We start from the raw sequence: 55,356 nt of genomic DNA, 5'->3' as shown, positions 1-55,356 counted from the left end.
ACCGCACGATCATCAAGGATTTCACGCTGCGGATCACGCGCGGTGACCGGATCGGGGTGGTCGGTTCGAACGGCGCAGGGAAAACCACGCTGCTCAAGTTGCTGACCGGCGAACTGCAGCCCGATACCGGAACGGTCACGCTGGCCAAAACGCTTAACGGCACGGTGATCGACCAGCAGCGCAGCCTGATGAGCCCCGAAAAGCGCGTGCGCGATGTGCTGGCCGAAGGTGGCGACTGGATCGACGTACGCGGGGTGCGCAAACACATCCAGGGCTATCTCAAGGATTTCCTGTTCGAACCCGGGCTGGTCGATGCCAGGATCGGCACACTCTCGGGCGGGGAGCGCAGCCGGTTGTTGCTGGCGCGCGAATTCGCCCGCAAATCAAACCTGCTGGTGCTGGACGAGCCGACCAACGATCTCGATCTGGAAACGCTCGACCTGCTGCAGGAAGTCATTGCGGACTATGACGGCACGGTCCTGATCGTCAGCCACGACCGCGATTTCCTCGACCGCACGGTGACCGTGACGCTGGGGCTTGATGGCAGCGGCAAGGTCGATGTGGTGGCCGGCGGCTATGCTGACTGGGAAAAACAACGGCAAAAACGCAACACGGCACCCAAGGCAACCAAGGCGATTGCCGAGCCGCTGGTCTCACCCCCTCCGCCGTCGTCCGGCAAGGTCAAGCTGACCTACAAGGACCAGCGCGATTACGAGATCCTGCCCGCGCGGATTGACGAATTGCTGGCGGCGATTGCCCGCGATGAAGCGGCGCTGCACGATCCAGCGCTTTACACCAAGAACCCGGCGAAGTTCGCCACGCTGTCAAAGGCAATCGATGCGGCCCGCGCCGAAAAGGACGCGGCTGAGGAGCGCTGGCTGGAATTGGCCGAACTGCTCGAGGGCTGATCCACCCCGCCGTCATTGGCTTCGCCAATGCCACCTCCCCATCGCAAGTCGATGGGGAGAAATGCAACGTCGCTGGTTCTCCCCATCGACTTGCGATGGGGAGGTGGCAGGCCAAAGGCCTGACGGAGGGGCTCATCGACTTGCGATGGGGAGGTGGCGGTTCCGCAGGAACTGACGGAGGGGCCCTACCCCGTCGCCAGCCGCGCACCTACCCGCTGATCAATCCGCGCTTCCAGCATCGAAAGCGGCATCACGCCTTCTTTGAGTATCTCGTGGAACCACTGCAGGCTGAACTTGTCGCCCAGCGCGGCCTTGGCCTTTTCGCGGTTCTTTACCCAAGCGGTGTGGCCGATCTTGTAGGAACAGGCCTGGCCGATCAGCACACAGTAGCGTTCGACTTCGCGCTGGCTGCGCGGCCGCGCAAAGCCGGTGGTCTGGACCATGTAATCGGTCGCTTTCTCGCGGCTCCAGCGTTTGTGGTGGATCCCGGTATCGACCACCAGCCGCGCGGCGCGGAACAGGAAGCTTTGCAGGTATCCGGCGCGCTCGATGCCTTTGTACGCCCCCAGCTCATCGGCGAGTTGTTCGGCATAAAGCGCCCAGCCTTCGCCATAGCTCGAGATGAAATTGTTGCGCAGCAGCATCGGCAGTTCGCCTGATAACTGCGCGTACGATCCCTGCAGGTGATGCCCCGGCACACCTTCGTGATAGGTCAGCGCGGGCAACGAATACTTGGGCCAATCACCAACCGATTTGAGGTTGATCCAGTAGATCGCCGGGCGGCTGCCATCGATCGTGGCCGAATTGTAATAGCCGTTTGATGCGCCATCCTGAATTTCCGCCGGAACCGCGCGGATTTCAAGCGGCCGGCGCGGAATGTCCGCGAACGCTTTGGGCAGCCGTTCCCACATATCGGTCATGCCGGCATTAAGGCTGTCGATCAGCGCCTTGCGGCCTTCGGCGCTATCGGCATAGACTTGATCGGCCCGCTTGTTGAGCACGCCAAGCCGCTCGCTGACCGTGCCTTGGCTCAACCCGGCGTCTTTCAGGACCACGTCGAGCTGCGCGGATATCTCGGCCACCTGATCCAGCCCGATCCTGTGCACTTCATCGGGTGAATAGGTGGTTGTGGTCGCCTCGGCCAGCGCGGCGGCATAGATCGCATCGCCGTTTTTGATCCGCCAGGCACCATCGCCCGCGGCGGTCTTGGCGCGCAGTCCCTGGACCAACGCGATCTGTCGATCCAGTGCCGGATAGACCGCCTGCGCGACGATTTTTTCCCCGCGCGCTGCCCAGTTTCCGGCGATGCCCTTGTTCGCCGCGCGGCTGACCAGTGACTGCACCAGCGAGCTGTCTTTTGCCGCCATTGCGCGCAGCTTGGCCATCTGCCCCAACGCCAGATCGAGCGACCAGCCCGGCGCAACCAGCCCGCGCACGGCTTCGGCGCGCTGCATCGCGCTGTCCTGATCAAGCTGCACAGCAAAGGCGGCGAGACGCGCAAGGTAGGCCTCGGCATCGGCCGCAGTGCTGATCGGGTGCGCGGAATTGAGGAAATCGGGAGTACTGAAATAGGCCCCGCCTTGCTGAGTGATGCGATAGGGCTGCTGCAGTCCATCCATGTTGAAGCGGCGGCTCGCGACCAGCCCTTGTTCGATCTGGTAGCGTACCAGTTCCTGATAGCGCTGCGCGGCAGCGCCCAGGCTACTGGCAGGAATGGCAGAAAGCCGCGCCAGCCAGCGCCGCGCCCGCGCTTCCCCGGCGTTGCGTTCGGCAACGGTGTTGGGCGTCAGGCGCGAACGCTGGAAGGCCAGCTTGCCGGTATCCAGCCCAAGATAGGTCGCATATTCGGGCGAGTGCTGCATCTGATCCGCGAAGATCGCGTCAAGCAACGCCAGCAGCGCCTTGTCACCGCGCGCAGCAGCGCCTTTGGCAAAAGTGGGATCGGCCGCCAGCGTTGCCGCCAGGGCTCCACTCGAAAGAAGAAAATCGCGCCTCAACATCGTGCTTGCTCCCGCATCGCAATCTGGTTTGCGCTTAGGTGTGGCGGATCGAAGGGCATTTGCGCAAGCCAATCGACTGGCGGGCGACCTTGATCGACCGGCGTCAACCGATACCGTAAAACCCTGCCACCCGGTCAAGCGCCAGGCGCAGCACAAGCTTGCCGCTGCGCGCTGGCCAGGCCAGCGCGCGTTCCGCATCGGGCAGCCCCTCGCCCGCGCAGGCGACGCGCCACAGCACGTCGGACAAGCCTGGCCCTGCCGCCGCAATCGCTCCTTCGAAGCGCTGGCGTGCGGCAATCTGCCGTTCGGTTTCGTTCAGCGCCGAATCGCCGCTGCCGCCTTTGACCCGCACCGGATCCCAGCGCATCGTTACGCCTGCGGACAGCTGCGCACGCTCGTAATCGCGGCGCAGGCATTCCCCGGCGGCAAGCTGGAGATCGGACAGGTGCCCGCGGGCGTGCAGCCAGGTCAGCGGGCTTTCAGCCAGGTTCACCGTTACCGCGCGGCGTCCCCGCACTGGCGCACCACGCGCCGGGCCTTCATCGGTCAGTTCGCGTTCCACCAGTTGCCGCTGCATGTTTGTGTCCTTCCCTGTTGCCAGAATCGCGCCTTGCCAAATCGGAGCCATTGTAGGAAAGCGTAAAAACCAATCTGGTTATTTTTCGAGGCAGAAATGATCAACCGTATTCGCGATATCCGCAAGGACAAGGGACTGACGCTGGCCGATGTGGCCGCAAGTTGCACCCCGCCGACCACGGCGCAAACGATCGGCCGGCTTGAAACGGGCATGCGGCAGTTGTCGCTCACCTGGCTGAACCGGATCGCCAATGCGTTGGCGGTTGAGCCCGAACTGTTGGTCAAGGGCACGGAAAGCACCGCACCCAGATACATCGCCCGGCTGGGCAGCGATGGCGCCGAAGCGCTGGCCGCGCCGCGCGATGCGATCCTGCCTTCGGCGCTGGGCGGCCCGGGCGGTCTGGTCGCGATGATGATCGAGACCGGCGCGGGCGAATACCGCAGCGGCGATCAGTTGTGGCTGCGCCAGCATGGGCCGGATGATTATGCGCGCCTGCTTAACCGCGATGTGCTGGTGCCGCGGCCCGGCGGCCGTTTCGCCTTTGGCCGGATGATCGACCGCGATGCCGCGCGGGTGGCGGTGCTCGCGCCGGGCGCAGGCTCACGGCAGGTGGTGGTTGAAAATCCGGCCTGGATTGCGGTTGCGGAAATGCTGGTTCGCCCCCTGTGAAACCGCTCCGTGTTCTCTCGCTATCGACGCTCTATCCCAATGACCTCACGCCCAATTTCGGCGTCTTTGTCGAGCGGCAGATGCAGGCCGTTGCAGCGCGCGGCGATGTTGATCTGGTGCTGGTGAACGCGGTCGGCTTGCCCCCCTTCCCGCTTTCACTGCACCCGCGATATCGTGCCTTGCGCGGCCTTGCGCAGGAAGAGCAGCGCGGCGGGGTGACGGTGCTGCGACCGCGGTTCCTGCTGCTGCCCGGGATCGGCGGCCGGTTCAACGCCAGGGCAGTGGCACGCGCAGTGCTGCCGCCGGCCCGCCGTCTCTACGCCGAAGCGCCGTTCGACGTTATCGATGCGCAGTTCTTCTATCCCGATGGCCCCGCAGCGGTAGCCGTGGCCAAGGCGCTGGGGGTGCCTAGTTCGATCAAGGCGCGCGGAGCAGACATCCACCACTGGGGAACCCATCCCGCCACTGCGGCGCAAGTGCGCAAGGCGGCGCAGGAAGCCACCGGGCTGCTGGCTGTATCGGCCGGTCTGGCAGACGACATTGCCGAACTGGGCGTGGCGCGCGGCAAGGTGACGCTGCACCGCACCGGGCTCGACCGCGCCGTCTTTTACCCCCGCGACAAGGCGCAAAGCCGCGATGCGCTGGGCTTGCCCCGCGATGCGCCGGTATTGGCCTGCGTCGGTGCGCTGATCCCGCGCAAGGGCCAGCGTTTTGCTATCGAAGCCATGCCGCTGCTGCCCGGTGCCGTGCTGGTGATCGCTGGTTCCGGGCCGGACGAAGCGGAGCTCAGGATGCTGGCGGACTCGCTGGATGTGATAGGCCGCGTCCGCTTTCTTGGCGCGTTGCCGCACGCCGAATTGCCCGTGGTGCTGAGCGCCGCCGATGTGTTCGTGCTGCCGACCGCCAGCGAGGGCCTTGCCAATGCCTGGGTCGAGGCGCTGGCCTGCGGCACCCCGGTGGTCACCACCCCGCTGCCCGGTGCGCGCGAACTGCTGACCGATCCCGCCTGGGGCGCAATGGTCGCGCGAGACAAGCTGGCCATTGCCATCGCCGTCAGCAAGATCCTTGAAAATCCGCCCGCGCGCGAAAAGGTACTGGAAGGTGCCGCGCCGTTCAGCTGGCAGGCCAATGCCGGCGCGCTGGTCAATCACTGGCGGCAGCTGGCCGTCAGTTAGGTCGTTTCCATTTTTGGCGAAGGCCACAAATGGGGAGGCGGTATTCGCGCCAGCGAATGACGGAGGGGTATCAACCCTCGCACCTTGACCCCCCCCGTCAGTCCTGCGGACTGCCACCTCCCCATTTGGCTTCGCAAAATGGAGAGGACCCAGAAGAACTCAGGGGCGTTCCGGGCTTTCGCCGCGGGCGAGCTTTTCCTGCCGGTCCAGCGCCGTCTCGGTCGGCACAAAGCTGGCCGAGCTGACCTTGAGCCAGATCAGGATCGGCGCGGCCATGTAGACCGAACTGTAGGTCCCCACGAAGATCCCCAGCGTGATTGCCGCGGTGAAACCGAAGATCACATTGGGACCCAGCACCAGCAGCGCCAGCAGCGTGATCAGCAGCGATAGCGACGTCACCACCGTGCGGCTCAGTGTTTCGTTGACCGAAAGGTTGAGCAGTTCGGGTACTGGCATGCGGCGGTACTTTTTCAGGTTTTCGCGGATCCGGTCATAAACCACGATCGTATCGTTCAGCGAATAGCCGATCAGCGTCAGGATCGCGGCCACGATGTTGAGATCGAATTCCATCTGGGTCAGCGCGAACATGCCGATGGTCAGCGTCACGTCGTGCAGCAGCGCAAACAGCGCGCCCACCCCGAATTGCCATTCGAAACGGATCCAGATGTAGATCGAGATTGCCACCATCGCGAGGCCGAGCGCCAGCATCCCGGTTTGAAACAATTCGCCCGAAACCTTGCCCGAAACCGAATCCACGCCGTCAATGCGTGCATCAGGGTGCCCCACTTTGATTGCGGCAGTGATCTTGTTGGCCATCTGGTTGGCAAGATCGGGCTGCTGATCGCTGCCTTCGGGCAACTTCATGCGGATCGACACTTCGTTTGGTTTGCCGAACTGCTGCAGGATCGGTTCGCCATAGCCAAGCTTGCCGATGGTTTCGCGCAGATCGCCCACCGGCACGGTCTGGCTTTGCGTGAAGGTCGCGCGGATCATCTGGCCGCCGACGAAATCGACGCCCAGGTTGAGCCCCTTGGTCAGCACCAGCCCGACCGACGCCGCCATCAGCAGCAACGAAATGATGTAGAACGGCAGACGCAACTTCAGGAAGTTGATGTTGGTGTTGTCGGGAACGAGTTTGAGCAGTTTCATCGATCGGGTCCCTTACAGCACCAGCTCGGCCGGGCGCGCACGGCGCAGCCAGCCGGCCACCCACATGCGGGTCAGCGTGACGGCGGTGAACACCGACGTGGCAATGCCGATCGCCAGAACCACCGCAAAACCCTTTACCGGGCCCGAGCCGAAGTAAAACATCAGCACGGCGGCAATGACGTTGGTGATATTGGCGTCAAAGATCGCGCGGCTGGCTTCCTTGTAGCCTACCTCGACCGCCTGGAAGACCTTGCGGCCCCGCGCACGTTCTTCGCGGATCCGTTCGTTGATCAGCACGTTGGCATCGACCGCCGCACCAATCGTCAGCACGAATCCCGCGATCCCGGGCAAAGTCAGCGTTCCGCCAATCCCGGCCATCACGCCCAGGATCATCAGCGCGTTGATGATCAGCGCAAGGCAGGTGTAAACCCCGAAGCGGCCATAGGTGATGAGCATGAACAGCATCAGCGCCATGGTGCCAACGCCCATGGCAATCGCCCCGCTTTTGACCGAATCCGCGCCAAGATCAGGTCCAACCGTGCGTTCCTCGATAACTTTGAGATCGACCGGCAGCGCACCGGAAGCGAGGTTGATGGCCAGTTGTGCGGCAGATTCAGCGCTGAAGCTGCCTGAAATACGGGCCTGCCCGCCCAGGATCGGTTCGCTGATATTGGGGGCCGAAATAACCCTGCCATCGAGGATGATGGCGAACGGCTTGTTGACGTTCTCGCTGGTCAGCTTGGCGAATTTTGCCCCGCCCTGCTGGTTGAACGCGATCTCGACCAGCGGTTCGTTGGTCTTGGGATCGTTGCCCGGGGTTGCCGAGACCAGCTGGTCACCAACAATTCCGCCAAGACGGAACACCGCGAGCGGGATGATCCCGTCCTTTTCGGGACTGGCATAGGGCACAAGCTGCGTGCCCGGCGCGGCAATGCCCTGCGCCCGGTCGGTCGGTGATGCGTTAGTATCGACCAACTTGAATTCCAGTTTGGCGGTTTGCCCCAACTGGTCTTTCAGTGCCTTGGGATCGGACAGGCCCGGAACCTGCACGACGATGCGGTTCTTGCCCTGGCGGATGATGGTCGGCTCACGCGTGCCCATCTTGTCGATGCGTTTGCGCACCACTTCAACCGCCGCACCCATCGCCTGATCGACCGACTGGTTGAGCCCGGCTTCGGTCGGGGTCAGTTCGATCAGCCCGCCATTGATCGCCAGATCCCAATCGCGTTGGCCCGAAAGCCCCGCGCCGGTGGTCAGCGTCTGCAACTGTTCGCGCGCAAAATCGGCCTTGCTCGGATCAATCAGCATGAACGACACTTTGCCGTCCTTGGTCGAAATATCGCCGATCTCGATCTTGTTCTCACCGCGGGTCAGCCGCTGGCGGACCGAATCCTCCATCTGCTCAAGCCGCAGCTTGCGCACCTCTTCGACTTCGGCTTCGAGCAGCAGGTGGCTGCCGCCGGCCAGATCGAGCCCCAGGTTGACTTTGGGATCGGGCAGCATCGCGGGCCAGGGCAGGTTCGCCACGGCAAACAGTGAGGGTAACGCGGCGATCGCGCAAGCCAGCGTGATGAACCACAGCCAGGCCTGTCTCCAGCTAGGGAAATCGAGCATTTTTGCGCTTTCCGTCAGTCGTTGGCTGGTGCCGTGCCGCCCTGCGGCAGGACATCAGCGATCGTCGACTTGAGCGCTTTCACGCGGACATTGGGACCAAGTTCGAGATCGGCATAGTTATCGTCGACCTTGATGACCTTGGCGATGAAACCGCCGCCGGTCAGCACCTGATCGCCCTTTTTGATGCCGCCAACCTTTTTCTGCAGATCCTTCTGCCGGCGCATTTGCGGGCGCAGGATCAGGAACCAGAAAACTGCGGCCATGGCCACCAGCGGGATGAATTGAGCCCAGGCCGGGGGCGACTGGCCCGCGCCGGCTGCGGCGGCAAAGAGGGTAAGGGAAGCGCTGTTCATCGGTAGCTTTCAAACCTTGTTGTGGGCCTATGCCCGGATGCCGGGAGCGATTTCCGCGCGACTAGCAGCAATGCCGGACCTTAGCAACGCGCGCCCCGTTCGCCTCCGACAGATGGCACTTGTTGCCGGGCGATCAAGAGGTGCCTGGCGAATTGGTTTTGCGGCGCTTGCCAACCGCCCGGCGCCTGCCTATAGGCCCGTCCCTGCCCGGCAGCCACGCGCCGCCGAGCCGAAACGGTCGGGACGTAGCGCAGCCTGGTAGCGCATCACACTGGGGGTGTGGGGGTCGGAGGTTCGAATCCTCTCGTCCCGACCAGTTTCCTTCTATCTGCCTTTCCATTCCGGTGTGCGTTTATCGGCAAAAGCGCGCGGGCCTTCGCGTGCATCGGCGCTGTTTTGCCATGCTGTGAACGCCGGGTCCCGCGGCTGCGCGGCCATCGCAGCGGCCACGTCGGCCTTGCCCAACCCCATCTGCACCAAGGCCTTGGAGGCCCGGATCGAGACCGGCGATGCCCTGGCAATATCGGCACACCATGCAGCCGTGCGAGCCGTGAGTTCCGCATTCAATGCCACATCGGTGACGAACCCCATCCGCAGACCGTCGGCCGCGCTGACCCGGCGCGATGACAGGATCATGCCCATCGCCTGCTTGATCGGTACTGCGCGCGCCAGACGGTGCAATCCGCCGCCCAGTGCCACCGCGCCAACCAGCGGTTCGGGCAAGCCAAAGCTGGCGCTTTCGGCAGCAATGATCAGATCGCAGGCCAGCGCCAGTTCGAACCCGCCACCAAGCGCGAGGCCATTGACCGCAGCGATGAAGGGTTTGGGGCAATCGAACCGTTCGACCAGCCCGGCATAGCCATGCGCGGGATAGGGCCTGCGCCCTTCGGCCACGGCTGACTTCAGATCGGATCCAGCGCAAAAGGCCCGGCCCGCGCCGGTGATCACGCAGATATGTTCATCGGCCGCGGCAGCAAACTGACTGAACGCCGCTTCAAGTTCGCCTTGCATCGCGGCGTCGATGGCGTTGAGCACCTCAGGCCGATTGAGCGTGACCGTGCGAACCCCCTGCTTCACATCGACGATAATCGTGTTCATCCCCGGTTCCCTTTCCCTGACGCACGAAAGGTTTCATACTTCGGGTGCGGCGGGAAGTGCCGATGCCGGGAATGGGGGCGGGGAACATGCGCAAACTGTTGATCGGGCTCTTCCTGGTGCTGGCGGCGCCGCTGCTGGCTGCGCCGTCGCAGGTGCCGCACATCACCAGCGAAGCGCAATTTGCCGAGCTTGCCCGCACCAGTCCGGGCGGGCGCTATGCCAGCTTTCCGCAGGTCATGTTCGTGATCGACCGCGCCGCCAAAGGCGGCCCCATGCTGCACTTCGTCAATTCGAAGCAGTATGAATTCCATATCGACTTCGTTCAGCGCACCTATCTTTCGACACAGGATACCAATGCGCTGCTTGATGCGAACTATTCGAAGGACAACCGACGCTTCATCTTCGGATCGGTGCTGCACTATGCCGCACTTGGCCGCTATGGCATCGAGTTTTGGGAAGGCGACGAACTGAACGCCGAAATCCTGACGCTTACCATGGCGCTGGTGCAGCAAAACTTTCCCGCACCACTGGCTTTCAAGCCCAATTCGCAGCACCAGAGCGTGCTCGCCGCCACCATTCCCGGACTTGTGACGATCGACCAGAACGCGGTCTATGCCAGCCGCAGCGAACTGGTGCTCAACCCCGGCAAGGCCACCGGGCGACTGCGGATCATTCCCAAGCTGGACGATGACGTGTTGCTGACTCCCAGCGATATCGTCGTACTGGGTGAAGCGCCGCTGCGGCTAAGCCCGGTGGCGGGGATCGTGACCAACGAATTTTCCACCCCGCTGGCGCACGTCAACCTGCTGGCGAAAAGCTGGAAGGTGCCCAATGGCTATGTCCGCGATGCGGTCAGCAAGTTTGCTCCGTTCGACGGGCAATGGGTGCGGATGGAAGCGGGTGAGACGATCACGATCCGGCTGGCCACCATAAAGGAGATCGCGGCGGCGCAGCGCGTCCAGGCCAAGCGTAAGGTGCGAATTGCAAAGTCCGACCTGACCTTCCGCGCGCTGCCCGCGCTGGGTGATCTGCGCGCCGGCGATGCGGTGCGGGTTGGGTCGAAAGCCGCCAACCTGGGAGAGGTGGCGATCCAGCGCCACCCCGGCAAAGATGATTTCGAAGTCCCGCCGGGCTTTGCCATCCCCTTCGCCTGGTATCAGGATTTTCTGCGCATCAACGGGCTCGACCGCAAGATTGCAGCGCTGCTGGTCGATCCACGGATGCGCAGCGATGGCAAGTATCGGCGTGAGCAACTGGCTGTGCTGCGCGCTGCCTTCAATGCGGGCATGCTGCCAGCCGGTCTGGGCGCAAAGCTCGCGGAGCGGCGCGCGGCGGCGATCGGCGACGGCGGCGTGTTCGTGCGCAGTTCAACCAACAGTGAGGACTTGCCCGGCTTCAACGGAGCGGGGCTTTATTCCAGCGTCCCCAACGTGACCGATCAGGCCGCGCTCGAAGCCGCGGTCAAGGTGGTCTGGGGATCGGTGTGGAACGATGGGGCCTTCGCTGCGCGCGAGGCGGCCGGGATCGATCATCGCTCGGTCATGGCCGGGGTGCTGGTGCAGCAAGGCATGAATGCCGAAGCATCGGGGGTGATGATCACCGAAAACCCGTTCGATCCGAGCGAATGGGGCACGGTGTTCATCAATGCCAAGCGCGGGCTCGGCATCCGCGTGGTCGAAGGGCGGCGGGTGGCCGAACAGCTGCTTTACCGCTCCGATCCCGAATCGATCCAGGTGCTGACCCGCTCGACCGACGACGCTATGCTAAGCTTCGATGCCGGCGGCGGGGTGCGCGAAGTGGCGATCGAACCGGGCCGCATGGTCCTGACCGACGCGCGCGCCAAACGGCTGGCCAAGGTCGGGCGGCGCGTGGCGATCATGTTCGGCAATCGGCCGCAGGATATCGAATGGCTGATGATCGGCGAGACGATCTACATCGTCCAGTCGCGCCCCTATCTGCGGGGCAACTGAGCGGCGATTTTCCTACACGAACTTGTTTGGTTATATTTCACGCTCCACATAACCAAGGAGCGCATATAATGGCAATTCTCGACGCCCTGATCGGGCCGGTCGTCTCGATCATCGACAAGGTCATCCCCAACCCCGCCCAGCGCGACAAGGCCAAGCTGGAACTGCTGCAATTGCAGGGATCGCAGGAGCTCACCGAGATCCAGTCGCGGCTCTCTGCCATCGTGGCCGAAGCCAATTCGCACGATCCGTGGACCAGCCGTGCCCGCCCCAGCTTCCTCTACGTCATGTATATCCTGCTGCTGTGGGCGCTGCCGATGGGGCTGCTGGCGATGTTCAGCCCGGGCCGGGCCCAGGCGATCGCGGCGGGCATGAACGCCTATCTTTCGGGACTGCCCGAGCCGCTCTATGCCCTGTTCGGCACCGGCTACCTTGGCTACACGGCAGCACGCCAGTGGGGCAAGATCGCGGGCAGCGACCGGTAATTACCACGCCCGGCCTGTCCTGGTTAGCTTCGGGTAAGTGTTTGGCGTTATGAACTGGCTCGCGCCATGGGAGAGAACCGCCGTGATCGATACCAAACCGAAGCTTTCCGGAGCGCGCCGCCTGGCCCCGCTGGCCGCGCTGGCGCTGCTGGCCGCCTGCTCTGATCCCAACGCCGCGCTCAACGAACGCGTCGACAAGGCCGAAGCGGCGGCCAAGCGCGCCGAAGAGGCGGCGTTAAAGGCCGAAAAAGCCTTGTCCAAGATCGAGCAACCCAAAGCCGCACCAGAGATGGTCGATGGCGGCCCGCAGCTCACCCCCGAACCGCCCCAGCCGATGGTTCAGGCCGCGCAAGACCAGGCACCAGAAGGTAACGCTCCGGCGCAATAGCGCTTGTGCAGGACGGCGGCGCGGCTAAGGCTGGCGCACCTCCAACTGCCAAGTGGAACAGTTCCGGCGTGACCCAACGCACCGTCCTTGTCCTCAACGGACCCAACCTCAACCTGCTCGGCACGCGTCAGCCTGAAATCTATGGCCATGATACGCTGGCCGATATCGAGGCGCGGCTGGTGGCGCGCGGGGCCGAACTGGGGCTCAGCGTCGAATGCCGGCAAAGCAACCACGAAGGCGTGCTGGTCGATTGGCTGCATGACGCCAAGCTACGCGGGGTCGGCGTGGTTCTGCTCAACGCCGGGGCCTATACCCACACCTCGATCGCGCTGCTCGACGCGATCCTCTCGACCCAGCTCAAGGTGATCGAAGTGCACCTTTCGGACCCCGAAAAGCGCGAGCCGTTTCGCCATTTGTCCTATGTCGGCATGGCTGCGGTAGACTGCGTGAAGGGCCTTGGCCCCGATAGCTACATGGTCGCACTGGAGCGCGCCGCCCAGCTTTAGACTTGCCTCTTTTGGCGCTCCGTCCCATAGGCAATCCCCTGCTTTTGACATATGGGGATCGCATGAGCGAGACAAAGAGCGCGGCCCGCAGCGGCGGCATGAACATCGACAGCAAGCTGGTGCGCGAGCTGGCCGAACTGCTGGCCGAAACCGGCCTCACCGAGATCGAAGTCGAAGATGGCGACCGCAAGATCAAGGTCGCGCGCCAGATGATCGCAGCTCCGGCTGCGGTGCACATGGCCCCGGCTGCTCCCGCCGCAGCGCCCGCGCTGCCATTGCCCGCCGCCGCCGAACCGGCTGCCGTCCCGGTCGATGCGAACGCGCTCAAATCGCCGATGGTCGGCACCGTCTATCTCTCGGCCGAACCGGGCGCTGCGGCGTTCATCACGGTGGGCAAGCAGGTGAATGTCGGCGATACGCTGGTGATCATCGAGGCGATGAAAGTGATGAACCCGATCACCGCCGAAAAAGCTGGGACGGTCACGGCGATCCTGGTCGAAAACGCGCAGCCGGTCGAATACGACCAGCCCCTCGTCGTCATTTCCTGATCCCATGGGCATTTCCCGCATCCTGATCGCCAACCGCGGCGAGATCGCCCTGCGCATTCACCGCGCCGCGCACGAAATGGGGATCGAAACGATCGCGGTGCATTCCACCGCCGATGCCGATGCCATGCATGTGCGGCTGGCCGATCACGCCGTTTGCATCGGCCCCCCTGCGGCCAAGGACAGCTACCTCAACGTCGCGGCGATCATCTCGGCCGCGGAAATCGCCCATGCTGATGCGATCCACCCGGGCTATGGTTTCCTCTCGGAAAACGCGCAGTTTGCGGAAATCGTCGAAAGCCATGGGATCACCTGGATCGGGCCCAAGCCCGAACACATCCGCACCATGGGCGACAAGATCGAGGCCAAGCGCACTGCAGGCGCGCTGGGCCTGCCGCTGGTCCCCGGATCGGACGGCGCAGTCAGCGACATTACCGAGGCCAAGGCGATTGCCGAAAAGGCTGGCTATCCGGTGATCATCAAGGCTGCCAGCGGCGGCGGCGGGCGCGGCATGAAAGTGTGCAACGGCCCGGACGAGCTCGAAACACTGATCGCCCAGGCCGGGACCGAGGCCAAGGCCGCGTTCGGCGATGCCACGGTCTATATCGAAAAGTACCTCGGCAATCCGCGCCACATCGAATTCCAGGTGTTCGGCGACGGCAATGGCGAGGCGATCCATCTGGGCGAACGCGACTGTTCGTTGCAGCGCCGCCACCAGAAGGTGCTGGAAGAAGCCCCCTCGCCCGTGATCAGCCCCGAAGAACGCGCACGGATGGGCGGGATCGTTGCCAAGGCGATGGCAGGCATGGCCTATCGCGGGGCCGGGACGATCGAATTCCTGTGGGAAAACGGTGAATTCTATTTCATCGAAATGAACACCCGGCTGCAAGTGGAACATCCGGTAACCGAAGCGATCACCGGGGTCGATCTGGTCCGCGAACAGATCCGCATCGCCGATGGCAAGCCGCTCTCGGTCAAGCAGGAAGACATCGAATTCAACGGCCACGCGATCGAATGCCGGATCAACGCCGAAGACCCATGGAATTTCACCCCCTCGCCGGGCCTCGTGACCAATTACCACGCGGCGGGCGGAATGAACGTGCGCGTCGATTCAGGGCTTTACGCCGGATACAAGATCCCGCCGTACTACGATTCGATGATCGCCAAACTGATCGTCAAAGGCCGCACCCGCGAAGGCTGCATCATGCGGTTGAAGCGCGCGCTCGAAGAAATGGTGATCAGCGGCGTGAAGACCAGTATCCCGCTGCATCAGGCGCTGATGAACGAGCCCGATTTCATCCACGGCGATTACACGATCAAGTGGCTGGAGGAGTGGCTGGCGGGGCGGGCTGCTTAGGCCAAAGGTCCTCTCCATTTTTGGCGAATGCCACAAATGGGGAGGTGGCAGCCGCCCAAAGGCGGCTGACGGAGGGGTAAAATTGCCACGCAAGCGCCGCAGCGGTGACCTCTCAAAAGCACGCGAACTGCGGCAAAGCATGAGCTTGCCGGAAGTCCTCCTCTGGAACCTGCTGCGCAAGTCACCCAATGGCGTGCATTTTCGCCGCCAGGAGCGCTGCGGCGACTTCGTGCTCGACTTCTACTGCGCCAGACCCAAGGTCTGCATTGAGATTGACGGTATCGCGCATGACATGGGCGATCGTCCTGAGCGTGATAAGCAGCGCGACATTTGGCTGAAGGATCAGGGGATCGATGTTCTGCGCATTCCCGCCACCGATGTGCTTAAATCACCGGAACACATAGCCGAGGCAATCGTGCGCTTTTGCAAGCGTTGAAGACCCCTCCGTCAGTCGCTGCGCGACTGCCACCTCCCCTTTTGCACTTCGTGAAAAAGGAGAGGATCAGTGCCCCCTACTCAAGCGGCACCCCCGGCATCTGCTTCGCCGTGCGGATCGTCAAACTGGTCTTCACACTCGCCACATTCGGCGCCGGCGTCAGTTTGCTGGTCAGGAATTCCTGAAAACTCTGCAGATCCTTGCTGACGATCTTGAGGATGAAATCGATTTCGCCATTGAGCATGTGGCATTCGCGCACTTCGGGCAGATCGCGCATTGCTTCTTCGAACTGGCGCAGCGAATCCTCGGCCTGGCTTTTCAGCGAAACCATCGCGAACACGGTGATTGCAAAGCCCAGTTTCGAGGCATCGAGATCGGCGTGATAGCCGCGGATCACGCCCAGTTCCTCAAGCGCCCTCACCCGGCGCAGGCACGGCGGTGCGGTCAAGCCAACGCGGCTCGCCAGTTCGACGTTGGTGACCCGCCCTTCGTCCTGCAATTCGGCCAACAGGCGCCGATCAATCGAATCGAGATTGGCCATGCATCCACCCTTTAATTGCCGGAAAGGCTGATTTCGGCGCAAGCTTTGGCAAGATTCACTGCCAAGGGAAGCCCGCCGCGCTAATATTATTGTTTATGGCCGCAACTGTCCCGCTTTGCAACGCACCTTTCGCAGCCCGCCACGGTTGGGGACAAGTCTGATAGGCCCCTCGCATGCGCACCTTGCGCAGGGGTAGAAATGGGCATGCAATTTGATGATCGCCTGGCCACGGTGCTGCGCATGCGCGCGGATTCCGCAGCAGTGCGCCGCATTCAATTGCGCCAGCTGGTCGATCTGCTCGGCACCTGCCCCAGCACCGCATATGGCCCCTCGATCGATGCGGCATACGTTCGCCTGAGTGATTTGCAGCGCGATTTGCCGCCTGTGAAAGGCGCGGAATTGCTGCGCGATCCGGCGTTGCGGCTGCGCAGTCCGCGGCTGGTTGCAGCGCTGGCCGGCGGCGATCCGCGCCTTGCCGAAGCCGCGTTGCAGCGCGCCGACCTGAGCGAAGAACAATGGCTGGATCTGATCCCCGCCTTGCCGCCCGAAGCGCGCCAGGCCCTGCATCAGCGGGCCGATCTGGCTCCGGTTTTGCGCGGCCTGCTGATCCGGCTTGGCGTGCGCGGACGCGGCTTGCCCCCGGCGCAGACCGCGGCCGCAGCTGCGCCGGTGATCGAGCCGGTCGGCACCGCAGCAGCCACGCGCGACCCGGCACCACCGCTAGCAAACGACGACGTGTTCATACCGGATGACGGCAACGCCCGCGGCGAACGGATCGGCGCGATCGTCAAGCGGATCGAGGCCTATCGTAAGGCCAAGCAGGTGATCGAGCATGCCCATGGCGATGCGCCGCGCCTGCCGCTGGGCGAGGAACACGTGCTGAGCATTTCCGGCCCGGTGCGGGCTTGTGATTTTGCCACTGACAGCAATGGCCGCATCGTCTGGAGCGATGCCGGCGTCGCGCCGATGCTGGTCGGCCGGCGGTTGGGTGAGGACGGTGGCGTGGCCCGCCTGATCCGGCGCCAGCAGCCGCTGTGCCAGCAGCTGATCACGCTGGCCGGGGCCGAAGCCATCGCCGGCCGCTGGCAAATCGATGCGATGCCGTGGTTCGATCCGCTCGGCGGGCGGTTCATGGGTTATCGCGGGCGGTTGCGGCGGCCGGCGGCGACGCAGGCCGAAATCACTTCGGTGACCCTGCCCGACAGCGAGGCCGACCGGGTCCGCCAGATGCTGCACGAATTGCGCACGCCGGTTAACGCGATCCAGATTGGCGCGGAAATCATCCAGCAGCAGCTCTATGGCCCCTCGCCGCACGAATATCGGGCGCTGGCCGCAACAATTGCGGGCGATGCTGCCAAAATACTTGCTGCCTTCGAAGAACTGGAGCGGCTCGCCAAGCTTGATAGCGGGGCCATCGAACTGGAAAGCGGCGAAACCGATCTGGCCGCAGTGATTGCCGCCACCGCAGCGCAGCTGGGCGCTCACACCAAGGCGCGCGGCAGCGGCTTCGACATCAAACTTGAAACGGCAGCAGCCCTGGTGCCGCTGGCGCCGCTTGAACTGGAACGCGTGGTCTGGCGGCTGCTCGCGACGCTGGCCGGAACCAGCGCACCGGGTGAACGGCTGAAACTGCGTCTGCGCGACAAGGGCGGTGCGGTGCGGCTCGATCTGGCCCTGCCTGCCAGTCTGGCCAAACTTGATGGCAAGGCGCTGTTCGGCGCGGGTCCGGGTGCCGTGCCGCAAGTGATAGCCGCCGGCATGTTTGGCGCCGGCTTTGCGCTGCGCCTTGCCCGGGCCGAAGCGCAGGCCGCCGGGGGCGACCTCAAGCGCAAGGACGACCGGCTCCGCCTGTCGCTGCCGGGGTTGACCAAGGCCGGTCCGGGTCATACCGATGCGGATGAGGGAAGCGATCTGAACGCGGCGTAATCTCTGCGCCAACGGGGGTACATCTTGGCGTCCTTGCGCATATCGGACCTGCCGAGCCAGCCAGAACCCGTGCGTTTTAAGCCTGGCTTTGGCCAGCGTTACCTGCTGACTGTTGATACCGAAGAGGAATTTGACTGGACCAAGCCGCTCGACCGCGAACGGCACACTGTCCATTCGGTCTCGCGACTTGCAAAATTTCAGCAGTTCTGTGAGAGCCAGGGCGTGGTGCCGGTCTACCTGGTCGACTATCCGATCGTTTCATCGCCCGCAGCTGTCGCAATCCTGCGCGATGCGGTAGCCGCTGGAAAAGCCGAAGTGGGCGTTCAGCTGCACCCCTGGGTCAGCCCGCCGCACGAAGAAGAAGTCAACGAACGCAACAGCTTTGCCGGCAATCTTCCGGCCGCGCTTGAACGGGCGAAGTTCACCCAATTGCGCGACAAGATCGCCGAAACGATTGGCGCGGCGCCGCTGATCTACCGCGCCGGGCGCTATGGCGTCGGCCCCAACACCGCCGATATTCTCGCCGATGGCGGGATCGCAATCGATACGTCGGTGCGCGCACGGTTTGATTACAGCGCTGGCGGCGGCCCCAATTTTCGCGACCATCCGGTCCGTCCCTATTGGCTCAACCGGGGACGCGGCCTGATGGAGCTGCCGCTGACCTCGGTCTATTGGGGGCCGCTGCGCCAGTTGGGTCCGTGGCTGTACCCGCAGATGTGGCGCGCGCCGCGGCTGCGCGGCCTGCTGTCGCGGATCGGGCTGCTCGAACGGATCCCGCTGACCCCCGAAGGCGTGACGATCGAGGAGGCCATCCGCGGGATCGATATCGCGCTGGATGAAGGCCTGCCAGTGCTGGTCTTCTCGTTCCACAGCCCCTCGCTGGCCCCCGGATACACGCCCTATGTCCGCAACGAGGATGATCTTGACGCGCTGTACGATTGGTGGCGCCAGGCTTTCGCCTATCTTGCGCGGCGGCAAGTGCGGCCGACGACAGCCAGCGAACTTATCGCAGCCGTCACGCTTGCCTAAGCGCGCGCGCGCCGCTAACCCGCCGCTTGCTTCGCGCGCATGGGCCTGTAGCTCAGTTGGTTAGAGCTGGCCGCTCATAACGGCTAGGTCGCGGGTTCGAGTCCTGCCGGGCCCACCAGCGTAAGAAGCATGAAGTCCGGTCGGGGAGTAGCGCAGCCTGGTAGCGCATCTGCTTTGGGAGCAGAGGGTCGCAGGTTCGAATCCTGTCTCCCCGACCAACTCCTTCTCTTTCGTGGAGTGCGGCAATGGCCGGTGTGTGGTTTGATGAGATGCGCGTGGGCCAGCGGTTCGATCATGCGATCCGCCGTACCGTGACCGAAACCGACAATGTGCTGTTCACCACGATGACGCACAATCCCGCGCAGCTCCACCTTGACGAAGCGTACATGGCGGGGACCGAATTCGGCACCCGGATCGTCAATTCGTGCTTTACGCTGGGGCTGATGGTGGGGATTTCGGTCAACGATACGACGCTTGGCACCGCGGTTGCCAACCTGGGCTGGGACGAGGTGCGGTTTCCCAAACCGGTGTTCGTTGGCGATACGCTCAACATCGCTACCGAGGTGCTGGAACTGCGGACCAGCAAATCGCGGCCCGACGCCGGGATCGTCACGTTCCTGCACCAGGCCTTCAACCAGAAGGGCGATCTGGTGGCGAGTTGCAAGCGTTCCGGGCTGCAACGCAACAAGCCCAAATCCTAGCCGCGCGCTGCCAGCCGGTGCGCGGCAGATAACAAGGCGCGACATTCGATTACACTTTGCGAAGTGACATCGCGTCGCTGGCCTTGCATCCTGCCCGGCACGGATTGGCCAGATGGGAGCAGACACCATGGACGAGGCTGCACGCGCGCTCAGCCGCTTTGGCCTTGGCGGCACCGCCGATCAGGATCGACCCGCCAATCCGGGTGGTTGGCTCGAAAGTCAGTTCAAGCTTTACCAACCCCGCCCATCCGCGCTGGCAGCGGCGCCTGGCACGGCTGCGATGATCGAACTGCTGCGCGATGCCCGCGATGACCGGCGCGAACGCAAGGGCCAGAACCAGGCCGATAGTCCGCAAATGCAGGAGAAGGACGACAATCTGCCTGGCCCGTTCCGTCCGTTGCGCGATGCCTATGTCGAAGCCGCCGGGCTGCGAACCAGCGCTGCCCTGTCCAGTGCGGCCCCGTTCATCGAGCGGTTGGTGCACTTCTGGTCAAACCATTTCGCGGTCTCGATCGACAAGGCGGCGGTGCTGGGGTTGGCGGGGCCGTTCGAATTCGAAGCGATCCGCCCGCATGTGCTGGGCAGTTTCACCGACCTGCTGAGCGCGGCCGAACGGCATCCGGCGATGCTGCTCTACCTTGATCAAGCCGAATCGATCGGGCCTGACAGCCCGCTGGGATCGCGCACCGCGCGGCGCGGCAAGCAGCGCGGGCTTAACGAAAACCTCGCGCGCGAGATACTGGAGCTGCACACGCTGGGGGTGCGGACCGGGTACAGCCAGGAAGATGTCACCGAATTTGCCCGCGCACTGACCGGGTGGACTGTGGGCGGTCTGGCCAAGCAGGCGGCGCTGCGCGGCCCCGGCCCGCAATTCTGGTTTGCTGCGCCGATCCATCAGCCCGGCGCGCGCACGATCATGGGCAAACGCTATCCCCAAAGCGGCGAAGCGCAGGCCCGGGCGGTGCTGAGCGATCTGGCGGTGCACCCTGCCACCGCACGCCACATTGCCACCAAGCTGGCCCGCCATTTCGCCGCCGACGATCCGCCTCCGGCTCTGGTCGCGAAGCTGGAACGGACCTTCCTTGCCACCAAGGGTGATCTGCTCGCGCTCTACCACGTGCTGATCGAGGCACCGGAAGTTTGGAGCGGCGCGGCCAAGTTCCGCAACCCGTGGGACTGGACGCTGGCCGCGCTGCGCGCCTGCGGGATCAAGTCAGTTCCCGGAAAATCGGCCGCCACCACCTTGCAGCAGCTTGGCCAGGCGATCTGGAAGCCGGGCTCGCCGGCCGGATACGATGATACCGCGCCAGGCTGGGCCGGCCCCGATGCCCTGGTGCGCCGGGTTGAAGTGGCGCAGCGGCTGGCACAGCGGATGGGCGGCGCGATCGATGCGCGCGCGCTGGCCCCGCGCCTGCTGGGCGGCGCGCTTTCGGATACGACCGTGCAGGCATTGCAGCGCGCCGAAAGCGGCGAACAGGCATTGGCGCTGCTGCTGTCTTCACCCGAAATGATGCGGAGGTAAGCCGATGTTGCTGCTCGATCGTCGCCGCTTGCTTGCCGCCGGTGCAGCTACGCTGCTGGCCCCGCAAATCGCTTATGCCAAGGCCGATTCCAATCGCCGGCTGGTCTTCGTGATCCAGCGCGGTGCGGCCGATGGCCTCGCGATCCTCGCCCCGACGGGCGACCCGGCCTATGCTGCCCTGCGCGGCGATCTGGCGCGCGATCTGGCCGACTTGCCAAAGCTTTCGGGTATGTTCGCGCTGCATCCGGTGCTGAAGCAAGTCGGCGCGATGTTTGGCGTCAAACAGGCACTGTTCGCGCATGCTGTCGCCTCGCCCTATCGTGATCGCTCGCATTTCGATGCGCAAAACGTGCTCGAAACCGGGAGTGCGCTGCCATACGAGCGGCCGGATGGCTGGATGAACCGGCTGCTGGCGCTGCTTCCGGGCGGATCGGCGCGTGGCCTGGCCATCGCGGCTACGATCCCGACCGCGCTGCGCGGGCCAGTGCAGGTTTCCAGCTATGCCCCACTTCCCTGCCCGATGCCTCGGACGATCTCCTCGCGCGCGTCGGGGCGATGTATGCTGGCGACACACAGCTTCACCCGTTGTGGGAGGAAGCGATGCAGACCCGTGCCATGGCGGGCGATCTTGCCAGCGGCAACATCAAGGGCGCGGCGGCCAACGGCAAGCTGGTCGCCTCGCTGCTTGGGGGCGAAAGCGGCGCGCGGGTGGTGATGCTGGAAACCGGCGGCTGGGATACCCACGCCGGCCAGCGCGCCCGGCTTGGCGCGCAGCTTGGCGGGCTCGATGCGCTGCTCGGTGCGATGAAGGACGATCTTGGCCCAGTGTGGAATGACACGCTGGTGGTGGTGGCGACCGAGTTTGGCCGCACCGCCGCTGCCAACGGCACCGGCGGAACCGATCACGGGACCGGCGCGATGGCCATGCTGCTGGGCGGTACCGTGGCCGGCGGGCGGATTCTGGCGGACTGGCCGGGGCTGGGGCAAAGCCAGCTTTACGAAGGGCGCGATCTCAAACCCACCATGGGGCTTGATGCGGTGATCGGCAGTGCGGTGGCGACGCATTTCGGGCTTGATCCAGCAATGGCGCTGCCGCGGCTGTTCCCGGGCAGCGCCCCGCGCGAAGTGACGGGGCTGATCCGGGGATAAGCAGCGCCGCGGCGCTTGCCGCGCAGTGCGGCAGGCGCGCACAACCGCACCATGCTTGCCCGCCTGCCGCGCCCCTTTGCCGTGCTGTTTGCGCTTGCTTTCGCAGCAGCGTTGGCTTGGTGTTTTGCTGCGCCCAGCCAGGCGATCGTCAAGGCGGCACCGGGCAATTATACCGACATGCAGCTCTACCGCGAAATTGCCGCACGGATGGACAAGGGCGAAAGCTATTACGCCGCGGCCACCGCCCAGCAGCGGCTGCACGATTACCCGACCAAGCCATTCGTCACCGTGCGGTTGCCGACGCTGTACTGGCTGGCACACACATTTGGCTGGTTGCGGCTCGGCACGCTGGAGATTGCCTTGTTGCTGGCCAATGCCGCGTTGTGGCCGCTGGCCATGCCGGGGCCGCTGACCCGGACCGAACGCGGTGCGATTGGCTTTGCGGTGTTCCTTGGCGGCCTTGCCTGCGCATCGCCCGCGCTGACCCCGATGAGCGAAACCTGGTGCGGGCTGCTGATCGGCCTGGCCACCGCGCTGACGCTGTGGCGCAAGGCACCGTGGTGGCTGCCATTGGCCTGTATTGCCGCCGCGCTGACGGTGCGCGAGCTGGCCTTTGCGTTCGTGCCGCTGGCCGCGGCATTTGCATGGGCCGATGGCCGCCGCCGCGAGCTGGTCGCCTGGGGCATGCTCGCCGTGTTCTTTGCCGCAGGTCTGTTTTTCCACGCACAGGCGGTTGCCGGACATGTTCTGCCAGGCGATCTCAGCTCGCCGGGATGGAGCAGCGGGCTTGGCCTGCGCGGGTTGCTGCAGGCCCTGGTCGGCACCACTTTGTTGCAGCAGCTTGCCCGTGGGCCGGCCATGGCGCTTGCCCTGCTACCGCTGCTCGGCTGGCTGGCGCTGGAATGGCGCGCGGGGCGGTTCGTGCTGCTGTGCCTGGCGGGCTATGCGCTGGCCATCGCGCTGTTCCCGCGGCCCGACAATTTCTATTGGGGCTTCCTGCTGCTGCCCGCCTGGGCGGCAGGCCTCGCGCTGGTGCCGCGCGGCGCCTGGCAGCTGGGCCGCGCGATCAGCCGCCGCTGATCGGCCCTGCCTCACCCGCCAGGATCCGCAGCACGATCGCCCAGACCGAAACGTTTTGTTCCAGCTGCGCCGGATCGATCTTGTCGAGCGTATCGTCGGGCGTGTGGTGCAGATCGAAATAGTGGGTGCCGTCCTGATCCATGTCGATCACCCCCAGCTTCTGCGCCGCGATGATCGGTTCGACATCGGTGCCGCCATTGGCCTTGTTCGGGCTGACGACGATGCCCCACGGCGCCAGCGCCGCAACGATCGTATCGCGCAGCGGCTTATTGGTATCGGCCAGATTGAAACCCACGCGCCACACCTTGTCGGCCCCGAAATCGCTTTCCATCGCCGCGCCGTGCGGTTCGCTGGCATGGGCTTTGGCATAGGCCTCGCCGCCGAACCCGCCAATCTCCTCGCTGCCCGCCCACAACACGCGGATGGTGCGCAGCGGCTGGCCGCCCTGCTGCGCGCGCAAGGCGGCGGCGGCCACGATGGCGCAGCCCGCACCATCATCAATCGCACCGGTGCCCAGATCCCAGCTGTCGAGATGACAAGCGATCAGAATGGGCGGCAACGCGGGGTCGCGGCCCGGAAGATCGGCCACCACATTGCCCGATGGCAGGTTGGCTTGCGGATGGCCTTCGAGCACCAGATTGATCGTCATCGGTTTGCCGCTGCGGGCGATCCGCGCGATCAGGCTGGCATCGGGGGCCGAAACCGCGCCGGCCGGAATGGCGCGACTGCCGGCCGGAAAACTGGTCCCGCCGGTATGCGGATCGCGGTTGTTGTCGGTCCCGGCCGAGCGGATCACTGCCGCCAGCGCACCTTTGGCCGAAGCGACTGCCGGGCCTTGCCGCCGGGCATTGCCATAGGGGCCATACCCCGCCCCGTCCTGCGCGCGCTGCATCTGGTTGTCGATAAAGGCGACCTTGCCCTTGAGCGAGCCATCGGGCGCGGCCTTCAGCGCATCGAGGCTGGCGAAATAGACCACTTCGGCGCGCAACCCGCCTTTGGGCGTCGGCACCGAATTGCCCAATGCGGTAATGTGCAGCTTTTGCGGATAGGGCGCGGTCAACTCTGCCGTTTCAGCACCGCGCACGAACCCGGTGATGGTGAAAGGTTCGATATGGACGTTCTTGAAACCGAGAGCGGTCAGCCGGGCTACGCCCCAATCGCGCGCCGCCGCCTCACGCTGGGAACCGGCCAGCCGCGGGCCCACTTCGGTGGTCAGGTCCGCCACGACATCCCAGGCGACGCCCGATCCTTCGGGCATTGCGGCGGGGATTGACGAAGATGTTGCGGAAAGCAGCGCAGCAGTGAGATAGATCACATGGTGTTTCATGTGAGGGTTGGTATATCCTTGTCGGTCGCTTGCCAAGGGACCCGAGTGCAGCGCTGAATGGAAGGGAATCGATGCACCGTACCGACTTCGATATCCGCATGGCCGCTACCAAGACGCGCATTGGGCGCGGGACTGCGATGCTGAGCCTATGCCTGGCCTTGCTGGGTTTCGCGACAAGCAGTACGGCGCAAACCGACAACCGGACAATCGCTTCGGCGCATCAGTTTCTGGCCAGCACCTTGCAAAGCAACAATTCGCGCGTGCTGATGACCGGAGCGATGGAAAACAGCCGAACCAACTTCAAGGCTCCGATCTACAGCTACAGCGGCCAGGGGTGCCAATCTGTCTTGCGCGCCCGCAATCCCCAGACCGGCGCGGAAGTTGTCCGCATAATCGACTGGTCCAAATCCTTCGGGGCGAGTGATCAGCGTTGGGAAAGCGATATGGGCGTTGGTCTGCAAGGAGCGTTCCGGACCGGCCAAGGGGAATATGTCGAATGGATACTCATTCTGACCTATGCAGACATCGGCAGGATTGAGGATGCGATGAATTTTCTGACCGACAAGTGCAACACCACCTCGGCGACCGGCTTTTAATCAAGCCTAACCTGTCTTCGGTTCTCACTTCGCCTCCTTTGGGATCATCCCCTTCCAGCCGACGAACGTTGCCCGCTGCCCCAGCACCAACCGGTTTACTGCCAGCGAGAACAGGATCGAGGCGAACAGCGTCATTACCATCAGATCGATGTAGTGCAGCGATGCCAGCCAGCCCGGCAGGGGCACGACGTTCAGCGTGCCATAGAACAGCACCCCGAAGACTACCCCGGCAACTGCTGAGCCTGCCTTCACCCCGCGGAACAGCAAGGCGACGATGAAGGCCGACAGGATCGGCATCGAGGTCAGCCCGTTCAATTGCTGGAGCAGATTGATGATGCTCTTGGCGTTTTCAAACACCGGCACCAGCAGGATCGAGGTCACGGTCAGCACCGCCGAAACGGTGGCCGAAAGCCGCCAGTGGTCTTTCACCGGGGCGATGAATTTGGTGTGAAAATCCACCGCATAGAGCGCCACCGTGCCGTTGAGGATCGCGGCGGTGTGGGCAATCACCGCCCCTGCCATCATCGCCGCAAAGGCTCCCGTCATCCAGTGCGGCAAGACTTCGAACACCACCCGGCCATAGGCGGCATCATCCACGTCGCCGAACAGCTTGTAGCCGACTACGCCGGGCACCACCACGATCAGCGGCACGATCAGGATCCGCACTGCCGCCGCAGCCAGCACGCCCTTTTGCGCTTCCCTCACCGTTGGCGCGGTCATCGCTTTCTGGGTGATCGGCTGGTTGGTGGACCAATAGAATATCTGGATGAACACCATCCCGGTAAACAGCGTGTGGAACGGGATCGGCGAATCTTTCGCGCCCACCATGCTCAGCCGCTCTGCCGGCACGCCCGAGAAATCCCAGCCGATCGCGTTCAGCGAAAGAAACACCACGAGCATGGCGATGGATAGTACGCCGATACCCGAATAGGTATCCATCACCGCCACCGCGCGCAGACCACCCAGGATGGTGTAAAGCGCCGCGACGACCGCCATCGGCGCCGCAAAATACCACAGCGGCCAATCGACCGCGAACATCGATTTAAGGAACAAGGCCCCCGAATAGAGCGCAGCGGGCATATAGATCAGCACCGCGCCGATCAGGAACAGCGCCGAAATCAGCGTGCGGATGCTGCCCCCGCCATAGCGCTTTTCCAGCAGCTCGGTCACCGTGGTGCAGCCGGTGCGGTAGTAGACCGGGACCATCACCCAGGCGAGGAACATCAGGCCGCAAAACCCCGCCAGCTCCCACCACGCCAGCAGCAGCATCTGGTTGCCGTTCATGCCGACCAGCTGTTCGGTCGACAGGTTGGTCAGCGTGATTGATCCCGCCACAAACAGCCATTTAAGGCCACCGCCCGCCAGATAAACGTCTCTGGCCGATCCATCGTGCGCGGGATGCGCCGCCTTGGTCGTGGTCCGAAAGGTGATAAAGGCAATAAACAGCAGAATAGCTGCGCCGATCAGCAATTGTCCGCCCAGACTGCCCGCCAGTTCGCCCATCATGTTCTCCCCCATTGGTGCCGTGCCTGTTGACCCGGCGGCCAGCACCCTTAGTGCTTTGGCGATGAGCCTAACGCCCAATTCCCCCAGCGACCAGCCCATGCGCCTTGGCGTGTGCTATTATCCAGAACACTGGGATGAAAGCCTGTGGGCGGACGACGCGCGCCGCATGGTCGAAGCCGGGCTCAGCCGGGTGCGGATCGGCGAATTTGCCTGGAGCCGGATCGAGCCCGAACCGGGCCGGTTTGACTGGGGCTGGCTCGACCGGGTAATCGCGGTGCTGCACGCGGCGGGGCTTGGCATTATTCTTGGCACCCCCACCGCGACGCCGCCCAAGTGGCTGGTGGACCAGATGCCCGATATGGTGGCGACCGATCGCCATGGCCGCCCCCGCACCTTCGGATCGCGGCGACACTATTGCTTCAGCCACGATGGGTACCGCACCGAGGCCGTGCGCATAACCGGGGCGGTGTCTGAACGCTATGGCCGGCATCCCGGCGTGGTGAGTTGGCAAACCGACAACGAATTCGGCTGCCACGACACGGTGCTGAGCTATTCGCCGGCGGCAGCACAAGCATTCCGCGCCTGGCTGGAGACGCGATACGGCACAATCGCCGCGCTCAACCACGCCTGGGGCAACGTCTTCTGGTCAATGGAATACCGCAGCTTTGCCGAAGTGGACCTGCCCAATCTGACGGTGACCGAAGCTAATCCGGCGCACTGGCTGGCGTTCCGCCGCTTCTCGTCCGATCAGGTTATCGCCTTTCACCGTGCGCAAGTGGCGGTGCTGCGCGAACTTTCCCCGGGGCGCGACATTACCCACAACGCGATGGGCTTTTTCACCGACTATGATCACCACGATCTGGGCTGGCACTGCGATGTGCTGGGCTGGGACAGCTATCCGCTTGGCTTTCTCGACAGCTTCCCGTTCAGCGAGGCCGACAAGCTGGCCTATGCCCGCCAGGGCCATCCCGATATTGCCGCGTTTCACCACGATCTCTATCGCGGATGCACCCGCGGCGGACGCTGGTCGGTGCTCGAACAGCAGCCCGGCCCGGTCAACTGGGCGCGCTACAACCCTGCCCCGCTTCCCGGCATGGTCCGGCTATGGACGCTGGAAGCCTTGGCCCACGGTGCCGAACTGGTCAGCTATTTCCGCTGGCGGCAGTTTCCCAAGGCGCAGGAACAGCACCACGCCGGCTTGCTGCGCCCCGATAGCGAACCAGCACCCGCGCTGGCCGAAGTGCGGGCTGCGGCGGCTGACGTTGCCGCCATTGGTGCCATTGGCCCGCCGCCGCGCGCGGTTGCGCTGATCTTCGCCTATGATGCCGACTGGATCACCGGTATCCAGCCGCAAGGCGCCGGACTTTCGGCACTGTGGGCCGCCTTTGCCTGCTACACGGCGCTGCGCGAGCTGGGTCTGGATGTGGACATTGTGCCGCCCGGTGCTGCGCTTGATGGCTATGCGTTGTGCGTGGTGCCGTGCCTGCCGCATGTCCCGGAACGGCTGGTGGAAAGCCTTGGCGCGTTCCCCGGCCAGATCGTGATCGGCCCGCGCAGCGGCAGCCGCAATGCCGATTTTGCAATACCCGATGCGCTTCCGCCCGGCCCGTTGCAGGCGCTGTTCCCGGCAAAGGTCGTGCGGGTGGAAAGTCTGCGCCCGGGGCTGGTCCATCAGGGGCAAGGTTGGCGGATCGAGCGCTGGCGCGAGGAACTGGAGACTGCCGCACAAATTGAGCTCGCCGCAGATGATGGCACCCCGGCCAGCTATCGTCATGACCGGGTGCGCTATCTTGCCGCCTGGCCCGAACCCGGTCTGGCCCGCGCAGTGCTGTCCCGTGCGGCACAGGAAGCGGGTCTTGCCTGCCACGCGCTGCCCGAAGGTTTGCGCTTGCGCCGCGCTGGTGAACACACTTTTGCGTTCAACTATGGTGCCGCGCCGACCGTCTTGCCGCAGGGCGTTTGCGGTGAGCTGCTGCTCGGCACGCGGACCTTGCCGCCAGCAGGTGTTGCCGTGCTTGCCCCTGGCGCGCCGGGCGGCTAGAGGGCGCGGCGAATCTTCCGTTCCCGCCTATCCCCAAGAGGACCATCAAGCCGCAAAGCCCGGCCAACTCCCGCAAAACGAGCAGCAGAATCTGGTTACCCTTGTTCCCCAATAAAATTGATCCGAGGAGAGGTTCGTTTACGTAGCCCATCGTGCCGCAAACAGCGACTTGGGCCTCCCAGCCGCCAAATACATATCGCGCGCAGATCCACTTTTCGTCAGATGCCCGGCTTGTGTGGTGGTGCGAAGGTGACATCGGCGATGAAGTCCAGCAGCAGTGCACCGACCAGCTATTGCCCGCCAAGGCTGCCGCCATCTCCCCCGTCGCGCGCTTACCTGTTTCGCAAGCCTGTTGACCCCTTGGCCGTTGCGATTAGTGATTTGTCCGAGAACCTGATGCCCAATTCGTACAGGCAGTCAGCACGTTGTGACGATCAGCCCTTGTTGGAGACCAACGCAACATGCTGAATCTACAAAGCCGAAAGCAAGCATGGCTGGCAATTGTAGCAATTCTGTTCGCATTTATTGCGGTCCTATGGGATGCAGATCGGCTTGATAAATGGCCTGTGCGCAATGTGGCTTACAATGACATTGCCTTGTACCGCGACGTTGCCGCGCAGATCGGCACCGGTGCAGGCTATTACGAAACGACGACCAGGCTGCAGCGGTCGCACCACTATCCCACCCGGCCCTTCTTCACTGTGCGCCACCCGACTTTGGCCTATCTCGCGGCGACATTCGGGTGGGCCAGATTGCAGCAGGCCTTGCTGGCGCTGATGGCGATGGCTGCAGCGGCATGGCTGGTACGGATCGAGCACGCGACCGTGCTCGAACGCGCGGCCGCAATCCTGGCGCTGGTGGCAGGAAGCGCAGCGATCTTCAGCCCGTTGTTAGTGGCCGTGCACGATGTTTGGGCGGGACTGCTGATCTGCCTTGCGCTGGTACTGCGTAACGGGAAAGCATGGTGGCTCGGCTTGGTTGCTGTGGCGGCAGCGATTGCATTTCGCGAGCTTGCAATCTGCTACGGCGTCCTCTCGCTGATCGTCAGCGTGGCAGAACGACGGCGCGCAGAAAGCCTGGCGTGGCTTGGCATTCTCGCCCTCGGCGCTGCCGGAATCGCGCTTCACGCCAGTCTGGTCCACGCGGCAACACTGCCTGGCGATCCCGTGTCGCAGGGCTGGCTGGGCTTGCGCGGTCCAGGTGCGGCGTTTTATGACCTTGCTGGGGTTTCGGTTCTTGCTCTTTTGCCGACCCGCGCAGCGATGGGTCTGGCGCTATTGGCCTTGGTGGGATGGGCCGCCGCACCGGTCGAGCAGCGCACCATCATTCTGCTGTTTCTGGGCGGTTTCATCGTGCTGATCGGCGTTTTCGCCCGGTCACAAAACTTCTACTGGGTGCTGATGACACTGCCGACCTGGCTGATCGGTCTGGCCTTCGTGCCGCGCGCACTTCGCGACCTTTGCGCCGCTGCGCTTGCCCCTCGCCCATCACCCCTGTAGAGGCGCGCCAAACCCATTTCAGCCTATCCCCAAGAGGACCATCAAATGGCCGCGCAGTATGCCTATGTCATGAAGGACATGACCAAGACTTTCCCCGGTGCGCCAAAGCCGGTGCTGTCGAATATCTCTCTGCAGTTCTATCAGGGTGCCAAGATCGGCATCGTCGGGCCAAACGGCGCGGGCAAATCGACGCTGATCAAGATCATGGCCGGGATCGACAAGGATTACACCGGCGAGGCGTGGCCGGGCGAATATATCACGGTTGGTTATCTTGAGCAGGAGCCCGAGCTCGATAACACCAAGACCGTGCTCGAAAACGTCAAAATGGGTGCAAAGGAAACCGCCGATCTGGTCGAAAGGTTCAACCAGATCGGGATCGAAATGGGCGAAGACGGCGCCGATTTTGACGCGCTGGGCGCCGAGATGGGCGACCTTCAGGAAAAGATCGACGCGGTCGATGGCTGGACGCTCGACAACCAGCTTGAAATCGCGATGGAAGCGCTGCGCTGCCCGCCGGGCGACTGGTCGGTGGAAAACCTCTCGGGCGGGGAAAAGCGCCGGATCGCGCTGACCCGGCTGCTTATCCAGAAGCCCTCGATCCTGCTGCTCGATGAACCGACCAACCACCTTGATGCCGAAAGCGTCGAATGGCTGGAAAATCACCTCAAGGAATATGCCGGCGCGGTGCTGATGATCACCCACGATCGCTATTTCCTCGATAACGTGGTCGGCTGGATCCTCGAACTCGATCGCGGCAAATACTTCCCCTACGAAGGCAACTATTCGACTTACCTTGAGACCAAGGCCAAGCGACTGTCGCAAGAGGAGCGCGAGGAGAGCGGCAAGCAGAAGGCGCTGGCCCGCGAGCTCGAATGGATCCGCCAGACCCCTGCCGCGCGCCAGACCAAGAGCAAGGCGCGCGTCCGCAAGTTCGAGGAACTGCAGAACGCGCAGGATAACCGATCGGTGGGCAAGGCCCAGATCGTCATTCAGGTGCCCGAACGGCTTGGCGGCAAGGTGATCGAAGCCAAGGGCCTGACCAAGGCTTATGGCGATAAGCTGTTGTTCGAAGATCTCTCGTTCATGCTGCCGCCGGGCGGGATCGTCGGAATCATCGGGCCCAACGGCGCTGGCAAATCGACCCTCTTCAAGCTGCTGACCGGCAAGGAACAGCCCGATAGCGGTTCGCTCGAAATCGGCTCGACCGTGCGCCTGGGCTTTGTCGATCAGAGCCGCGATGATCTGAACGCGGCCAACAACGTCTGGCAGGAAATCAGCGGCGGGCACGATTACATGACCGTCAACAAGCAGGAAATGAGCACCCGGGCCTATGTCGGCGCGTTCAATTTCAAGGGTGCGGACCAGCAGAAGAATGTCGGCAAACTCTCGGGCGGTGAACGCAACCGCGTGCACATGGCCAAGATGCTAAAGCAAGGCGGCAACGTGCTGCTGCTCGATGAACCGACCAACGATCTCGACGTCGAAACCCTGGGCGCGCTGGAGGACGCAATCGAAAACTTCGCCGGCTGCGCCGTGGTGATCTCGCACGATCGCTTCTTCCTCGATCGGCTGGCGACCCACATACTGGCGTTCGAAGGCAACAGCCACGTCGAATGGTTCGAAGGCAACTTCGCGGCCTATGAGGAAGACAAGCGGCGCAGGCTGGGCGATGCGGCGGATCGGCCGACCAGGTTGGCGTATAAGAAGTTGACGAGGTGATTTGAGTTTCGATTGGGAGCCAAACATGACCGACGAGCAATTTGAACGCCTAGTCAATGCAGTGCAAGTTCACGGCGACCAATTAGGTGGAAATTTGGTTCACCTAAAGCGATTTCTTGAGCGTCTTAAACAAGACGAGCAAAGTTTTTTGGCAGAACAGAGAGCCGCCAGCGACAGAGCGCAAGACAAGGCTCATCGTACTGCTATCTTCTCTGCCATTGCTGCTGCGGCGGCGGCGATTGCTGCTATTTTTCAAGCCTACACAGCGATACAGTCACACAACGTCCATGAATCGAATAGCAAAATCGAAATTGGACTCCCCCCACCACCCTAGCCGCATACCGCCTTAACGCCCGGCTGGACTCGGTCTGATACCTATCCTCGGTCGCGTAACGCTCGAACCATTCAACCAGAACCATATCAGGCCACAGTGTCACCGGCTTCTTGGCTGAACTCCTTTCCCCGTCGGGGAGGGGCCGGGGGTGGGAGAGCGTGGCCGCAAGGCCATGCGTCCTCTCTGGCGTGGAACCCCCACCCCTACCCCTCCCCACTGGGGAGGGGCTTTTGCGTTAGTTGTCGGCGGGAAACTGGGGAATATCGCTGGTCCTGAAGTTGCAATAACCAACCCGTCAGCCCAACCCCGCCGTCTCCACTTCCAACCCCGCGATCGTCGCCGCATGCAGCGGCTCACCGAACGGCACGTCCAGCTGTCCGTCATATCCGCTGCCATCGCCGCGCGGATTTGCATGCATCAGGACGCGGTTTTCGTTGACATCGACGACCCAGTATTCGGGCACACCCGCATTGGCATAGAGGTCGGCCTTTCGGCCCAGATCGATATCAAGCGTCGAGTCCGACACCTCAATCAACAGCGCAACCGTATCCAGCGGAACAACGCTTGGCCCTTTGTAGCTGGTCACCACAATGTCCGGCTCTGGCAGTGAATCGTCGCTGATCCGGGTTGATGCCTCGATGATTGGTTCAAACTCCGAACTCAATTCCCGCAAACAAATCGCAAGCTCTATCGCCAGCTGCGTCTTGATCCGGGCATGACGGCTGTGCTGGGCGTTGATGAAATAGATTTCACCCTGGATCAGCTCCGTCTTGGAATATTTGTCGAAAGCCCCATTGTCGTTGAGCAGCAGGAAGTCCTCTACCCGGAGCCGGGCCTTCTCTGGTGTCGTCACTGCTCGAAACGGTGAGTTCATGCTCGCCAAGCTATCATAATCGAGCGGGCTGTCCAATCTCCCACCTACGCCACGCCATTCATTCACCAAACCAACCCCAAACCTGAACGCAGACCTTAACAAACCATTCACGCTGCTGACAGCGCGAATCGGATAGCCATGCTTCATGAGTCGTCGGCACTGTGTCCGGCGCATTGGATGGAGATGCGGTTATGGCCGTCAGGAACGCAAACAGATTTGGCCGGTTGGGCGTGATCGCAGCCGTACTGGCTTCAGTCGCACTGCCCGGCGTAGCCATGGCCGAACCGGGCCGCGGGCGCGGAGGCGATGATGGCAATCGTAGCCGTCAGGAACGCAGCGACGATGATCGTGGTGGCGGCCGCCAGGACCGCTCGTGGGAGGGCCAGGCACCGCAGCGCCAAGAGCAGCAACAGCAAAGCCAGGCGCCGCAGCAGCAGCGCCGTTCCGACTGGACCCCGCCGGCGCAGTCCCAGCAAGGCCAGCAGCGCGGCCAGAGCGGCCAGAGCGGCCAGGCCCCGCCGCAGCAGAGCCAGCAAGGCGGCAACTGGAACCGTGGCCAGGCTCCGCAACAGTCGCGGCAGGCCCAGCAGGGCGGCAACGGTAACCGCGGCCAGGCCCCGCAGCAGACCCAGCAGTCTCGGCAGGGCGGCTGGAATGGCCAGCGCAGCGACCGGCAGGATCAGCGCCCGGCCTGGCAAGGCCGCAGCCGCGATGGGCAGGCTGCGCCGCAACAGACCCAGCAAACCCGTCAAGGCAGCTGGGGCGACAACCGCCAGACCAGCGGCGGCGGCGACTTGCGCGACCGGCGCGATGATCGCCGCGATACCAGCCGTACCGGGCACTGGGATCCGCGCCGGCAAAGCCGCACCTCGCACGACGATGGCTACTACCGCGACGATCACCGCTGGGACAATCGCTGGCGCCACAACAACCGGTACGACTGGCATTCGTATCGCAGCCGCAATCCCAGCTATTACCGCGTCGGGGTCTATTATTCGCCCTACCGGAACTACAGCTATCGCCGCCTGACGGTTGGCTTCTTCCTCGATGCCCTGTTCTTCGGTGATCGCTACTGGATCAACGATCCGGGCAACTACCGCTTGCCCGATGTCTACGGCCCCTATCGCTGGGTCCGGTACTACGACGACGCCGTGCTGGTCGACATCTACAGCGGCGAAGTGGTTGACGTGATCTACGACTTCTTCTGGTAAGTTACCCACCCAGAACGACAAGGGGTTCCGTCACTTCGGTGACGGAACCCCGCGTTGTTTCGGACGCGTGATCAGGGCAGCCACGGCACCATGCGGCGCAGCGTGCCGTCGCGATCGAGGAACTGATGCTTGAGCGCGCCGGCCACGTGCAGGGCGAACAGCACCAGCATCAGCGTGGCAAGCACCTCATGCATTTCAGCAAACATCTCCGCAGTCGGTTTGTCATAAGCGACCGGCAAGGCTGGCATGGTGAACAGGCCAAAGATCGATACGCCCTTGCCCTTGCCGAACGCCGAAGACATGGCCCAGCCCGAAAGCGGGATCGCCAGCATCAGGAAATAGAACACCACGTGCGTCACCCGGGCCAGCGCCGCTTCCCAGGCTTTCAGCGTCTCGATCATCGCGGGCGGACGGTGCGCGACGCGCCAGACGATGCGCAGCACCGTCAGCAGCAGGATCGTGATGCCGATTGCCTTGTGATTACCCATGATCATCGCGCGATCGGGCTTGGGCATGTCTTCAGACACCCAGGCCGCCGTGACATTGAGTATGATCAGCACGGCAATCAGCCAGTGCAAGATGATCGCGCCGCGCGAATAGCGGGCGGCGGAGGTGGTCGCAGTTTCCATTGCCGGCCAAGCTGGCGTAAACTGTCCGCGGCGGCAAGGGCAAACCGCGCTGGCGGCCGCGCTGCCAGTCGATCCACTCTTGCCCTTGGCGATCAATCGGATAGTCAGGAACGATGAGTTTCGTTGATGCCCCCGCGCCTGACAAAGTGGCTCTGCTGCGGGTCGGCGCGCATGTCCGGCGCAAGCTGGATGCTGATCCGCGCGTCCAGCGCATCGAAACCGATCGGGCCGAAATCTGGTGGGTGCACGATTTCCTGGATGAAGCCGAATGCGCCGAAACGATCCGCATGATTGATCGCACCGCGCAGCCTTCCACGGTGCTCGATCACGGCAACACAGAAGTGTGGCGCACCAGCAGCTCGGGCAATGTCGAAGCGGGCGATCCGTTCGTCCGCAAGGTCGAAGCGCGGATCGATACCCTGCTTGGCATTCCGCACGCCTGGGGCGAAACGATCCAGGGCCAGCGTTATGCAGTGGGGCAGGAATTCAAGCACCACATGGACCTGTTCTGGACCAAGGCCGATTACTGGAAGCGGGAAGTGAAGAACGGCGGACAGCGTTCGATCACCGCGATGATCTTCCTCAACGATGTCGAGGATGGCGGCACGACCGCTTTCACCAACCTTGGGATCGCGGTGAAGCCGCAGCGCGGCGGGCTGCTGATCTGGAACAACAACCAGGCCGATGGTACTCCCAACGAAGATACGATGCACGCCGGTACGCCGGTGATCCAGGGAACCAAATACATCATCACCAAGTGGTATCGTTCGCGCAAATGGGGCTGATCCATGGTCTGACGCTGTCACGTCGGCGCTTTGTCGGCAGCGGTATGGCGCTTGCGCTGGGTCCGGCACTGCCCGCTGCCGCGGCCCCTGCAGAAGGCGAAGACGCGCGTCTGATGGCGTTGCTGCAGGACATTACCGCGCGCGCGGATGCGCTCGATCCGCTCGGCATGGTCGATCGCGGCGGCGGCCCCAATGTCGAGGCGTTTCGCCACAGCTATACCGCCGCCGAAGTGCAAGCCTGGCGGATGCTGAACCGCTGGGCGCTGCAGCGCCTCGGCCGGATCAACCGCGCACAGCTCAGCGCCGAACGGCGGATTTCGCTCGATTCAATGCTGGCCGACACGCGCGAGGAGGCCGAACGGCTGCGGCCCGATTACGTTGCGCTGAGCGCAGTGCGGCCGTTCAATCATTTCGGCGGTTTCCATGTCGAATTCGCCTCGATCGTCTCCAAAGGGGGCGAGCTGAGCTATGCTGGCGAGGCCGATTACCGCCGCAATCTCGACTATATCGGCGCATTCCCGCAAGTGATTGACAATGCCATCGCCCGGTTCCGCGAAGGGATCGCCAGCGGCGTGGTCGAAAGCCGGATGACGGTGGCCAACATGATCGCGCAAATCGATGCGATCCTGGCAGAACCGCCAGAGCAATCGCCATTTACATCAGCGGTGCGGGAGTTTCCGGACAGCGTACCGCCCGAAAGCCGGGCCGAACTGGCGCAGCAATACAATGCGATCACACGCGGGCGAATTTACCCCGCTTACCGCGATCTGCGCAATTTCCTGGCCGGCGAATACCTGCCCGAAGCGCGCGAAGCGCCGGGCATCACGGCGATGAAGGGCGGCGCCAACGTCTATCGTCTGGCCATCACCGAACACACCACACTCAACCTCCAGCCCGAAGCGATCCACCAGCTAGGCCTGTCCGAAGTTGCGCGAATCCAGGGCGAGATGAACAAGGTCAAGGTGGCGATCGGCTTTGCCGGACCGCTTACCGGGTTCTTCGATCACATCCGCACCGCGCCGCGGTTTCACCCCAAGACCCGCGCCGAGCTGGCCGATGGTTTCGCCGAGGTAGCCCGGGCCGTCGACGTGCAGGTACCACGCTATTTCAACCGGACACCGCGCACCGCGCTCGAAATCAGGCCCTACCCAGCCTACCGCGAAAAGTACGAGGCGGGCGGAAGCTATAACCAGGGTTCGCCCGATGGGCGGCGGCCGGGAGTGTTCTTCTACAACGCTTACGACCTGCCCAGCCGGTTTCTGACCGGGATTACCACGCTCTATCTCCACGAAGGCGCGCCGGGGCACCATTTCCAGATCAGCCTGGCGCTCGAAGACCGCTCACTACCCGATTTTCAGCGCTTCGGCGGCAACAATGCCTACGTCGAAGGCTGGGCGCTCTATGCCGAGACGCTGGGCTACGACATGGGGCTGTTCAAGGATCCGCTGCAGCACTGGGGCACGCTGGACGACGAGATGCTGCGCGCGATGCGACTGGTGGTCGATACCGGGATCCACGCCAAGGGCTGGAGCCGCGAACAGGGCATTGCCTATATGCTGGGCAATTCGGGCATGGGGCAAAGCGATGCGACCGCCGAAGTGGAACGCTATATCGCCTGGCCGGGTCAGGCACTGGGCTACAAGATCGGCGCGCTGACCATCCAGCGGCTGAAGCGCAAGGCGCAGGCCGCGCTGGGCCCGCGCTTTAATGTGCGCGCATTTCACGATCAGGTGCTTGGATCGGGGGCGCTGCGCCTTTCTATCCTGGAAGCCAAGATCGACCGGTGGATCGCGCTGGGCGGAACCGTTGCCAGTTCATAGCGAAGCTGCTCTAGTTATGCGGTACGCAAGAGGAACCCGCGATGCTTGAATATTTCCTTGGCACCCTGCCGCACTTCCTCGCCTATTTTGCAGCCGCGCTGGCGCTCGCCGTGGCGTTTCTTTACCTCTATTCGCTGGCCACCCCGCACCGTGAATTCGCTCTGATCCGTGAAGGCAACAGCGCCGCCGCGATCCAGCTTACCGGCACCTTCATCGGCTTTACCATTCCGCTGGCCATGGTGATCGCCAATTCGGTCAACCTGGCCGACATGCTGCTGTGGGGCGTTGTTGCGGCCCTTGTGCAACTGGGCGTGTTCGTGGTGATCGCCCGCTTCTTGTTCCGTACAATTTCCAGTCGCATTGCCGAAGGGTGCACAGCATCGGGGCAGTTCGTCGGCGGGATTGGCCTTGGCGTGGGGATCCTCCAGGCCGCGTGCATGGTTCCATGATGATGGCCAGCAAAAAGCATCTTGCCCTGACCACCGCGATGGCCGCCACGCTTTCGTCACTCTCGGCCTGTTCTTCCGGCAACGACTGGGATGACAGCTATGCCGACAAGGATACCGCAGTGTGCGTCGATGAAGCCGGACGCCGGGTCGATGATGGCAACTGCCGCACTCCCCGTATCGCCGGAGCCGGGCTTCTGGCCTGGTACTATATCAATCGCGGTTCGCGGCTGCCTTACTACGGCGATTCCGTGAACGATCCCAAACTGGGGATCAAGGGATCGCGCACCCCCGCGGCGGGCACCAGCTATGCCAGTGCGCCAAGCCACACCAACCTGACCCGTTCTGCGGCCAGGGCGCGCGGCGGTTTTGGTTCCAGCGGGCGCAGCTTTGGCAGCGGACGCTCCTGAAGCATGCGCAGGCTGACGCTTCAGCCACGGCAGGATTGGCAGGGTCAGGTCGAGGAACTGGGTCTGATCTGGCATTCCGATGCGGATGGTGCCTATTGGGACGAAAGCGCCTGCTACTGCTTTACTCTGGCCGAGATCGAGGCAATCGAGGCGGCCACCGAAGAGGTTCACGGTCTCTACCGCGAGGCCGGCGAAAAGATCGCCAATGATGCGCGGCTGCTTTCGCTGTGCGGCGTGCCGACCGGCTATCACGATGCCGTAAGCAGCGCCTGGAAGTGCGCCCTCCCCGCGCTCGATTATGGCCGCTTCGATTTCGGCTACAATGGCTCAGGCCCGCCCAAGCTGTTCGAATACAACTGCGATACGCCGACATCGCTGCTGGAAACCGCAATCGTGCAGTGGTACTGGAAAGAGGCGGTGTTCCCCGCGCTCGACCAGCTTAACAGCCTGCACGAAAAGCTGCTGGCGCGCTGGCAGCACCTCGCCCCGCTGATCCCGGGCGGCACCTTGTGGTGCACGCACACCGATGATGATGCGCACGAAGACACCATCACCACCACCTATATGCGCGATCTCGCCGCGCAGGCCGGCTTAACCACGCGCGCAGTGCTGATCGACCAGATCGGGATCGACGCCGATGGGCGGATTGTTGACCAGGACGAATATTTGATCACCGCGCTCTACAAGCTTTATCCCTGGGAATGGCTGGCGCTGGAAGAGTTTGGCGAGGCGGTGCTGCCGCGGCTTGGCGATACGTTGTGGTTCGAACCGGTGTGGAAAATGATGTGGAGCAACAAGGCGGTGCTGGCGGTGCTGTGGGACATGTTCCCCGGCCACCCCAACCTTCTGCCTGCCGCGTTCGATCCGCATGCAATCAAAGGCAACTACGTTTCCAAACCGGTTCACGCCCGCGAAGGCGCGAACATCGAAGTGGTCCAGGCCGGGCGCGTGGTACAGCGCAGCAGCGGCGATTACGGCCGCAGCCGCCTGGTCTATCAGGAGCTTTACCCGCTGCGCGATTTCGGGCGCGGCTATCCGGTGCTGGGATCGTGGTGCGTGGCAGGCGAAGCCGCCGGAATGGGCATCCGCGAAGATGGCCTGATCACTGGCAACCGGGCGCGCTTTGTCCCGCATGTGATCGAAGGATGAGCGTGGATCAAGCCACTCGCCGCTTCGCCTGCACCCAGTGCGGCAAATGCTGCAACCGCGCGCCAGAAGTCGAACTGGGCGAAGCCGCGGCACTGGCTGACGTGTTCGTCTGGCAACTGCTGTTCCGGCGCTACAGCTTGCCGCGCAGTGTGGCCGACTACCCTGCCGATGGCGCGTCGCGCGATGCGGCAGCTGCGCGGTTCTTCGAATCGCGCAAGTTGCTGGGCACGTTCGCCGCGCATGCCTTCAATGGCAAAGCGCAGATTGGCAGCAGCGTGCAACAGTGCACATTCTACCTGACCGTCTCGGCGCTGGCGTTCGATCCGGTCGGCGCGGGCTGCCCGGCGCTCAGCGGCACAGCCTGCTCGATCTACGAGCGCCGCCCGCTGACCTGCCGCTCGGTCCCGCTACACTATTCGCGCGCGGCGGCCTTTGCCGCAGATGATCTCGATGCCTTCGTCGCCACGCCAGGTTTTGCCTGCGCAACGCATAAAGACGCACCGCTGGTGCTGCAGCACGGCGTGGTGGCCGATCCCGGCATCGCCGAGTCCCGCGCCGCAGCGCTTGCGCAGGCGCAGCAGGATGCACCGTGGAAGGCGGCGCTGGTAAAGGCGATGAAACACGGTGATCCGCGCGTGCCAAGCTTGGCCCAGGTGGAACAAGCCGCCGCACGCGGGGCCTTGACCGTGCCGATGCTGGGCGGCTGGGAGATCGCCGCCGAAGCCGGGCTGCTGGAGGCTGGTGCGATCGCCGCGCTCAAGCGCAGCCAGGACATTGCGCTCGACCGGTTGTCTGCCGCGCGAGGCATCACGCTCGTCGCTGCCCAGGCCATTGCCGAGCAGCGAAGAGCGCTGGCCTAGGCCAGCGCTTCGGCAATCAGCAGCCGGGTGTTGGCGACGCCGTAAAGCGCGATGAAGCTGCCCATGCGCGGCCCCTGGCCTGATCCCAACAGCGTTTCATACAGCGCCTTGAACCAATCACGCAGGTTCTCGAAGCCGAAGTCGGGGTTCTTGCCGATCTCGTAAACCATGGTCTGCAGATCTTCGGCGCTGGCATCCGCGCCCGCTTTTTCCAATTCGGCATCAAGCGCGGCGAGCGCCTCGGCCTCGTTCGCAGCGGGCTTGCGGCGGTGCAACGTGGGGGCCACGAAATCGCGGTTGTAGGCCAGCGCCTTGTCGACCAGCCCGTCGAGCGCGGGGTACTGCGCGGGATCGGCATCGGGCACATAATTGGCAAGGTATGACCAGACCTGCTCGCGCGTGGCCCCTGCCCCCAGCACGCCCACCAGGTTCAGCAGCAGGCTGAACGTCACTGGCAGCTTGTCGCCATCGCCGCCGTGGTAGCCGTTGGCGCGCAGCTGGTGCCACACCGGATTGCCCAGCTGCTGTTCGATCGGCTGGCTGGCAAGCTTTTCGCGGAACTGCCAGTATTCATCGACGTTCTTGGGAATGATCCCGGCGTGCAAGCTCTTGGCGCTCTTGGGCTCGCGGAACAGGAACAGCCCCAGGCTCTCCTCGCTGCCATAGCTCAGCCACTGGTCGATGGTCAGGCCGTTGCCCTTGGACTTGGAGATCTTCTGGCCCTCTTCATCGAGGAACAGTTCGTAAATCATCCCTTCGGGCGGGCGGCCGCCGAGCGCCCGGGTGATCCGCCCGCTTTCGCGCACGCTGTCAGTCAGATCCTTGCCGCACATTTCATAATCGACGCCCAGCGCCACCCAGCGCATCGCCCAATCGACTTTCCACTGCAGCTTGGCCTGGCCGCCGAAGATGCAGCTCTCAACCGTGTCGCCGTGATCTTCGAAGCGGACGATCCCGGCCTCGGCATCGATCACTTCGACCGGCACCTGCAGCACCTGATGGGTCTTGGGGCTGACCGGCAGGACCGGCGAATAGGTCTGGCGGCGTTCTTCGCGCAGAGTTGGCAGCATGATGTCCATGATCGCCTGGAAATTGCGCAGCACGCCCCTCAGCGCATCATCAAACCCGCCCGCATTGTAACGATCACTGGATGAGACAAATTCGTAATCGAACCCAAACCGGTCAAGGAATTCGCGCAGGATTGCATTGTTGTGGTGGGCGAAGCTTTCATACTTGCCGAACGGATCGGGAATCCGGCTCAGCGGATGGCCAAGATAGGCGGTCAGCAGCCCCTGGTTGGGTAGGTTGTCGGGCACCTTGCGCAGGCCATCCATGTCATCCGAAAAGGCCACCAGCCGCGTCGGCGCGCCGCCGGTCAGCGTCTCATAGGCGCGGCGCACCAGCGTGGTGCGCAGCACTTCCTGAAAGGTGCCGATATGCGGCAGCCCGCTGGGCCCATAGCCGGTTTCGAACAGCACCGCTGTGCCGCCCGGTTTCCCATCCGGATAGCGCTTGAGCAGCTTGCGCGCTTCCTCGAACGGCCAAGCCTTGGAAACCTGTGCGGCGGAATGGAGATCGGTATCGGTCATAGCGCGCGGGCCTTCCCCAATTTGCAGGCATCGCGCAAGCATAAACCGCCCTTCCCCTTGGCTGGAGGACGCTCTAAGGGGCGGCGATGGATAGTGCAGTCTTTACCCCCCAAGCCGCTTTTACACTGGGCGAACTCGAAGCGAAGTTCCCTCCGCGCAATCTGCCCGATGGCGCGCGCGTCACCCGTTTCGGCCCCAGCCCGACCGGCTTCATGCATATCGGCGGGCTTTACACCTCGCTGGTTTCGCGCCGCGTTGCCCACCAGAGCGGCGGGGTTTTCTATCTGCGCATCGAAGACACCGACAAGAAGCGCGAAGTCGAAGGCACGGTCGATCTGATCGTTTCTTCGCTCGCCAGCTATGGCCTTTCGCCTGACGAGGGCGAGATCGCCGATGGTCAGGAAATTGGCGCCTATGGCCCCTACCGACAGAGTGCACGCATGCCGATCTACCAAAGCTGCGTGCGCTGGCTGCTGGAACAAGGCCACGCCTACCCGTGCTTCGCCAGCGCCGAGGAATTGCAGGCGCTGCGCGACGAGCAGGCCAAGCGCAAGGTCCAGCCCGGCTATTACGGCAGCTGGGCGATCTGGCGCGACAAGACCGAGGCCGAGGTCGAAGCCGCGCTTGCTGCAGGCCTGCCGTTCACCGTGCGACTGCGCTCCACCGGCGGGCGCGACGAACGCGTCACCCTGCCCGATACGATCCGGGGCGATCTCGAGTTCCCGGCCAACCAGACCGACGTGGTGCTGCTCAAGGCCGATGGCATGCCGACCTATCACCTCGCCCATGTGGTCGACGATCACTTCATGCGGACCACCGATGTGGTGCGCGGCAACGAATGGCTGGCGAGCTATCCGATGCACGCGCAGATGTTCGCCCTGTTCGGCTGGACGCCGCCGCGTTTCGCGCACATCAGCCCGATTGAAAAGCAGGACAGCGGATCGCGCCGCAAACTGTCCAAGCGCCACGATCCCGAAGCCTCGGTCGGCTGGTACATGGAAGCCGGCTATCCCAAAGGCGCGGTGACCGAATACCTGCTCAACCTGATCGACGGCCGCTTCGAGGACTGGCGCGTGGCCAACCCCGGCGTCAGCCACGAGGAGTTCGCGATCGAACTCGATCAGATGAGCCGCTCGGGCGCGTTGTTCGATCTGGCCAAGCTCGATTCTGTATCGCGCGATGTGGTCGGGGCGATGAGCGCGAAGGAAATCTACGACGCGGCCTTGGTCTGGGCCAGCGCGCACCACCCCGATTTCGCGGTCCGGTTCGCGCAGGACGCTGAGTACAGCCAGGCAATCCTCGATATCGAACGCCACGGCGAGCGCCCGCGCAAGGACATCGTTCGGTGGGAGCAATTGCCCACCGACATCGGCTATTTCTTCGATGATCGCTACGCAGAACTGCTGGGTGAGGCGCAGGAGGCGTTCAAGGCGCTCCAGCCGCCCGCCCCGGCCGGGCTGCTGACCAAGGTTGCGGCAGACTATGACCCCGCGCTGGACCGCGACCAGTGGCTCGAATGGCTGCGCGATCTGGGCCTCGGCTTCGGCTACGCCCCCAACGCCAAGACCTTCAAGGCCGCGCCCGACCAATACATCGGCCATTTCGGCGATCTCGCCGGTGTCCTACGCGTCGTCCTCGCCGCGCGGCGCAACACGCCGGACCTGCACGAAATGATGCAAGTGCTGGGCAAGGTCCGGGTGGCGGCGCGGCTTAGCGCTGCGGTGGATTGGTGACTTTCGCGCACGCCTCCTGTGTGACCCGCATCACATTGCTAGTCAGGTTTTTTGTCTAATTCTGTTCCCGCTCAAGGCAGATCGAGCAACGGATGACGACATCCGGACTGATCATTCCTTCGAGTTGCAACACGATTGGAGAGGAAAACACCGTGAAAAGGATATCCGCCATTGCCGCTGCGCTTGCGGGCGCCCTGACCTTGATGTCGGGTCCCCTGCAAGCCCAGAGCGGGAACGTCTATTTCTATTGCTATCTGGTCGATGGCACCCACAGCACGGTATATTACACGGGGGTTTTCGAAGGGTACTACGGCAACAATAGCCGCTTCTCGAACGAATTCACGGACTATATCCACGATGCCTACGCGGGCACGATCGGCACAGCAGATTGTTATACGCGCCACAGTTATTCAGACGCGAGTTCGGAAAAGTCCCAAACCCGCAGTTCCAAGCTTCGCGTCTATCGCGATGCCGTCGACACCGGCTGGACACCCTGAGAACACCGAGACGAGCGCGGTTAAACGGCGTTCCAGAAGTCTATGCCCGATTGCCCAAAATCAGCCCCGCCCCCGGCTTGTGTGCCCTGATCTCATCCTCGCTCAGCCCGCAGATCTCATGCGGGAAGACCAGCCATTCTTCGGTCTCGTGGACATAGAAATCAGGCTTTACCTGGGTCTTGTTGCGGCTCGGCTTGTAATAGGCGGTCGCGATCTTGACCACTTGCGGCATGTTGTGGCGGCACCGCGCCGATAGTTCCGCAAGAAACGCTTCGATCGAGCGGCCGGTATCGAACACGTCGTCGATCACCAGCAGCCGGTGTTCGGGATCCAGCACATCGATCAGGTAACCCAGCGCATAGACGCGGACTTCCTTCTCCTGCTGGTCGATCCCGGTGTAGCTGGCGGTGCGGATCGCGATGTGATCGCACTCGATCCCCTTGTAGGCGAGCAGTTCCTGCACCGCGATCCCCACTGGCGCGCCGCCGCGCCAGATGCCGACAATATGCGTCGGGCGAAACCCCGCATCAAGCACCATGTTGGCGAGGCGAAAGCTGTCTTCCAGCAGCCGGTCGGCGGTCAGGTAGAGCTTGTCAGCCATTCGCCGCATCCGCGATGCGCTCGAGGTGCAGTGCCTTCTCTGCGTCCGAGAGGAACGAGCCGGTGAAACTGTTCTGCGCCAGCCGCACGATCTGATCCGCGCTCAGATCCAGCGCATCAGCCACTGCGTAATAATTCGCGCCGACATAACCGCCGAAATAGGCCGGATCGTCCGAATTGATCGTCACCATCAGGCCAAGATCAAGCATTTGCCGGACCGGGCTCTGCGCAATCTCATCTATTACGCACAGTTTGAGGTTCGATAACGGACAGACCGTCAGCGTCATCCCTTCCGCCGCGATCCGGCGCACCAGCGCGGGATCTTCCAGCGCGCGATTGCCGTGGTCGATCCGTTCAACCTTGAGCAGGACGAGCGCCTCGCGAACATATTCGGGCGGTCCTTCTTCGCCGGCGTGCGCGGTAACATGCAGCCCCAGTGCGCGCGCCTTGGCAAAGACCCGCGCAAACTTTGCAGGCGGATGCCCCAGCTCGGAAGAATCGAGCCCCACCCCGTGGATCCGGTCCAGATGCGGCATGGCCTGTTCAAGCGCGGAAAAGGCGTCTTCCTCGCTAAGGTGACGCAGGAAGCACATGATCAGGCGGAAGGTGATGCCAAGTTCGCGCTGCCCCGCGATCAACCCGCGTTCGATCCCGTCCAGCACCGTTTCGAACGCCACCCCGCGCGCAGTGTGCCCCTGCGGATCGAAAAAGATCTCGACATGGCGGACATTGTCAGCCGCAGCGCGCTGCAGGTAGGCCCAGGTCAGGTCAAAGAAGTCCTGCTCGGTCTGGAGCACCGCCATGCCCTGATAATAGATATCGAGGAAATCCTGCAGGTTCGAGAAATCGTACGCTGCGCGGACCTCCTCCACGTTGGCAAAGGGGATCGCCACCGCGTTGCGTGCCGCCAGCGCAAACAGCAACTCCGGTTCAAGCGAGCCTTCAATGTGCAAGTGCAGTTCCGCCTTGGGCAAACGGTCGATCAGTGCGGCGCGGTCTGGATTCGGCATGGCGGCAGCGTGGCCTGCGCAGGAGTGCCGGTCAACCGCGCGCGCAGCGCATCGACGCCGTGGGCGCTGAGCCAGGCGAGGCCCAGCGCGGTCAGCACGGCGGGCAGCGGGCCGGTGAACTTGCCCATGAACATCAGCACCGGATAGTGCACCGCATAGAGCGGGAACGACAGCCAGCCGAGCCAGACCAGCGCGCGGCGTCCGAAGCCAAGCGGCGAAAGTCCGGCGATCAGCGCGAGCGGGGCGGCAATCAGGGCAAAGCCAAGATCGCCATATAGCGGGGTCAGCGCGGTGCGCGGCAGGCTGACAATTACGGCGGGGACAAGCGCCAATCCAAGCCAGGCCGGAAGGCGCGGCAAGCGCCCGCGCAGCCGCCATAGCGCAATGCCCAGCGCATAACTCATCACCACCCGCGGGACCCCGAGCACTGCATATTCGCGCACCGCGCCAAGATCGAGATTGGGCGCCCTGGCAAGCAGGATGGCACCGCACAGCGCGCTGATCGCCAACAGCCAGCCGGTCGCCAGCCGGTGCAGCACGGCGGCGTGGAGCGCGTTGGCCAGCAGTTCAAACAGGATCGACCAAGCCGGCGGATTGAGCGGGAATAGCCCTTTGTCAGACCCCAGCCACGGCACCAGCAGCAGCCCCATCAGGCAGGCCATGAGCGCGCCCAGGGGCGGCATCTGCGGGGCAAAGACAATGGTCCCCAGAGCCGCGCTGATCGCCATGACCGGCCACAACCGCGCCAGCCGCTTGCGCAGGAACGCAGCCGTATCGGGAAACCGCCCCTCATACTGGCGCGCCATCACCATGCCGCTCAGCAGGAAGAAGAAATCGACCGACAGGTAAGCGCGCTGGAAATGCGGGGTCAGCCCAAAGGCATATTCGACGTGGAACAGCAGCACCATGAACGCCGCGATCCCGCGCAGGGCATCGAGCCCTTCGAGCCGTTGTCTGTCGGGCGCGGAGGCGCTGCTATCCATTGCGCCGCTATGGCAGCGATTGTTTGCAAAATCCTTGCCGCCGCGCGCAGCATCTTGCGCCGTGTTCCATTTCCGTTCTATCGCTGGCGGGGTGACCGCCGCCCTGCCCCTGCCCGCGCTTCATGCCAGCCACGGCGGCTGCTGGCTGCGCGACGGCGCGGGAACCACGCGCGAAAGCGGCAAAGGTGAGGCGATTGTGGCCGCGGCCGATACCCCGCTGCTGCTGCTCAACGCACCGCTGGTGGCTTCGCGGCTGGGCTATCCCGATCTATCGGGGCTGGACCTGCTTGAGCTGTTTTCGTTCGTCCATCCCGCACAGTTCGTGGTGCCAACACCCAAAGGACTCGCCCAGTCGCTCGATCTACCGGTGCCGGGCGGCGATGAACATGTCCCCGCGCTGCTGCAACAGGCCGCCGAAGCGCTGCTGGCCCAGTGCGCCGCGCCCGATTGGCCAGCGCGCGAAGGCGCCTGGACCGCGCTGCAATCGCTCATTCGGCTACGCTGGAGCTGGGCCCCGCTACTGACCGTGCGGATCGCCGCACCGGCCAAGGCCGAGCGCTGGCTGTTTTCGCGACTGCCCGAATGGGAAGAGGTGGCTGAACGCCCCCAACCGGCGCAGGTTGTGCTGCAGCGCGAAGCCGTGGCGGAACAGCTTGCCCGGCTGACCGGGAGCACCGCCGAAAGCCGTCCCGGGCAGGTCGCCTATGCGCAAGAGGCCGCGAACGCCTTTGCCCCGCGCAGCCGCGAAGGCCTGCCGCATCTGCTGCTGGCTCAGGCCGGAACCGGGACCGGCAAGACGCTGGGCTATCTCGCCCCGGCTTCGCTGTGGGCGCAGCTATCGGGCGGGACGGTCTGGGTCTCGACCTTTACCAAGGCCTTGCAGCGCCAGCTTCGCCACGAAAGCCGCCGTGCGTTCAGCGATTCCGGGCCGGGCCGCCGCGCCGATGGTAGCCAAGCAGTGGTGGTGCGCAAAGGGCGCGAGAATTACCTCTGTCTGCTCAACCTGGAAGACGCGCTGCAGGGCGGTTTCACTGGCCGCGCCGCGATCCTCGCCCAATTGGTCGCGCGCTGGGCGGCCTACAGCCAGGACGGCGACATGATCGGCGGCGATCTGCCCGGCTGGCTGCCAACGCTGTTCCGTGTCCGCGGGATCCGCGCATTGACCGACCAACGCGGCGAATGCGTCTATGCCGGCTGCCCGCATTATCGCAAATGCTTCATCGAACGCTCCGTGCGGGCCAGTGCAGGTGCCGATCTGGTAATCGCCAACCATGCGCTCGTCATGGTCAACGCCGCGCGCGGCCGCGATGCGGGGCAGCGCCCGACGCGGATCGTGTTCGACGAGGGCCATCATGTCTTCGAAGCGGCGGATTCGACCTTTGCCGCGGCCTTGACCGGCAGCGAAACGATCGAGCTGAGGCGCTGGGTGATCGGCCCCGAGCGCGGTTCCAAAGGGCGCCGCCGCGGGCTTTCGGCACGGCTGGCCGATCTCGCCAGCTATGACGAGGCCGGCGGCAAGGCGATTGCCGCTGCGCGCCACGCAGCCGAGGCACTGCCCGGTGATGGCTGGCTGCAACGCGTGGGCGAAGGCATGCCATCAGGCCCGATCGAGATGCTGCTCGGCGCGGTCCGGGCGACGGTTTACGCGCGCGATGAAAGCGGCGGGCAGGATGCAGGTTACGGGCTCGAGACCGAAGCCGCGCAGCTTGATGGCCCGCTGATCGAACTGGCTGGCGCGGCACAGACAGCGCTGGCCGAACTGCGAGGGCCCCTGATCCGGTTGGGAGTGCGGATCGAAGCAATCCTGGCCGAACCGCCCGACTGGCTTGACGGGCCCGGCCGTGCCCGGCTGGAAGGCGCGCGCCATGCGCTGGGCTGGCGGGTCGATACGCTGGCCGCGTGGGAGGCGCTGCTTGATAGGCTGGGCGGACCTGCCGATCCAAGCTTCGTCGATTGGCTGGCGGTGGACCGGGCCGAGGCACGCGAATTCGATGTTGGGCTACACCGCCGCTGGCTCGATCCGATGCAGCCCTTTGCCAAAGTGGTGCTGGAAGGTGCGCACGGCGTGATGCTGACCTCGGCGACGCTCAAGGACGGCGATGACTGGGACAGCGCGGTGGTGCGATCGGGCGCGCCGGCGCTGCAGCTTGCCCCCCGCCTGTCGAGCTTCGAAAGCCCGTTCGACTATGCGAGCCAGGCCGAAGTGCTGATCGTCACCGACGTGCCCAAAGGCGATGTCGCCGCGCTGGCAGGGGCCTATGCGCGTCTTATCGAGGCGTCGGGCGGCGGCGCACTGGGGCTATTCACCGCGATTCGGCGCCTGCGCGCAGTGCATGGCCGGATCGCCGATCGTCTCGCCCGCGGCGGCCTGCCGCTTTACGCCCAGCATGTCGATCCGATCGACACCGGCACCTTGGTCGATATTTTCCGCGACGATCCGCGCGCTTCCTTGCTCGGCACCGATGCCTTGCGCGACGGGGTAGACGTTCCGGGCCATTCGCTGCGGCTGGTGGTGATGGAACAAGTACCCTGGCCCAAGCCATCGATCCTCCACCGCGCACGGCGCCTGGCAGGCGGAGGCAGCGCCTTTGACGACCGGATCATCCGCGCACGGCTGGCCCAGGCCTTTGGGCGGTTGATCCGCAGCCGGCAGGATCATGGGCAATTCGTGGTGCTTTCGGCCGCTTTCCCCAGCCGGCTCTTGTCAGCATTTCCCCCCGGTACGCCGGTAACACGCCTGACACTCGATCAGGCTTTACATCGCGTCGCGGGCAGTGTTTCACAAATGCCCACGCAGCAAGAGAGCGACGCTTGAAAATCCTTGGCCTGTTCCGACACGCAAAAAGCGATTGGCAGGATCCGCGCGCCCGCGATTTCGACCGTCCGCTGAATGAACGCGGCAGGTGCGGAGCGGCGCTGATGGGCGGGCACGTGCGCGATCACGGGGTCAAGTGGGAACGGATGATTGCCTCACCCGCAATCCGCTGCGCCGAAACGATCGAAATCGCCGCGGAAGCAATCGGACGTCCGGTCGCGGTCAACTGGGATCGGCGGGTCTACCTCGCCAGCGGCGTGACCCTTGCTGATCTGCTGCGCGAACAAGCCGGTGACCCGGCATCGATTCTGATGGTCGGCCATAACCCGGGCCTTGAAGACCTGATCTTCGATCTGGTGCCCGATGATGGTTCAAGCCCGCTGCGCGATGTGGTCGAAGAAAAGCTCCCCACCGCCAGCTTCGCCGTGCTGGAGCTGGATATCGGCAAATGGGCGGACCTCAAGGACGGCTGCGCCCGGCTGGTGCATTTGACCCGGCCAAGAGATCTGGATCCTGCGCTGGGCCCGGTGCTGAGCTGACCGCTCAAGCCATATGGATCGCCTTGGTCACCAGATAGCTGTCCATCCCTTCGGTTCCGCCTTCGCTGCCGAAGCCTGAATCCTTGACCCCGCCGAACGGCGCATCGGCGCTGCTGATCGCGAAGGTGTTGATTCCGACCATCCCGGCTTCGATCGCATCGCCCAGCACATTGGCGGTGCGCAGCCCTTCGGTGAAGGCGAACGCCGCGAGGCCGAACGGCAGGCGATTGGCCTTGGCCACCGCGTCCTCCAGCGTCGAAAACGGTGCCGCGACCGCTACCGGGCCGAACGGTTCGTTGTTCATGATATCGGCATTGTCCGGCACATCGGCCAGCAGCGTCGGCTGGAAAAAGAACCCGGCATTGCCGCGCTTGCCTCCGGCCATCACCCGCGCACCCTTGGCCGCGGCATCTTCGACCAGTGCCGCGATCGCGCCGGGGCGGCGCACATTCGCAAGCGGGCCCATCGTGCTGGCCGCATCAAGCCCATGCCCCGTGGTTACGCCGTGCGTGCGTGCCGCAAAGCCTTCGACAAAGCGTTCGTAGATGCTTTCCTGGACGTAGAACCGCGTCGGCGAAACGCAGACCTGCCCGGCGTTGCGGAATTTCTGCGGCACCACCAGGTCGAGCGTCTTGTCGAGATCGCAATCGTCGAACACCAGCACCGGGGCGTGGCCGCCCAGTTCCATCGTCACCCGCTTGAGCCCGTCGGCGGCCAGCCGCATCAGGTGGCGGCCTACCGGGACCGAACCGGTGAAGCTGACCTTGCGGATCACCGGCGAGGCGATCAGGTGGCGGCTGACGGCATCGGGCACACCGTGGACCAGCTGCAACACGCCGTCAGGCAGCCCCGCATCGATCAGGCAACGCACCAGCGCGGCGGTGCAGCCGGGCGTTTCCTCAGGCGGCTTGGCGATCACCGAGCAACCCGTGGCCAGTGCTGCGGAAAGCTTCTTGGCGAGGAGGTAGACCGGGAAATTCCACGGCGTGAAGACCGCCACCGGGCCAACCGGCTGGCGGGTAACCAGCGCGCGCTGCCCGACCGGACGGACCAGGACGCGGCCATAGACCCGGGTTGCTTCCTCAGCGCACCAATCGAACATCTGCGCGGCACCGGCCACTTCGGAGCGGGCTTCGGCGATCGGCTTGCCTTGTTCGAGGGTCAGCAACCGGGCGATCATATCGCTGCGTTCACGAATCAGCGCTGCGCCTTTGCGCAGGATCGCGCCGCGCGCTTCGGCAGGGGTGGCGCGCCACAGCGGAAAGGCCTTTTCAGCCGCGTTCAGCGCTTCATCGAGATCGGCCGCGCTGGCTAGCGGCACCTCGCCAATCGTTTCACCGCTGGCCGGATCGACCACGGGGAAGCTGTCACGCCCCTCACCGATTTTCCAGCCGCCGCCAATAAACAGCGCAAGGTCCGCGTCGTAGCTCGTGTCCATGGTCTTGAAATCCTCACTCTCGTGAGGACTATCTAGGCTTCGTGGAGCGCGTTTACCAGTGTGGTGCGCAGCGCAATCAGCCGCGCGCGATAGGCGAACTGGCTGGCCAGGGCGGTGCCTGCGGAAACCGGCTGCGCGGTTGGCACGGGAAGGCTTGGTGCCGGTTCGGCCTTGCCCAGCAGAGCCTTCTTCGCACCCTTCAGCGTATAGCCCTCGCGGTGGACCAGCTGGTCAATCCGTTCGACCAGTGCGATATCGGCGGCGCGGTAATAGCGCCGCCCGCCGCTGCGTTTCAGAGGTGAGAGCATCGGGAACTGTTCTTCCCAATAGCGCAGCACGTGCTGGCGGATGTCCAAAGCCTTGGCCACTTCGCCAATCGTGCGCAGCGCCTCCGGATCCTTGCCGTCGGCAAAGGTGGGAGAGGCAGCGCCGGTCATCCCTTGGCGATCCGCTCTTTCAGCATCTGGCTGGCGCGGAAGGTCAGCACCCGCCGCGGCGTGATCGGAACTTCAACCCCGGTCTTGGGATTGCGGCCAATCCGCTGGGCTTTGTCGCGCAACAGGAAGGTGCCGAATCCCGAAATCTTAACGTTCTCGCCCTTTTCGAGCGCGGAGGTCATGTGATCGAGAATCGATTCAACCATCGTCAGCGATTCCGAACGCGAAAGCCCGAGCTTGCGGTTCAAGGCTTCGGCCAGATCGGCCCTTGTCAAAGTGCTCATAGAGCGCATCTCGCCCTTCCCATCCCAATCTGCGCAACCCGGGAGCAAGACCATATCGCACCCATGCCAAATTGCAACGCACTGTCAGCGATTTGCAACAAATCGGCGGGGTTATACCCTGATCAGGCTTGCACCCCAGGTGAAGCCACCGCCCATTGCTTCGAGCACGATCAGCTCGCCAGGTTTGATCCGGCCGTCGCGCACCGCCGTATCGAGCGCCAGCGGCACCGAGGCAGCCGAAGTATTGGCGTGCTGATCGACGGTGAGGACAACCCGGTCAGGCGACAATCCGAGCTTCCTGGCGGTCGCATCGATAATCCGCTGGTTAGCCTGGTGCGGCACCACCCACGCGACATCGTCGGCCGTAAATCCGGTGCCTTCGAGCGTTTCCTTGAGGACATCGGCAAGGTTGGTCACCGCGTGGCGGAACACTTCACGCCCCTTCATCCGGACATGACCGACCGTTTGCGTGGTCGAAGGCCCGCCATCGACGTAGAGCAGATCGCAGTGTTCGCCATCGGCGTGCAGCTTGGTGAACAGCACGCCCGGGCCATCTTCAGCCACATCGCGCGCTTCGAGCACGATTGCGCCGGCCCCATCACCAAACAGCACGCACGTGGCGCGATCTTCGAAATCAAGTATCCGGCTGAAGGTTTCCGAACCGATGACCAGCGCCTTTTCAGCCATGCCGGTGCGCAGCATCGAATCGGCAATGCCCAGCGCATAGAGAAAGCCTGAGCAGACCGCGGCAACGTCGAAAGCGATTCCGCCGTTCGCGCCCAGCGCATGCTGAACTTGCGTGGCGGTGGCCGGGAAGGTGTTGTTGGGCGTGGCCGTGGCAAGAATGATCAGGCCGATGTCCTTGCCCTGCAGTCCGGCGGCTTCAAGCGCGCGGCGCGCGGCGTCGGTGGCCAGCGTTGCGGTATTCTCGTCCGGCCCGGCAAAATAGCGATTGCGGATGCCGGTGCGTTCGGCGATCCATTCATCGCTGGTATCGACCATCTTCGCCATTTCGGCGTTGGAGACCGCACGCTTCGGCAGCGCCGATCCGGTGCCGGTCAAGACCGACCGCCGGGTCATGCGCCGTCTCCGCCAGCCTTGCGCAGGCCATCGGTACCAAGCCGCGACAAATCAGCCGCGATCCGTTCGATCAGGTTTTCCTCAAGCAGCCGCGCGGTCACCGCCACGGCATTGGCCACGCCGATTGCACTGGCCGAACCATGGCTTTTCACCACCACGCCGTTGAGGCCAAGGAACACCGCACCATTGTGGTTGTTCGGATCGAGATGGTGCTTGAGCAGTTCGGTGGCTGGCTTGGAGACCAGGAACCCGAACTTGGAGCGCAGCGAATTGGAAAAGGCCCGGCGCAGCAGATCGGCCACAAAACGCGCGGTGCCTTCGACAGCTTTCAGCGCAATGTTGCCGGAAAATCCGTCCGAGACCACCACATCGACATCGCCGCGGCACAGCTTGTCAGCCTCGGCGAAGCCATCGAACGAGATCGAAAGGTCGGCGGCCGCAGCCTTGAGCTGGGCCGCTGCCACTTGCAGGTTGCCGGTGCCTTTGGTTTCTTCGGTGCCGATATTGAGCAACCGCACCCGCGGGGTATCGCGGCCGGTGACAATCCGCGAATAGGCCGCGCCCATGATCGCAAATTGCACCAGATTGCGGGCATCGCATTCGGTATTGGCACCCAGATCGAGCATCACCAGATCATTGTCGCCCAGCGTCGGCAGCAGCGCTGATAGCGCCGGCCGGTCGATCCCCGGCATGGTCCGCAGCGCCAGCTTGCTCATCGCCATCAGCGCGCCGGTATTGCCTGCGCTGACAGCAGCGCCGGCCTTGCCGGTTTTGACCGCTTCGATTGCCATGCCCATCGATGTGGTCTTGGCGCGGCGCAAGGCCTGCGTGGGCCGTTCTTCGCCGCTCACGACATCGGGAGCATGGAGAATTTCGGATGCAGCGCGCAGGTTCGGGTGTTCTTCAAGCGCGGCCTTGATCCGCTCTTCATCGCCCACCAGCAGGAATTTGAAGCGATCATGACGGCGGCGCGCAAGCGCAGCACCTTCGATCATCACCCGCACGCCTTCATCCCCGCCCATCGCATCGATCGCGATACGGGGCAGGCTCATGCGTTAAACTCCCGCGATGTCAGGCTTAAAGCCCGACCGCTATGATTTCGCGTCCGTTGTAATGCCCGCAGGCATCGCACAGGTTGTGCGGACGCTTGAGTTCGCCGCAGTTCGGGCATTCGTGGAATGCCTCGACCTTCAGCGCATCGTGGCTGCGGCGCATGCCCCGGCGTGAGGGCGATGTTTTTCTTTTGGGGACAGCCATTGCGGCACCTGTTCCTGCAAATTCCGGTTTCGTCTAGATAAGCCAGGCACGGACCAGAGCCGGTGGCTTGCGAAGGCGCGCCTATAGCGAAATTGGCGCGGGTTGCAAGCGCTGTCGTCGGCAATCTGCGTGCCGTGCGGACAGGGGAGAAGATTATGTTGTTGCCCATTACCCTATGCCTGGCCGCCGCAGCCGCGCTGATCAATTTCTGGCTCGCGATCCGCTGTGGACAGGTGCGGACAAAAGAGAAAATCAGCATCGGAACCGGCGGCAACGCGCTGCTCGAACGGCGGATGCGCGCGCAGCTCAACTTCGCCGAAAACACGCCGTGGGTGCTGTTCCTGATCGCCGGGATCGAACTGGCGGAAAAGGGCGGCGGCTGGCTCGCCTATGTCGGTGGCGCCTATATGCTGGCACGCGTGGCACACGGCATTGGCATGGACGGCGGCAAGTTTGAAGCCGGCCGCGGGGCTGGCGTGATGGTGACGATGCTGGCCCAGATCGGGCTGGCGGTCGTGGCCGTGCTGGTTGCCCTGGGCAAGATGTAAGTCAGAAAAGATCCTCCCCATTTTTGGCGAATGCCACAAAGGGGGTGGTGGCAGCGGCGTCTCGCCGCTGACGGAGGGGGAATTGCGCGAGGGCAGACAACCCCTCCGTCACGCCTTCGGCGCGCCACCTCCCCATTTGGCTTCGCAAAATGGAGAGGACCTTTT

At 63.7% G+C, this 55,356-nt stretch carries 55 protein-coding genes and 3 tRNA genes (1 of these 58 only partly in view); 37 read left to right on the top strand and 21 right to left on the bottom strand.

Annotated features, from left to right (window positions below; translation table 11 throughout):
* Positions 1–908, top strand: the 3' portion of a protein-coding gene (locus RMN99_RS11185) for an ATP-binding cassette domain-containing protein (RefSeq protein ID WP_309623399.1). The gene continues 880 nt to the left of window position 1, outside the view; 908 of the gene's 1,788 nt are visible here — the last part of the coding sequence; its start codon lies beyond the left edge, outside the window; the stop codon is at positions 906–908.
* Between the two features lie 185 nt (positions 909–1,093).
* Here RMN99_RS11185 and RMN99_RS11180 read toward each other — a convergent pair whose 3' ends face one another.
* Both RMN99_RS11180 and RMN99_RS11175 read right to left on the bottom strand, forming a co-directional pair.
* Positions 1,094–2,908, bottom strand: a complete 1,815-nt coding sequence (locus RMN99_RS11180; RefSeq protein WP_309623398.1) for a DUF885 family protein — start codon at positions 2,906–2,908, stop codon at positions 1,094–1,096.
* A gap of 103 nt (positions 2,909–3,011) precedes the next feature.
* Positions 3,012–3,485, bottom strand: coding sequence for a DUF6456 domain-containing protein (locus RMN99_RS11175; RefSeq protein ID WP_309623397.1), 474 nt, complete (start codon positions 3,483–3,485; stop codon positions 3,012–3,014).
* Positions 3,486–3,581: 96 nt separating this feature from the next.
* Here RMN99_RS11175 and RMN99_RS11170 point away from each other — a divergent pair, with 96 nt between their 5' ends.
* Together RMN99_RS11170 and RMN99_RS11165 are read left to right on the top strand one after the other, a co-directional pair.
* Positions 3,582–4,154, top strand: coding sequence for a helix-turn-helix transcriptional regulator (locus tag RMN99_RS11170; RefSeq protein WP_309623396.1), 573 nt, complete (start codon positions 3,582–3,584; stop codon positions 4,152–4,154).
* Positions 4,151–5,329, top strand: a complete 1,179-nt coding sequence (locus tag RMN99_RS11165) for a glycosyltransferase (protein ID WP_309623395.1) — start codon at positions 4,151–4,153, stop codon at positions 5,327–5,329. The genes RMN99_RS11170 and RMN99_RS11165 overlap by 4 nt, the downstream gene beginning before the upstream one ends.
* Positions 5,330–5,488: 159 nt before the next feature.
* On the opposite strand, the gene secF is transcribed toward RMN99_RS11165, so the two are convergent.
* The 3 genes from secF to yajC are packed head-to-tail and all read right to left on the bottom strand — an operon-like array spanning position 5,489 to position 8,445.
* Positions 5,489–6,478 (bottom strand): protein translocase subunit SecF, encoded by a 990-nt coding sequence (gene secF / locus RMN99_RS11160; RefSeq protein WP_309623394.1) that lies wholly within the window; start codon positions 6,476–6,478, stop codon positions 5,489–5,491.
* A 12-nt stretch (positions 6,479–6,490) separates the two neighbouring features.
* Positions 6,491–8,092: a protein translocase subunit SecD gene (gene secD, locus RMN99_RS11155; RefSeq protein ID WP_309623393.1), complete on the bottom strand. Its 1,602-nt coding sequence runs from the start codon at positions 8,090–8,092 to the stop codon at positions 6,491–6,493.
* Between the two features lie 14 nt (positions 8,093–8,106).
* Positions 8,107–8,445, bottom strand: a complete 339-nt coding sequence (yajC, locus tag RMN99_RS11150) for a preprotein translocase subunit YajC (protein WP_309623392.1) — start codon at positions 8,443–8,445, stop codon at positions 8,107–8,109.
* A gap of 239 nt (positions 8,446–8,684) precedes the next feature.
* Here yajC and RMN99_RS11145 point away from each other — a divergent pair.
* A tRNA-Pro gene (locus RMN99_RS11145) sits at positions 8,685–8,761 on the top strand.
* 8 nt (positions 8,762–8,769) lie between these two features.
* Here the strand turns inward: RMN99_RS11145 and RMN99_RS11140 are convergent.
* Positions 8,770–9,543 (bottom strand): enoyl-CoA hydratase-related protein, encoded by a 774-nt coding sequence (locus RMN99_RS11140; protein ID WP_309623391.1) that lies wholly within the window; start codon positions 9,541–9,543, stop codon positions 8,770–8,772.
* Between the two features lie 86 nt (positions 9,544–9,629).
* Here RMN99_RS11140 and RMN99_RS11135 point away from each other — a divergent pair, with 86 nt between their 5' ends.
* The 7 genes from RMN99_RS11135 to RMN99_RS11105 all read left to right on the top strand — a co-directional run bounded on the left by RMN99_RS11135 (position 9,630) and on the right by RMN99_RS11105 (position 15,227).
* Positions 9,630–11,513, top strand: coding sequence for a PEP/pyruvate-binding domain-containing protein (locus RMN99_RS11135; protein WP_309623390.1), 1,884 nt, complete (start codon positions 9,630–9,632; stop codon positions 11,511–11,513).
* A 68-nt stretch (positions 11,514–11,581) separates the two neighbouring features.
* Positions 11,582–11,995 carry a holin family protein gene (locus RMN99_RS11130; RefSeq protein ID WP_309623389.1) on the top strand — a complete coding sequence of 138 codons (414 nt, stop codon included), beginning with the start codon at positions 11,582–11,584 and terminating at the stop codon, positions 11,993–11,995.
* Between the two features lie 82 nt (positions 11,996–12,077).
* Positions 12,078–12,383: a hypothetical protein gene (locus tag RMN99_RS11125; protein ID WP_309623388.1), complete on the top strand. Its 306-nt coding sequence runs from the start codon at positions 12,078–12,080 to the stop codon at positions 12,381–12,383.
* A 68-nt stretch (positions 12,384–12,451) separates the two neighbouring features.
* Positions 12,452–12,889 (top strand): type II 3-dehydroquinate dehydratase, encoded by a 438-nt coding sequence (locus RMN99_RS11120; RefSeq protein WP_309623387.1) that lies wholly within the window; start codon positions 12,452–12,454, stop codon positions 12,887–12,889.
* A gap of 98 nt (positions 12,890–12,987) precedes the next feature.
* Positions 12,988–13,437: an acetyl-CoA carboxylase biotin carboxyl carrier protein gene (gene accB, locus RMN99_RS11115; protein ID WP_309623468.1), complete on the top strand. Its 450-nt coding sequence runs from the start codon at positions 12,988–12,990 to the stop codon at positions 13,435–13,437.
* A gap of 4 nt (positions 13,438–13,441) precedes the next feature.
* Positions 13,442–14,791, top strand: coding sequence for an acetyl-CoA carboxylase biotin carboxylase subunit (accC, locus tag RMN99_RS11110; protein WP_309623386.1), 1,350 nt, complete (start codon positions 13,442–13,444; stop codon positions 14,789–14,791).
* An 82-nt stretch (positions 14,792–14,873) separates the two neighbouring features.
* Positions 14,874–15,227, top strand: a complete 354-nt coding sequence (locus RMN99_RS11105) for a DUF559 domain-containing protein (protein WP_309623385.1) — start codon at positions 14,874–14,876, stop codon at positions 15,225–15,227.
* A 76-nt stretch (positions 15,228–15,303) separates the two neighbouring features.
* Here the strand turns inward: RMN99_RS11105 and RMN99_RS11100 are convergent, their stop codons facing one another.
* Positions 15,304–15,768 carry an Lrp/AsnC family transcriptional regulator gene (locus RMN99_RS11100; RefSeq protein WP_309623384.1) on the bottom strand — a complete coding sequence of 155 codons (465 nt, stop codon included), beginning with the start codon at positions 15,766–15,768 and terminating at the stop codon, positions 15,304–15,306.
* 198 nt (positions 15,769–15,966) lie between these two features.
* Between RMN99_RS11100 and RMN99_RS11095 the strand changes: the two genes are divergently transcribed.
* From RMN99_RS11095 to RMN99_RS11060, 9 genes are all read left to right on the top strand, one after another.
* The gene (locus RMN99_RS11095) at positions 15,967–17,694 is read left to right on the top strand and encodes a histidine kinase dimerization/phospho-acceptor domain-containing protein (protein WP_309623383.1); all 1,728 of its coding nucleotides are present in this window, start codon (positions 15,967–15,969) and stop codon (positions 17,692–17,694) included.
* Between the two features lie 69 nt (positions 17,695–17,763).
* Complete coding sequence (locus RMN99_RS11090; RefSeq protein ID WP_309623382.1) at positions 17,764–18,723, top strand: polysaccharide deacetylase family protein; 960 nt, start codon at positions 17,764–17,766, stop codon at positions 18,721–18,723.
* 41 nt (positions 18,724–18,764) lie between these two features.
* A tRNA-Ile gene (locus RMN99_RS11085) sits at positions 18,765–18,841 on the top strand.
* A gap of 23 nt (positions 18,842–18,864) precedes the next feature.
* Positions 18,865–18,941, top strand: a tRNA-Pro gene (locus RMN99_RS11080).
* 27 nt (positions 18,942–18,968) lie between these two features.
* Positions 18,969–19,424, top strand: coding sequence for a MaoC family dehydratase (locus RMN99_RS11075; protein WP_309623381.1), 456 nt, complete (start codon positions 18,969–18,971; stop codon positions 19,422–19,424).
* Positions 19,425–19,536: 112 nt separating this feature from the next.
* Complete coding sequence (locus RMN99_RS11070; RefSeq protein WP_309623380.1) at positions 19,537–20,946, top strand: DUF1800 domain-containing protein; 1,410 nt, start codon at positions 19,537–19,539, stop codon at positions 20,944–20,946.
* Between the two features lie 4 nt (positions 20,947–20,950).
* Positions 20,951–21,661, top strand: a complete 711-nt coding sequence (locus RMN99_RS14400) for a DUF1501 domain-containing protein (protein WP_409035251.1) — start codon at positions 20,951–20,953, stop codon at positions 21,659–21,661.
* Complete coding sequence (locus RMN99_RS14395) at positions 21,562–22,095, top strand: DUF1501 domain-containing protein (protein WP_409035250.1); 534 nt, start codon at positions 21,562–21,564, stop codon at positions 22,093–22,095. Before RMN99_RS14400 ends, RMN99_RS14395 begins: the two co-directional genes overlap by 100 nt.
* 51 nt (positions 22,096–22,146) lie before the next feature.
* The gene (locus RMN99_RS11060) at positions 22,147–23,175 is read left to right on the top strand and encodes a hypothetical protein (RefSeq protein ID WP_309623379.1); all 1,029 of its coding nucleotides are present in this window, start codon (positions 22,147–22,149) and stop codon (positions 23,173–23,175) included.
* On the opposite strand, the gene RMN99_RS11055 is transcribed toward RMN99_RS11060, so the two are convergent.
* On the bottom strand, positions 23,162–24,502 hold the full coding sequence (locus RMN99_RS11055) for a M28 family peptidase (RefSeq protein WP_309623378.1): 1,341 nt from the start codon (positions 24,500–24,502) through the stop codon (positions 23,162–23,164). The genes RMN99_RS11060 and RMN99_RS11055 overlap by 14 nt on opposite strands.
* Positions 24,503–24,600: 98 nt before the next feature.
* Between RMN99_RS11055 and RMN99_RS11050 the strand changes: the two genes are divergently transcribed.
* Positions 24,601–25,098 carry a hypothetical protein gene (locus RMN99_RS11050; protein ID WP_309623377.1) on the top strand — a complete coding sequence of 166 codons (498 nt, stop codon included), beginning with the start codon at positions 24,601–24,603 and terminating at the stop codon, positions 25,096–25,098.
* Between the two features lie 24 nt (positions 25,099–25,122).
* Here RMN99_RS11050 and RMN99_RS11045 read toward each other — a convergent pair whose 3' ends face one another.
* Positions 25,123–26,616, bottom strand: a complete 1,494-nt coding sequence (locus RMN99_RS11045) for a sodium:solute symporter family transporter (RefSeq protein WP_309623376.1) — start codon at positions 26,614–26,616, stop codon at positions 25,123–25,125.
* 49 nt (positions 26,617–26,665) lie between these two features.
* Here RMN99_RS11045 and RMN99_RS11040 point away from each other — a divergent pair, with 49 nt between their 5' ends.
* From RMN99_RS11040 to RMN99_RS11025, 4 genes are all read left to right on the top strand, one after another.
* Positions 26,666–28,645, top strand: coding sequence for a beta-galactosidase (locus tag RMN99_RS11040; RefSeq protein ID WP_309623375.1), 1,980 nt, complete (start codon positions 26,666–26,668; stop codon positions 28,643–28,645).
* A 575-nt stretch (positions 28,646–29,220) separates the two neighbouring features.
* Entirely contained in the window at positions 29,221–30,144 is a 924-nt protein-coding gene (locus RMN99_RS11035) for a hypothetical protein (RefSeq protein ID WP_309623374.1), read from the top strand.
* 45 nt (positions 30,145–30,189) lie between these two features.
* Positions 30,190–31,863, top strand: a complete 1,674-nt coding sequence (gene ettA, locus RMN99_RS11030; protein ID WP_309623373.1) for an energy-dependent translational throttle protein EttA — start codon at positions 30,190–30,192, stop codon at positions 31,861–31,863.
* 25 nt (positions 31,864–31,888) lie between these two features.
* Complete coding sequence (locus RMN99_RS11025) at positions 31,889–32,197, top strand: hypothetical protein (RefSeq protein WP_309623372.1); 309 nt, start codon at positions 31,889–31,891, stop codon at positions 32,195–32,197.
* A gap of 295 nt (positions 32,198–32,492) precedes the next feature.
* Here RMN99_RS11025 and RMN99_RS11020 read toward each other — a convergent pair whose 3' ends face one another.
* Positions 32,493–33,071, bottom strand: coding sequence for a Uma2 family endonuclease (locus RMN99_RS11020; RefSeq protein ID WP_309623371.1), 579 nt, complete (start codon positions 33,069–33,071; stop codon positions 32,493–32,495).
* A 191-nt stretch (positions 33,072–33,262) separates the two neighbouring features.
* On the opposite strand from RMN99_RS11020, the gene RMN99_RS11015 reads away from it, so the two are divergent.
* Positions 33,263–34,282, top strand: coding sequence for an RcnB family protein (locus RMN99_RS11015; protein WP_309623370.1), 1,020 nt, complete (start codon positions 33,263–33,265; stop codon positions 34,280–34,282).
* Positions 34,283–34,353: 71 nt separating this feature from the next.
* Here RMN99_RS11015 and RMN99_RS11010 read toward each other — a convergent pair whose 3' ends face one another.
* Positions 34,354–34,911, bottom strand: a complete 558-nt coding sequence (locus tag RMN99_RS11010; RefSeq protein WP_309623369.1) for a cytochrome b — start codon at positions 34,909–34,911, stop codon at positions 34,354–34,356.
* Between the two features lie 113 nt (positions 34,912–35,024).
* On the opposite strand from RMN99_RS11010, the gene RMN99_RS11005 reads away from it, so the two are divergent.
* Genes RMN99_RS11005 through RMN99_RS10980 form a run of 6 tightly spaced genes read left to right on the top strand, consistent with a single transcriptional unit; the run spans position 35,025 to position 40,381 of the window.
* Positions 35,025–35,696, top strand: coding sequence for a 2OG-Fe(II) oxygenase (locus RMN99_RS11005; protein WP_309623368.1), 672 nt, complete (start codon positions 35,025–35,027; stop codon positions 35,694–35,696).
* On the top strand, positions 35,687–37,516 hold the full coding sequence (locus tag RMN99_RS11000) for a DUF885 domain-containing protein (protein WP_309623367.1): 1,830 nt from the start codon (positions 35,687–35,689) through the stop codon (positions 37,514–37,516). The genes RMN99_RS11005 and RMN99_RS11000 overlap by 10 nt, the downstream gene beginning before the upstream one ends.
* Positions 37,517–37,557: 41 nt before the next feature.
* Positions 37,558–37,965 (top strand): DUF350 domain-containing protein, encoded by a 408-nt coding sequence (locus RMN99_RS10995; RefSeq protein WP_309623366.1) that lies wholly within the window; start codon positions 37,558–37,560, stop codon positions 37,963–37,965.
* Positions 37,962–38,372 (top strand): hypothetical protein, encoded by a 411-nt coding sequence (locus tag RMN99_RS10990; protein ID WP_309623365.1) that lies wholly within the window; start codon positions 37,962–37,964, stop codon positions 38,370–38,372. Before RMN99_RS10995 ends, RMN99_RS10990 begins: the two co-directional genes overlap by 4 nt.
* Before the next feature lie 3 nt (positions 38,373–38,375).
* Complete coding sequence (locus tag RMN99_RS10985) at positions 38,376–39,521, top strand: glutathionylspermidine synthase family protein (RefSeq protein WP_309623364.1); 1,146 nt, start codon at positions 38,376–38,378, stop codon at positions 39,519–39,521.
* The gene (locus RMN99_RS10980) at positions 39,518–40,381 is read left to right on the top strand and encodes a YkgJ family cysteine cluster protein (RefSeq protein WP_309623363.1); all 864 of its coding nucleotides are present in this window, start codon (positions 39,518–39,520) and stop codon (positions 40,379–40,381) included. The genes RMN99_RS10985 and RMN99_RS10980 overlap by 4 nt, the downstream gene beginning before the upstream one ends.
* On the opposite strand, the gene RMN99_RS10975 is transcribed toward RMN99_RS10980, so the two are convergent.
* On the bottom strand, positions 40,378–41,970 hold the full coding sequence (locus RMN99_RS10975) for a lysine--tRNA ligase (RefSeq protein WP_309623362.1): 1,593 nt from the start codon (positions 41,968–41,970) through the stop codon (positions 40,378–40,380). The genes RMN99_RS10980 and RMN99_RS10975 overlap by 4 nt on opposite strands.
* A gap of 86 nt (positions 41,971–42,056) precedes the next feature.
* Between RMN99_RS10975 and RMN99_RS10970 the strand changes: the two genes are divergently transcribed.
* Both RMN99_RS10970 and RMN99_RS10965 read left to right on the top strand, forming a co-directional pair.
* A complete protein-coding gene (locus RMN99_RS10970; protein ID WP_309623361.1) occupies positions 42,057–43,703 on the top strand; it encodes a glutamate--tRNA ligase family protein in 1,647 nt (548 codons plus the stop codon).
* 92 nt (positions 43,704–43,795) lie between these two features.
* The gene (locus RMN99_RS10965; RefSeq protein WP_309623360.1) at positions 43,796–44,200 is read left to right on the top strand and encodes a hypothetical protein; all 405 of its coding nucleotides are present in this window, start codon (positions 43,796–43,798) and stop codon (positions 44,198–44,200) included.
* Positions 44,201–44,240: 40 nt separating this feature from the next.
* On the opposite strand, the gene RMN99_RS10960 is transcribed toward RMN99_RS10965, so the two are convergent.
* From RMN99_RS10960 to RMN99_RS10950, 3 genes are read right to left on the bottom strand one after another with little or no spacing between them, the layout of a single operon-like run.
* Entirely contained in the window at positions 44,241–44,801 is a 561-nt protein-coding gene (locus tag RMN99_RS10960) for a phosphoribosyltransferase family protein (RefSeq protein ID WP_309623359.1), read from the bottom strand.
* The gene (locus RMN99_RS10955; RefSeq protein ID WP_309623358.1) at positions 44,794–45,810 is read right to left on the bottom strand and encodes an adenosine deaminase; all 1,017 of its coding nucleotides are present in this window, start codon (positions 45,808–45,810) and stop codon (positions 44,794–44,796) included. The genes RMN99_RS10960 and RMN99_RS10955 overlap by 8 nt, the downstream gene beginning before the upstream one ends.
* Positions 45,783–46,793 (bottom strand): acyltransferase, encoded by a 1,011-nt coding sequence (locus RMN99_RS10950; RefSeq protein WP_309623357.1) that lies wholly within the window; start codon positions 46,791–46,793, stop codon positions 45,783–45,785. The genes RMN99_RS10955 and RMN99_RS10950 overlap by 28 nt, the downstream gene beginning before the upstream one ends.
* Positions 46,794–46,854: 61 nt before the next feature.
* On the opposite strand from RMN99_RS10950, the gene RMN99_RS10945 reads away from it, so the two are divergent.
* Entirely contained in the window at positions 46,855–49,608 is a 2,754-nt protein-coding gene (locus tag RMN99_RS10945; protein ID WP_309623356.1) for an ATP-dependent DNA helicase, read from the top strand.
* On the top strand, positions 49,605–50,147 hold the full coding sequence (locus RMN99_RS10940) for a histidine phosphatase family protein (protein ID WP_309623355.1): 543 nt from the start codon (positions 49,605–49,607) through the stop codon (positions 50,145–50,147). The genes RMN99_RS10945 and RMN99_RS10940 overlap by 4 nt, the downstream gene beginning before the upstream one ends.
* Positions 50,148–50,151: 4 nt before the next feature.
* Here the strand turns inward: RMN99_RS10940 and RMN99_RS10935 are convergent, their stop codons facing one another.
* From RMN99_RS10935 to rpmF, 6 genes are all read right to left on the bottom strand, one after another.
* A complete protein-coding gene (locus RMN99_RS10935) occupies positions 50,152–51,585 on the bottom strand; it encodes an NAD-dependent succinate-semialdehyde dehydrogenase (RefSeq protein ID WP_309623354.1) in 1,434 nt (477 codons plus the stop codon).
* Positions 51,586–51,617: 32 nt separating this feature from the next.
* Positions 51,618–52,022, bottom strand: coding sequence for a MerR family transcriptional regulator (locus RMN99_RS10930; RefSeq protein ID WP_309623353.1), 405 nt, complete (start codon positions 52,020–52,022; stop codon positions 51,618–51,620).
* Positions 52,019–52,315: an integration host factor subunit alpha gene (locus RMN99_RS10925; protein WP_309623352.1), complete on the bottom strand. Its 297-nt coding sequence runs from the start codon at positions 52,313–52,315 to the stop codon at positions 52,019–52,021. The genes RMN99_RS10930 and RMN99_RS10925 overlap by 4 nt, the downstream gene beginning before the upstream one ends.
* 102 nt (positions 52,316–52,417) lie before the next feature.
* A complete protein-coding gene (locus tag RMN99_RS10920) occupies positions 52,418–53,386 on the bottom strand; it encodes a beta-ketoacyl-ACP synthase III (protein ID WP_309623351.1) in 969 nt (322 codons plus the stop codon).
* Complete coding sequence (plsX, locus tag RMN99_RS10915) at positions 53,383–54,438, bottom strand: phosphate acyltransferase PlsX (RefSeq protein WP_309623350.1); 1,056 nt, start codon at positions 54,436–54,438, stop codon at positions 53,383–53,385. The genes RMN99_RS10920 and plsX overlap by 4 nt, the downstream gene beginning before the upstream one ends.
* A gap of 25 nt (positions 54,439–54,463) precedes the next feature.
* Complete coding sequence (gene rpmF, locus RMN99_RS10910) at positions 54,464–54,643, bottom strand: 50S ribosomal protein L32 (protein ID WP_309623349.1); 180 nt, start codon at positions 54,641–54,643, stop codon at positions 54,464–54,466.
* A gap of 155 nt (positions 54,644–54,798) precedes the next feature.
* Here rpmF and RMN99_RS10905 point away from each other — a divergent pair, with 155 nt between their 5' ends.
* Entirely contained in the window at positions 54,799–55,191 is a 393-nt protein-coding gene (locus RMN99_RS10905; protein ID WP_309623348.1) for an MAPEG family protein, read from the top strand.
* The last annotated feature ends 165 nt before the right edge of the window (positions 55,192–55,356 follow it).

This window comes from Novosphingobium sp., from assembly GCF_031417815.1.
Classification (GTDB): domain Bacteria; phylum Pseudomonadota; class Alphaproteobacteria; order Sphingomonadales; family Sphingomonadaceae; genus Novosphingobium.
The sequence above is the reverse complement of the archived record's forward strand: the minus strand, read 5'-3'. Positions and strand labels throughout refer to the sequence as shown.

Bases quoted from the DNA above. Each gene is read 5' to 3' on its own strand.
- RMN99_RS11180 (WP_309623398.1), bottom strand. From the start codon at position 2,908: ATGTTGAGGCGCGATTTTCTTCTTTCGAGTGGAGCCCTGGCGGCAACG.
- RMN99_RS11175 (WP_309623397.1), bottom strand. From the start codon at position 3,485: ATGCAGCGGCAACTGGTGGAACGCGAACTGACCGATGAAGGCCCGGCG.
- RMN99_RS11170 (WP_309623396.1), top strand. From the start codon at position 3,582: ATGATCAACCGTATTCGCGATATCCGCAAGGACAAGGGACTGACGCTG.
- secF (WP_309623394.1), bottom strand. From the start codon at position 6,478: ATGAAACTGCTCAAACTCGTTCCCGACAACACCAACATCAACTTCCTG.
- secD (WP_309623393.1), bottom strand. From the start codon at position 8,092: ATGCTCGATTTCCCTAGCTGGAGACAGGCCTGGCTGTGGTTCATCACG.
- yajC (WP_309623392.1), bottom strand. From the start codon at position 8,445: ATGAACAGCGCTTCCCTTACCCTCTTTGCCGCCGCAGCCGGCGCGGGC.
- RMN99_RS11140 (WP_309623391.1), bottom strand. From the start codon at position 9,543: ATGAACACGATTATCGTCGATGTGAAGCAGGGGGTTCGCACGGTCACG.
- RMN99_RS11135 (WP_309623390.1), top strand. From the start codon at position 9,630: ATGCGCAAACTGTTGATCGGGCTCTTCCTGGTGCTGGCGGCGCCGCTG.
- RMN99_RS11130 (WP_309623389.1), top strand. From the start codon at position 11,582: ATGGCAATTCTCGACGCCCTGATCGGGCCGGTCGTCTCGATCATCGAC.
- accB (WP_309623468.1), top strand. From the start codon at position 12,988: ATGAACATCGACAGCAAGCTGGTGCGCGAGCTGGCCGAACTGCTGGCC.
- accC (WP_309623386.1), top strand. From the start codon at position 13,442: ATGGGCATTTCCCGCATCCTGATCGCCAACCGCGGCGAGATCGCCCTG.
- RMN99_RS11100 (WP_309623384.1), bottom strand. From the start codon at position 15,768: ATGGCCAATCTCGATTCGATTGATCGGCGCCTGTTGGCCGAATTGCAG.
- RMN99_RS11095 (WP_309623383.1), top strand. From the start codon at position 15,967: ATGGGCATGCAATTTGATGATCGCCTGGCCACGGTGCTGCGCATGCGC.
- RMN99_RS11075 (WP_309623381.1), top strand. From the start codon at position 18,969: ATGGCCGGTGTGTGGTTTGATGAGATGCGCGTGGGCCAGCGGTTCGAT.
- RMN99_RS11070 (WP_309623380.1), top strand. From the start codon at position 19,537: ATGGGAGCAGACACCATGGACGAGGCTGCACGCGCGCTCAGCCGCTTT.
- RMN99_RS14400 (WP_409035251.1), top strand. From the start codon at position 20,951: ATGTTGCTGCTCGATCGTCGCCGCTTGCTTGCCGCCGGTGCAGCTACG.
- RMN99_RS14395 (WP_409035250.1), top strand. From the start codon at position 21,562: ATGGCGGGCGATCTTGCCAGCGGCAACATCAAGGGCGCGGCGGCCAAC.
- RMN99_RS11060 (WP_309623379.1), top strand. From the start codon at position 22,147: ATGCTTGCCCGCCTGCCGCGCCCCTTTGCCGTGCTGTTTGCGCTTGCT.
- RMN99_RS11055 (WP_309623378.1), bottom strand. From the start codon at position 24,502: ATGAAACACCATGTGATCTATCTCACTGCTGCGCTGCTTTCCGCAACA.
- RMN99_RS11050 (WP_309623377.1), top strand. From the start codon at position 24,601: ATGGCCGCTACCAAGACGCGCATTGGGCGCGGGACTGCGATGCTGAGC.
- RMN99_RS11045 (WP_309623376.1), bottom strand. From the start codon at position 26,616: ATGGGGGAGAACATGATGGGCGAACTGGCGGGCAGTCTGGGCGGACAA.
- RMN99_RS11040 (WP_309623375.1), top strand. From the start codon at position 26,666: ATGAGCCTAACGCCCAATTCCCCCAGCGACCAGCCCATGCGCCTTGGC.
- ettA (WP_309623373.1), top strand. From the start codon at position 30,190: ATGGCCGCGCAGTATGCCTATGTCATGAAGGACATGACCAAGACTTTC.
- RMN99_RS11025 (WP_309623372.1), top strand. From the start codon at position 31,889: ATGACCGACGAGCAATTTGAACGCCTAGTCAATGCAGTGCAAGTTCAC.
- RMN99_RS11020 (WP_309623371.1), bottom strand. From the start codon at position 33,071: ATGAACTCACCGTTTCGAGCAGTGACGACACCAGAGAAGGCCCGGCTC.
- RMN99_RS11015 (WP_309623370.1), top strand. From the start codon at position 33,263: ATGGCCGTCAGGAACGCAAACAGATTTGGCCGGTTGGGCGTGATCGCA.
- RMN99_RS11010 (WP_309623369.1), bottom strand. From the start codon at position 34,911: ATGGAAACTGCGACCACCTCCGCCGCCCGCTATTCGCGCGGCGCGATC.
- RMN99_RS11005 (WP_309623368.1), top strand. From the start codon at position 35,025: ATGAGTTTCGTTGATGCCCCCGCGCCTGACAAAGTGGCTCTGCTGCGG.
- RMN99_RS11000 (WP_309623367.1), top strand. From the start codon at position 35,687: ATGGGGCTGATCCATGGTCTGACGCTGTCACGTCGGCGCTTTGTCGGC.
- RMN99_RS10995 (WP_309623366.1), top strand. From the start codon at position 37,558: ATGCTTGAATATTTCCTTGGCACCCTGCCGCACTTCCTCGCCTATTTT.
- RMN99_RS10990 (WP_309623365.1), top strand. From the start codon at position 37,962: ATGATGATGGCCAGCAAAAAGCATCTTGCCCTGACCACCGCGATGGCC.
- RMN99_RS10985 (WP_309623364.1), top strand. From the start codon at position 38,376: ATGCGCAGGCTGACGCTTCAGCCACGGCAGGATTGGCAGGGTCAGGTC.
- RMN99_RS10980 (WP_309623363.1), top strand. From the start codon at position 39,518: ATGAGCGTGGATCAAGCCACTCGCCGCTTCGCCTGCACCCAGTGCGGC.
- RMN99_RS10975 (WP_309623362.1), bottom strand. From the start codon at position 41,970: ATGACCGATACCGATCTCCATTCCGCCGCACAGGTTTCCAAGGCTTGG.
- RMN99_RS10970 (WP_309623361.1), top strand. From the start codon at position 42,057: ATGGATAGTGCAGTCTTTACCCCCCAAGCCGCTTTTACACTGGGCGAA.
- RMN99_RS10965 (WP_309623360.1), top strand. From the start codon at position 43,796: ATGACGACATCCGGACTGATCATTCCTTCGAGTTGCAACACGATTGGA.
- RMN99_RS10960 (WP_309623359.1), bottom strand. From the start codon at position 44,801: ATGGCTGACAAGCTCTACCTGACCGCCGACCGGCTGCTGGAAGACAGC.
- RMN99_RS10955 (WP_309623358.1), bottom strand. From the start codon at position 45,810: ATGCCGAATCCAGACCGCGCCGCACTGATCGACCGTTTGCCCAAGGCG.
- RMN99_RS10950 (WP_309623357.1), bottom strand. From the start codon at position 46,793: ATGGATAGCAGCGCCTCCGCGCCCGACAGACAACGGCTCGAAGGGCTC.
- RMN99_RS10935 (WP_309623354.1), bottom strand. From the start codon at position 51,585: ATGGACACGAGCTACGACGCGGACCTTGCGCTGTTTATTGGCGGCGGC.
- RMN99_RS10930 (WP_309623353.1), bottom strand. From the start codon at position 52,022: ATGACCGGCGCTGCCTCTCCCACCTTTGCCGACGGCAAGGATCCGGAG.
- RMN99_RS10925 (WP_309623352.1), bottom strand. From the start codon at position 52,315: ATGCGCTCTATGAGCACTTTGACAAGGGCCGATCTGGCCGAAGCCTTG.
- RMN99_RS10920 (WP_309623351.1), bottom strand. From the start codon at position 53,386: ATGACCCGGCGGTCGGTCTTGACCGGCACCGGATCGGCGCTGCCGAAG.
- plsX (WP_309623350.1), bottom strand. From the start codon at position 54,438: ATGAGCCTGCCCCGTATCGCGATCGATGCGATGGGCGGGGATGAAGGC.
- rpmF (WP_309623349.1), bottom strand. From the start codon at position 54,643: ATGGCTGTCCCCAAAAGAAAAACATCGCCCTCACGCCGGGGCATGCGC.
- RMN99_RS10905 (WP_309623348.1), top strand. From the start codon at position 54,799: ATGTTGTTGCCCATTACCCTATGCCTGGCCGCCGCAGCCGCGCTGATC.